This window comes from Collinsella sp. AF38-3AC (assembly GCF_003474365.1).
Lineage (GTDB): Bacteria > Actinomycetota > Coriobacteriia > Coriobacteriales > Coriobacteriaceae > Collinsella.
In genome coordinates, this window is record NZ_QROM01000004.1 from 1 (window position 1) to 45,229 (window position 45,229).

A 45,229-nucleotide genomic window follows, 5' to 3' on the forward strand; every position below is an offset into this window, starting at 1 on the left:
CGGGTGGTTTCTGATGCGGCGCGCTGCGCGCCCCGCACAGGCTAAAGCCTTTAGTAAGTGAGGCCCTGGCCGGTTGGCCAGGGCCTCGTTTTTTAAACTGCACAAGGGCGGATTCGGCTGGTGGATTATCGGCCCAAAAATCGCTCTGGATCCTCGAGGATCTTGGGGAGCGACTCGACCGCATAGAGGGGCAAGTCGATGATTGCGCCATCCCGAGATGGTTTACCCGCCGAGAAACGAATGGCCAAATCATAATCAAATCGTTTAATACTCGCCGCTAAGCTTTTCGCCTTAAGGTTGGTCCCCGACTTCACCTCGACGGGAACCGCACGCCCACTATGGGTTTTGGCAATTATCATAGGGATACGGCAACAAGACATGCCAGTTTTCATAGGCTAAACAACCATAGATATGGCGGCTTTCATAGGGAAAGCAAGCTTTTTATGGCTATTTTCTTACGTTTTTTCCGGGACGGGGATTTAATCATCATTGTGTACCGAATGATTATTCAATCCCCGTCCCGGAAAAATCATCCTCAAGTAGCTAAAAAAGCCCCGTCCCAAATTAGCTATTGAGGAGTTGGGCCATGGCGTTGACGAATTGTTGGACTTGGAGGGTGGGCTCGAGCGGGTAGTGCAAGAAGACCGGCACCTCGCGGCCGCACAGGAACGGCACGCCCACAAAAGCCGGGTGCACGTCCGTCCACATCGACAGCGTCTGGCGCCCCGGGCACATCATCGACACGCCCAGGCGCACGGCGCCGCCATCGCCCGCCGCGCGTCGGGCGCGACGCAACGCATCCTCAGACTGGCGCATGATCGAGCGTGCGCCGTCCACCAGCAGAGCACCCGCCGGCGTCACTTTGACGCCCGAATGTGAGCGCTCGAACAACGTGATGCCAAACTCGGCCTCGAATCCCGACACCTGCTTGACGAGCGCCGGGGTCGACACGCGCAGTTTTGCCGCGGCGCGCGAGAAGCTTCCCAGCTCCGCGGCGGCCGTTATGGCCTCGAGTCGTCGATCGTACACGTCAGTCCCCCGTTTCCAGACGTATGGTCATGCGCCGCCGAAGGGGGTTGTTTTGGCGGGTCACACACTCAATTAAGAACAAATCGTCTTGCAAGCTATAAACCACAGGTTTACGCCATTCTAACAAATATGCAATTCACCTGCGCAAATTCAAAGCATACGATAACCAGCGAAAACCACGTGGGTCGATTAATGGGAGCGGCCCACAGGGAGGTTCAAGAAGGGAAGTTCCTATGAGCAACTGGCTTAAGCTCGATCGACGCCGACGCTTACTTCATCGGCGGCACTAAGGGCGCCCTGTCGCTGCCCCACCTGCACCAGTTCTCCTACGACGGTGCCTCCAACTGGCACAAGCCGCTGCAGATGGAGATTCCAGCCGTGGACCCGGCACTGCCGCACAAGATGCAGCTCAAGCACTTTGTGAAGGTTGTCCGCCGCGAGGTCGAGCCCGTCGTGACGCCGGCCGACAACGTCAAGACGCTCACGCTTCTCAACGCCATCAAGGAGGCCGCCGAGACCGGCCAGCTCGTCGCGCTGTAATGCCTTAAGAGCGGGCCGCGGCAAACTCCCCGCCGAGTGCCTCGGCCCGCCACCAACAAGCCCCTCTTCTTTGCCCCGCGAGCAGCCTCCTGCCCGCGGGGTATTTTGCTACGTTGCCGACGTTTTTTTCTGGGGCGGGGGGGCTATTTCGCACCTCGGCTTGGTTCGTTCGCCCCAAAACAGTCTTTTGGGACAGGTGGTATCCTTGGTAGCCCTGTGTCGCAAACGCACCTTAAACGCAAGGAGTCCCATGGATCTTATCGCCCAGCTCGCCCGCGAGCTCAACCTTAAGGCCGCCAACGTCGAGGCGGCCGTCAAGCTCATCGACGATGGCAACACCATCCCCTTTATCTCGCGCTACCGCAAGGAAGCCACGGGTGGCATGGACGACGTCGCCCTGCGCGCACTCGACGAGCGCCTGTCCTACCTGCGCAATCTTGAACAGCGCAAAGAGGACGTCATCCTGCTCATCGATGCCCAGGGCAAACTCACGCCCGAGCTTGAGCAGCAGATTCGCGAGGCCACGCAGCTCCAGCGTGTCGAGGACCTCTACAAGCCCTACCGCAAAAAGCGCATGACCCGCGCGCAGAAGGCCCGCGAGGCCGGCCTGGAGCCGCTCGCCAACATGATCATCATGCAGGCCTCGGCCAAGGGCAGCGCGCTCGACGCCGCCGCGGCCTACGTCAACGAGGAGGCCGGCTTCGACACGCCCGAGAAGGCGCTCGCCGGCGCGGCGGACATCGTGGCCGAGACGGTGGCCGAGGACCCCGAGAACGTTGCCGACCTGCGCGCCTTTACGCAAAACACCGCCGACATCGTCGTCGAGGCAACCGACCCCGCCGAGAAGACCCCCTACGAGCCCTACTACAGCTATGACGAGCCGCTGCGCCGTATACCCAATCACCGCGTGCTGGCTATCGACCGCGGTGAGCGCGAGGGCAAGCTCCGCGTGCGCGTGAATGTCGACGGCGCTGCCGCCACGGAACGTCTCGGCAGCCGTTGGCCCCGACGCCAGGGCGTCTTTGCGCCTGTCTTTGACGCCGCCATCGCTGACGGTTACAAGCGCCTCATGGCCCCTTCGCTTGAGCGCGAGGCCCGCGCCGAGCTCACCGTCCGTGCGCAGACCGAGGCCATCAATGTCTTTGCCAAGAATCTCGAGGGCTTGCTCTCGGCGCGCCCCGTGCGTGGCGCCCGCGTGCTCGCGCTCGACCCGGGCTACCGCACCGGCTGCAAAGTCGCCGTCATGGACGAGACCGGCAAGCTGCTCGACCACGGCGTGGTCTACCCCACCAAGCCGCGCCACGACGTCGCCGGCACCAAGCGCGAGCTCGCCCGCCTCGTCAAGAAAGACGGCGTCAACACCATCGTCATCGGCAACGGCACCGCCAGCCGCGAGACCGAGGAAGTCGTCTCGGAGTTCATTGCCGAGCAGGCGCCCGGGCTGCGATACACCATCGTCAACGAGGCTGGCGCATCGGTGTACTCCGCCTCCGAACTCGCGAGCCAAGAATATCCCGACCTGGACGTCACCGTGCGTGGCGCCATGAGCCTGGGCCGCCGCCTGCAAGACCCGCTGGCAGAGCTCGTCAAGATTCCGCCCCAGTCCATCGGCGTGGGCCAGTACCAGCACGACCTTGACCAGGCCGAGCTTTCGCGCACCCTGGGCCACGTGGTGGAAGACGTCGTCAACCGCGTGGGCGTCGACGTAAACACCGCAAGCGCGAGCCTGCTGGGCTACGTATCGGGCATCACGCCGAGCGTGGCCAAGAACATCGTGGCCTACCGCGAGGAAAACGGCGCCTTTACCGATCGTCGCCAGCTTAAGAAGGTTCCCAAGTTAGGACCCAAGGCATATCTCAACGCCGCGGGCTTCCTGCGCATCAGCGGCGGTATAAACCCGCTCGATGCGACAAGCGTCCACCCCGAGAGCTACGAGGTGGCCACGGCCGTCCTGGAGCGCGCCGGCGTTAAAGCAAGCGAGCTCAGCCGCGGCGGCGTGCCCGACATCGAGCGCCGTCTGGGCAGCATCTCGGCGCTGGCAAGCGACCTGGACTGCGGTACCCTGACGCTCATCGACATTGTCAACGAGCTCAAGAAGCCCGGCCGCGACCCGCGCGACGACGCGCCCGAGGTGGTCTTTAGCCGCTCGGCACTTTCCATCGACGACTTGGAGCCCGGCATGGAACTCAAGGGCACGGTGCGCAACGTCGTGGACTTTGGCGCCTTCGTCGACGTGGGCGTGCACCAGGACGGCCTCGTGCACATCTCCAAGCTTGCCAACCGCTTCGTCAAGCACCCGAGCGACGTGGTGCGCGTCGGCGACACGGTCAAGGTGTGGGTCGAGAAGGTCGATCGCGACCGCAAGAAGATCTCGCTCACCATGGTGCGGGGCAAATAGGCCGCTGCAGACGCTCGGCGGGTCCCATTCCGCCGAGCGTCTCTCCTTCTAAAGCGATTTGGCGATATCCCGAAGTGCGAGACGCCGTTTCCGCTAATCCTCACCTGCAATTTTTGAGATATTCGGCCTCGCTGGGCCGCGATAACACTTCTTCAAAGTGCAAGCTCAACAAATAGGCATCAGATATTCCACAAACGTTCCATATCTGCACCCGCAGAGGTGCGGTACGGGACGTTTTTCAGCCATATTGGCAATCTTGACGGCACTCTGAGGCCGAATATCTCGATTTCTGTTGGTGGGACACTTATGGGCACGAGCCGCAAAGACCTCGTATGCCCGGTAGAGCTGTTCAACCACGTCAAGTATGAGATCTTACATGCGCGGAACAAAGGATAATCGAAGGGCCTTGGGCGACTTGCGCGTCGCCCCGAACACATAGCCGGCAGGGTCCTTTGCCTTGGCGATGACTGCCAACTCGGGGCCGGATCGTTTTCGATACTTGATAGATATGAATTAGAAGATCATTAGATTACAGGTTGATCCATGATGCGGGACCGCGTTGTCCACGCGATGCCGTCGGAGCCCACGCCGCCGTCCGAGGTGACGCCGGACGCGTAACACGAATCGTCATCCGGCGAACGAAGCCGCCAGTGGCACGCGGCGTTGCCATCCGAGCCCAGCCCCATTACTGCCCGAGACAGTTGGCGGGGTAGCGCTGTCGACCCCCATCGGAATAAAGGTAGCGATTCAGCTCAGGACCTACCGACGGGTTCGTGTCGGCAGCCCCGGCCTTTCCTTTGCCTAGCGCGACCCTCGCGAAGCGCGTGAGCGATAGGGAAAGGAAAGGCCGGGGCGAACAACCCGCGGCGCAGTCAGTGTTCGCGTTACGGCAGGATATGGAAGCCCAAAGCGGCGATATCCTTGGCAAAGCCGCGCACGGTATCGAGCGAAACCTCGTACGGGTCACGGCCGATGTTCTTGCGCTTGGCCAGGATGCTGTTGGGCACCGTGATGATCTGACAGCCACAGGCCTGCGCCTGGTAAATGTTGATAAGCTCGCGCGTGGACGCCCACAGAACCTCGCAGTTGGGCTTGGCGGCGGCCTTCTTGACCGACTCTGTCATAAACGGAATGGGATCGACACCCGTGTCGGCGATACGGCCGGCAAAGAGCGAGATGATAGACGGCGTCTCGGCGTCGACAGCGTCGACCATCTCGTCGACCTGCGCGGGCGTAAAGATGGTGGTGACGTTGACCTTGATGCCGTCGGCGGAAAGCTTGCGCACCAGCTCGGCGGCGGACTCGCCCTTGGTGGTCACGCACGGAATCTTGACGTAGACGTTCTCGGCCCAGGTAGCGATCTCGCGGGCCTCGACCTCCATGGTCTCGACGTCGTCGGCAAAGACCTCAAACGAGACGGACACATCGGTGATGTGGGCCAGGACCTCCTTGGCAAACGCGCGGTAATCCGTCACGCCGCCCTTCTTCATAAGGGACGGGTTGGTCGTGAAACCCTGAACGTTGCCGTTCTCGTACATGTCGAGCATGCCCTCGAGGTTTGCACCGTCAGCGAACACCTTGATTGCCATCTGCCTGATTCCTTTCGTTTGCACAAGGCCGGTAAACTGCTAAACACTTTACCTACGTTTATCAAGGCGTGAACTGCGGTTTTTTATCTTCTCGGCGAACGGTATAAACGCTTTAGCGTTTTTGAGCACGCCCTCCAGCGGCAAAACGATTTTGCACGGCGGACCGATTTGAGCCGCCCGCCGCGGGTGAACGGTAATTGGGCGGTTCCCGCCAGATCAACCCAAAGTGGCGCATGGCGGTGACGGTGCCGTCGCGTGCGACGTCGTCGGTTACGTAGTCGGCGACCGCCTTGACCTCGGGCATGGCGTTGCCCATGGCGACAGCCGTCTCGACGGCGGCGAGCATGCCCGGGTCGTTGCCCGAATCGCCAAAGCCAAAGGTGCGCGCATTTCCCTCGCGGCCCAGATACTCCAGCGCTCGCGCCACGCCCACGCCCTTGTCGATGCCCTTGGGGCTCAGTTCGCGGTTTGCTTGCTGGGCTCGCTTGGAAGATCGGCGATAAACGCGTCTCACAGTCAATCCGGCACCGCCGAAGCGAACCCCACATGCGCCCGCCAACGCAAAGGTCCGGCGGGACGCACCTAGCATCCCGCCGGACCGTCACTCGTCCAGGAGGCCGCCGCGACGAGCCCCTAGATCTTCGCAAGCTCCTCGGAGATGACGCGGCAGACGTCCTCGGCCTGAGGCATCACGCCGTACATCTCGAAGAAGCCGTGGTCGCAGCCGCGATAGCGAATCGCGGTGGCGTCAACGCCCGCATCCTGCAGCCTCTTCGCGAATAGCTCGTCCTGATAGCGCAGGTAGTCATACTCGGAAGAGATGATGACCGTGCGGGGGAACGCGCTCACGTCCTCCGCGAACAGGGCAGATACCCTCGGGTCGAGCATCTCCTCCGCATTGCCGTTGGTATACATCACTGGCAGGTCGTCGTTGGCGTTGCGGATGCGATCCACCCTGCTCAGAGCCTCGGCCCTCTGGTCGTTCACGATCTCATAGAGGTCATAGGACCATTCCTCCGGAACAGGGCCGCCGTCGACGAGCGGATACAGCTCGGCCACGAGCTTGATCCTGTCCGCATGGGACCCGTCGAGGACGACGGCGTTGGTCAGGCTTCCGCCCGCGGAGTCGCCAGCCACGGCGACCCGCGTCGCGTCGACACCCAGCTCATCCGCATGCTCGACAAGCCAGTCGAGCGTCTTCACGCAGTCCTCGACACCACCGGGGAACATCGTCTCGGGAGACAGGCGGTACTCCGGGTAGATCGCGACACAGCCCGTTCGCTCCGCGATGTCGCGCAGGCAGTTCTCGTACTGGCCGATGTTGCCCACCATAAAGCCGCCGCCATGGATGAACACGAGCGCGGCAGAACCGCTCTCGTGGCCCTCGGGCGTGAAGACGTGCAGGGGAATGCCCCTGTCGCCAAAGTTCATGACGATGGTCTTCTTGGCAACGCCCGCGCCCCTCACGACGTGGGTCTCCTTGTTGGGCGCGGAGCGCCACGCGATCACGTCCACCGGCCCCGCCGGCGCCGGACCGGCAGCGAGCTTCGCGTGGGCGCGCGCATAGACGCGCGGATCGAGCACGTGCTCGCGGTCGTCACCCGGCACGGGTTTCAGCATCAGCCTCAGGCCGTTAGGCTCGACAACCTCCCTCGCGCCGCTCTCAAGCACCTCAAGCTCGGAAGTGGGGTACTTCCTATCCTCGGCGCTCATGGCTAGCCGATCTTCAGCTCGTCGAGCTTGGCGTCGAGCTTGGCCATCTCGTCGGCGGAAAGCTCCCACTCGAACGTCTCGCAGTTCTGAATCGCGTGGGCGTCCGTGCGCACGCCCACGAGAGCGGTGCCCACGTACTCCTTCTGGGTGCTCCAGTTCACGGCAACCTGCGCCACGGGTTTGTCGTGGGCCTCGGCGATCTCGTCCATGACCTTGAGCAGCTCCTGGACGCGCGAGAACTTGGGCTCCCGGAAGTAGTCGTAGAAGCCACCGCGGACGTCGCCTTCCTCGAACTTCGTCAGCTCGCGGAACTTACCGGACAGGATGCCCGCACCGAGGGAGCCATAGGTGAAGGAGTCAATGCCACGCTCGTAGCCCCACTTGATGAGGTCCTCGGAGGAGCGGTCGACCATGGAGTAGGGCGGCTGCTGGACGTCGACCTGAGCGACCTTCTCGCACTCCTCGATCATCTCGGGCGTGAAGTTGGAGACGCCGATGTGGCGAATCTTGCCCTGCTCCTTGAGGAGCTGGAGGGCGCACATCGTCTCGGAGAACGGGGTCTTGGCGTCGGGCCAGTGCACGAAGTAGAAGTCGATGTAGTCGGTGCGGAGGTTGCGCAGCGAGCTCTCGACCTCCCTCATGATATTCTTGAACGAGGAGTCGCGGTCATAGCCGGCGGCGCTGGTAATCAGGCCAACCTTGGTCGAGAGCAGGTAGCTCTCTCGGTCGATGCCCCTGAGCGCGTTGCCGACGACCTTCTCGGATGTGCCGTTACCATAGCACGGCGCGGTGTCGATGAGGTTGACTCCGTGATCGAGCATGGTGCGGATGGCGGACATGCTGGCGGCGTCATCGTTCTCACCAAAGGAGTCGCCGCCGATCGCCCAGGTGCCCACGGCAAGCTGGGAGACGTCGACGTCGGAATTCTTGAGGTGCGTGTAGCGCATGTTCTCTCCTTCTAATGGGGCGGCACGCGTCGAATGTCCTCGATCGCGTGCCGCCGGGAATTGCCTTAAACAAGCTTCGAATGATCCGAAAGCCGCCCTATACGATGCCCACGAGGCCGAGGACGAGCGCCAGAATCATGATGCCAACCAAGATGATGTTGACGTTCACGTTCTTCTTGCGCAGGAGCCAGAGGACGACGAGCGTAAGTCCCAGGGGCACGATGCCCTTGAAGATCGAGTCGAGGTAGGTCTGGATCATGACGGGGTCAGAGTCCTGAACCGGAATGGACAGGATCGTGTTGAATTGGACGTTCGCCGCAGTCATGGCGCCGATCATCACGAGGCCAACCGTGGAGGTCGCCTTGGTGATGAGCTTCATGAGACCACCCTCGTACATCTCGGAGATGAAGTTGGTGCCCATGCTGAAGCCGAGGTAGGTCATGAAGTATCGGCAGAGGATCGACGGGATGTTGTAGATCAGCAGGAACATGATCGCGCCGAGGGGCGAGCCGCTCATGGCGAGGTTGATGCCAATGCCGGCGGCGATGACACGCAGGACGCCCCAGAAGATTGCGTCACCGATGCCGGACATCGGGCCCATCAGGGAAACCTTGATGCCGTCGATGGACTCGGTGTCGAAGTCTTCGTGCTGCGAGTTCTCCCTCTCCATGGAGGCGACGAGGCCCATGGCGAACGTGCCGACGTTCTGGGTAATGTTGTACCAAGTCGTGTGACGCTTCATGGCTTCGGCACGGGCCTCGGGGTCATCGGCGTAGTAGCGGTTAAGCGCGGGCTGGACGGAGTACAGCCAGCCGTCGGCGCCAGCCTTGACGGAACCGCCGGCGCAGGAGGCGAACACGGAGAAAGAGCGCAGGAAAATGCTGTTGAGCATCTTCTTGTCTTCAGGGCTCACATTCTTGGTCAGGTTGCTCATGCGAAGAAATCCTCCTCGTCGCTGGTTACAGAGTCGTTGGAAACGGCCTGGGTGGCCAAGCCCTTCTTGGTGAGATCGAAAATCTCCTTGTCGCGGAGGGCGGAGGCAACCGCGATGATGACGCCGAGAACCGCGATGGCGATCATCGGGAGGCCGAGGTACTGGTAGAGCGTGAAGCCCAGGAAGAAGTAGATGCTGAGCTCGGTGCTCCACAGCATCTGGAGCAGGAGCGCCATACCAACGGCGGGCAGGAGAGCGCCCACGGCGTTGAGGCCGCTCATGACATTGGCCGGAATCTGGTTGACGATAGCGGCAACGGGCTCAGCGCCAAGGTAAACGCCGAGGAAGGCGATGAGGCCAAAGGCGGCGTACTTAACGAACCAGAGAACGAAGTGCTGAAGCGCGAGGCCCTTCTCGTTGCCCTCGGCGGCCATCTTGTCAAAGGTGGCGGCGAAGAACGCGAGGAACACGTTGTTCATGAAGATCGAGAGGAACGCGGTGACGACGCCAACGGGAACGGCCAGCGTGATGGCGGCGCCTTGGTCGATGCCGGCGCCAACGGTGAAGGCGACGGCGAGGGCGGTCGCGGTAACGGGCTCGGCGGAGATGGCGCCACCGATGTTAACCGCGCCCATGAAGATTGCCTCGAGAGAGGCACCGATGATGACACCGGTCTTGACGTCGCCCATCAGAAGGCCCGCAACGAGGCCGACCACGAGAGGACGCTCGATCATACACTGACCGAGAACCCAGTTGCCGCCGTAGCAAATCAGCACGGTCAACCAGGCCATTACTGCTAACCCAATCATTTGACTTCCTTTCTCTCATTTCATTTGACCGCCTGGCCAAATCCCCTTATTTCTCCGCCGCCTCGATCAGACTCTTGAGAGGAGTCTTGGGATTGGACGGGATAAGCTGATGGAAAACCGGAATACCCTGCTCGCAAAGCTCCTTCGCGGCCTCGAGCTCATCCGGGTTGAGCATGATCGTGGAGTTGAGGGCGACCTTGCTATCCGGATCGGACTTGTCGAAGCGGCCGACATTGGCAACGTTCACGCCCTCGATCTTGCCCGGTGCGCCTTTAACGAGCTCAAGCACGTCACGCACGCAGTTGGTGAGCGCGAAGATGCGCATGGAGTCCGCACGCGGATCGTTCGCGATGCGGCAAGCATCCGGAACATCCTTGACGAGGAGCTTCTGGCCCGCCGGCGTACCCATGGAAAGCGTCATGCGAAGGGCATCGCTCTCCACGGCGTGCTTGTTGGCGACGATGATCCTGGTGGTGTTGAGCTCCTTGGTCCACACCAGGGCGACCTGCCCGTGAATCAGACGGTCATCGACTCGAACCTGAACAATCATTGTTTCCTCTCCTTACTTATTAGTGCTCTCTAATCGAAGAAGTCTCCGTCGGACCCCTCGTTGTCCGCGGCCTTGCTCGGAGGCTCGACGACCTGCATCGTCGCCCTCGCCAGCTCGACGCTCTGCTTGATCGAATCTGCCGTGACCGGCTCAGCGCCGAGGAGCGCCTCGATCACGAGGCCGAGGTTCATACCGGTAACATGGACGATCCCGCGCTTCTCCGGCTCCATGAGGACGACCTTCTGGAAGACGGAGCCACCGTAGATGTCGGTGAAGATGATGGCCTCGTCCTCAGGGCCCACCGAGTCAATAAACGCCTGGATGCGAGGGGTGAAATCGGAGTCGTCCACGTAGCAGTCAACTGCTTCCACCATGTCCGCCATACCGGTCAGGATCTCGATCGAGCTCCTGATTCCGCTTGCGAGGTGACCGTGCGACGCGACAAGAACTTTCTTCATCGAGTCTCTCCTAGAGCGAATAGTGGTTGGGGTTCAGAAGCTGGATCTTGCTTGCGACGAACGCGCGCATGTCGGGGGCGGCGTCCATCAGGAGGCCAACGCCGTTGCCGTCGTTCTTGCCGGAGCTGATGTCCTTCTCGAAGGCGCGGTACATGGAGCGGAAGTACTCCGTGGCGATGTTGAACTTGCTCATGCCGAGGTTCACGGCCTCCTGGAGCTGCTCGTCGGGGATGTCGGAGCATCCGTGCATGACGAGGGGGACGCTGACGGCCTCCCTGCAGGCCTTGATGCGCTCCATGTCGAGGTTCGGGACCTTGACGTAGGGGCCGTGGGCGTTGCCGACGGCGATGGCGAGCGAACCACAGCCGGTGCCCTCGACGAACTCCTCGGCGAGGTTCGGGTCGGTATAGTGGTCGCTGTTCACGAAGTCGTTGGCGTCGGAGCCGTTGCCGACGTGGCCGAGCTCGGCCTCGATGTCAACGTCGAAGATCTTGGCGACCTGGACGACGTCCTTCGTGAGCTGGAAGTTCTCCTCATAGGGAAGCGAGGAGCCGTCGACCATGACGGATGGGAAGCCGGCCTTGACGCCCTTGACGGCGATCTCGTAACCAGCGGAGTGATCCTGGTGGACGGCGACGGGCACGCTCGAGCGCTCGGCGTAATAGCGGGCGGCGAAGGCGATGATGTCGAGGGCGCAGTGGTCCTCGAAGCCGGGCCAGTACTGGATGATGATGGGCATGTGCTCATCCTCGGCGGCCTGGATCGCATAACGGATGGTCTCCGTATTGATGACGTTAATCGCGGGCACGCCATAGTGGTGCTCGGTCGCATGTTGAAGAAGCTCGTTGACCTTGATGAGTGACATCTTTGTCTTCCTTTCACCTGAATAATCATTGGATCGGACAGTTCTCAGCTCGTCAGCTGGTTGAACACGAAGCGAAGCGCGAGGCGGGCAGGCGCTTGCGAGGCGCGGTGGAGCCTATGCGGCCGCCTGGCCCTCAGGCTGCGGCGCCGCGCTTCGACGCCATAGCACATACGCCACAAGAGCAGCGACTGCAGCAATCGTTGAAGCGAGGGCGAAGGCCAGGAAACCCGCGTGCGTGCCGAGCGCGTCGCACGCCCAACCGCCAAACAGGTTCGCAACCACGACGGACAGACCGCTCTGGACCATCGCGAAGGCGCTCTGACCTCGAGCGCGACAATCCTCGTAAGTGTGGTTGGCAATGTAGGTAACGCAGGAGTAGTAGACGGTCATGTAACTTACGCTCTGCAGCAGCTGGCCGCAGATCATGACCGGGACGATGCCGGTGCCCACAAGCACGAGCCTGAGCGCCGCCATGAAGCAGGAAAAGATCAGGAGGTTCATCTCGCCGAAGCGCCTGACCAGCTTGGAGGAAACGAGCAGGATGGGGATCTCGCTCGCAGCGGAGACCGCACTCAGGACGCCCACGAGGTTCTGACCCTCGCCAAGCTCGACCGCGTAGCGGCCCAAGAACGCCCCGATGAAGCCAATCGCGGCCGAACTGATGAAGGCGAAGACCAAGACGAAGGCGATCTCATTGCTGGTGAACAGCGAGAGGAGGCCCTTTCCGTGGGAGACCTTGGGATCGTCCGCGGCATTGGCGCGAATTCCCGCCTCGGGGAGGCGCCACATGTGAGCCGCGAAGACCACCAGCGCGGCGGAGACCACCGTGAACTGGATTTGAGGAGCCATGTCGAGCAGCCGACCGACGATCAGGACGACGATGGCATAGCCGATAGTGCCACCCATGCGAATGCGAGAAAAGTCCAAGCCAGAGCGATCCGCGAGCTCGATGACGAGGGAGTCGCTCAGGGGCAGGAGCCCCGAGAAAAACGCCGAGAACGCAAAGGTTACGAGAAGGACCGGGACGAACGTCGACGCCAGGTAATACAGCGGAGCGAGTACCGCCGCCGCAAGGCAGAGGATCACGATGACCGCGCGGCGGCGCCCGAGCTTGTCGGCAATCGTCGACCAGAGCGGCTGGATGGCGAGCGCACACACCGGGGTCGCCGCGAGGAGGATGCCGGTCTGGGCTGCGTTGAGGCCGAGGCTCGTGTAGTGAGCGGAGAGGAACGGCGAGTACACGCCCGCGCAGACCCAGTAGAGGACGTTCGCGAAGAACAGCGAAGTCATGTTTGCGTTTGTCCTGGCGTTGTGCATCGTGCTTCTCCCTTCTTGCTCGCCGGGTGCCTGTCTGGGCTTCGAAGTGATTCGCCATCTAGCGTGAAACGAAGTTGCGAGGCGTGGAACAATGTTCTGTTGTTTCATCGTTTTCGTGCTGTTGTTTCACGGCTCATAAGATAGCCGCTCAAGATGAGATTGCGCCGGGGAAGCACCGATTTACCGTGAACGGTAGGAAATCAGCGGTGAAACGCTATTTCACCGCTTATGAAACATTTTGCTTTATTTTCACCTCTCTTGACCTAAGATACAAAGCAAACTAGGGCCAAGGAGTAACCATGGATAAGACAGGAGATGTGCTCAGCCACATCTGCGCGGTCATGAGCAGCCTATCCCCCTCGGAGAAGGCAATCGCAACGTATGTGCTCGACCACCCGTCGGACGTCGCAACGATGACCGTCCGCGAACTCGCCGCAGAAACCGGTACGTCACCGGCGTCTGTTTCGAGGTTCGCAAGGACGCTTGACTACCGAACCTATTCGGACATGCGTCTGGCGCTTGGCATATCCATCAGCAGGGCCTCCGGCGAGGAAAAGGCCACGGGCGGCAAGGTTACTCTGGACGACATCGAGGGCTCCATTAAGTACGTCCTGTCTCACAAGGTCAAGGAGCTCTCCCAAACCGCCTCGCTCATTGACTCCGATGACTTTTCGACAGTCGTCAATCTGCTCCACAACGCCAACCTCGTCCTGATTGCGGGCGTCGGCAACTCGATTAGCATGGGCGTAAACGCGGCGTTCAAGCTCTCACAGGTTGGAGTCAGGGCGTTTTGCCCCAGTACCACCGATGCCATGGTCTCCGCCGCAACCAGCCTCAAGGAGAATGACATCCTGCTCGTCATTTCGACGTCCGGATACTCGAAGCGCCTCGTCAACATATTCGACTCTGCCGAGGATTCGAACACCCCCATCATCATGATCACAGACAACCCAGATACGCCGCTCGCGAAGCGTGCCACGTATATCATCCGAGCCATCTCGCGAGATCAGGCCATCACCGGAACCGAGGTCGCCTTCTCGCACAGCTCGATCAACTTCGTCATCGAGCTGCTGTTCCTCTTCCTGACCTCTTGCTGGGATGACCCGGTAGAGTTTAACAGGATCATCTCGAAGAATCTCTTGGGAGACAGGCAATACAGCTAGGACGACGCACACCGGCGCACCGACGCCCAGACCGAAACGGGAGGACCCCTTGATAAAGCTCATCCTCGCAGACATGGACGGGACCCTGCTGCCGTTTGGCTCAAGGGTCGTATCGGAGCGCACGCACAGCGCGATTCTTTCGGCACTTGATGCGGGCATCGCGTTCGGCCCCGCAAGCGGCCGCGACTACGCCGACCTGGCCGATGCCTTTGACGGCGACACGCGCTGTTTCTCGACCGGCATCATGGCCAACGGAAAGAAGGTCTTCTCCAGCGGCGAACTCGTGTTCAAAAAGACGCTCTCGACGGAGGCCCTCGTCAAGCTCGATAGCGCCGTACGCCCCTACGCGGGGACGTCACTCTGGCTAGTCGCCGATGTCGATGAGACAGGCAAACGCTGCGAGCAGTTCCTCTGCGCCGTCGAGCCTGGCGACGAATTCGCCCTGGAAATCGTTAAGGACTCCGGAAGAGACATGGCGCTCGGAGACGTGCCCACGAACCGTGACGTCATCACCGCCGGCATCTTCGTCAACGTCAGCTCCGCCCCGACGGAAGTCGTTCGGAGTCGATGCAAGGAAGCCTGCCCAGAGCTTGATTTCCCCTCGCCCGTCCCATTCTTCCTCGATGTTGTTCCGGCTGGCTGGAGCAAGGTAAACGGACTCGACGCGCTTCTCGGCAGCCTTGGGGTCACGCTGGACGAGGTCGCTTTTATCGGAGACTCGGAAAACGACGTGACGCTCCTCGAAAAGGTGCCGAACTCCTACGCAGTCGCGGGCGCGATGCCAGAGGCGAAGGCCGCGGCCCATCACCTGATCGGGGACGCAGCCGAGGACTCCGTCGCGAAGCTCATCGAACAGATTGTCCAGCAGCGAGGCTAGGGTTCCGTCAGCGTGGCATGCGCCGCGTGCCTCGTCATCCATTCGTGGCGCGCTACCTCGTGACGATCCAGAGCGTGGCCATCGTCGCGACGCCGATGCCTACGATGAGCGCGGCCCACAGGACGCGGACCACGAGGTTCATGTCGCCCGCCACCACCATGTCGTTCGCGTGCCAGAACCAGCTCTCGTTTGCCTTGCGCATGATGCCCTCCCTTAGCCTCGATTACGCCATCTATGGCCGAGCAATCGCAGGTCGCGTGCCATGGATTTGCCCTACGCCCAGCTTTCAGTTCTGTAAGGCGGCGGGAGCCTGTGCGAGGCCCCGAGTCCTGAGGCTGTTGCAATGAAAATGGGAATCAAGGAGCACGCATCAATCATATGGGTTCCTTTCGAGGATAAGGGCAAACGAAGCTTCCATCATATAATGGAGCGACACAACCAGAGAGGTCACCCATGGAATTTTACGCAAGCTGCCCCGAGGGCTTTGAGTCCGCACTCGCCGATGAGCTTAAACGCCTCGGACTTTCGCATGTTCGCCGGCTGAAGGGCCGCGCTGCATTTGAGGGCGAGCTCGAAGAAGGCTACCGCGCCTGTCTGTGGTCGCGCCTGGCGAGCCGCGTGTTCGTGGTGCTCGGGCGCTTTGAGGCGCAGAATGCCGATGAACTGTACGATAGCGTTTACGACATCGCCTGGGAGAGCATCGTCCGCCCCGGCGCCACCATCGCCATTACCGCCCGCGGCGTGACCGAGCAGCTGCGCAACACGCGCTTCTCGGCCCTGCGCGCCAAAGACGCGCTGTGCGACCGCCTGGCCGAAACCACGGGCCGTCGCGCCGATGTCGACGCCGCCGATCCCGACGTTCACCTACTGCTTTCGCTGCGTCAGCGCCGCGCGAGCATAAGCCTAGACCTTTCGGGCGACCCGCTGTTCAAGCGCCTGCCGCCCGCCGCGACTCGTGCCGGCGAGGGCACGCACGTGCTGCGCCCCGACTACGCCGCCCTGGTGCTGGCGCAGGTCGACTGGACCGCACTGTGCGAGCGCAAGCTGACGGCCGACGACTACGAAAACGAGGCCCTGCCCACGCTGATCGACGCCTCGTGCGCCGGCGGCGGCCTGCTGCTTGAGGCCGTGAACATTCTTACCGACCGCGCTCCGGGTGCCGCACGCGAGCGCTGGGGCTTTGAGGGCTGGCAGCTGCACGACGCCGCCCTATGGGAGCAGCTGCTTGCCGAGGCGCGCGAGCGCGAGACGGCGACACGCGAGCGCCAGGCGCGCATCGTTGCCGTGGATGTTGACCCCGCCGCGCGCAAGACCGCCGAGCGCATGGTCAAGTGTGCCGGCTACAAGCGCTTTGTCGACTTTTGCGCCGCCAAGCCCGCCACCGTGCTGGACCATGCGGACGCTGTCGCCGGCGCCGCCGTGGTCGCAGACACCACCGAGACCCCGCTTTCGCTCATGCACGACGCCATGACGCTGGTCGGCGAGCTGCACCGCGCGCCCGAGCTTACCGCCGCACCGGTCGCCGCGCTCACCCGCGACGGACTTATGGCCCGCGCGCTCCATGCCGAGCCCGCGCGCTCCATCGCCGTCATGCCCAACAACGAAGAGGCGACTATTGAGGTTTGGCTCTCGCTCGACCACGCCGCCGCAGCATTTGAAGCTGCGACTAGCGCGGATGCCGAGGAGCAGACCGCGGACGCCCAAGACGAAGCCGCCGACACCCCCATGCCCGAACCTGCCGCCACGCTCGATTTGGGCGACGGCAAGCCGCTGCCCGTGCTCATTCCCGAGTCCGAGCAGTTCGCCAACCGTCTGCGCAAGAACGCCCGCCTGCGCCGCAAGTGGGCAAAGCGTGAGGGCGTGAGCTGCTACCGCGTCTACGATGCCGACCTGCCCGACTACTCCGCCGCCATCGACCTGTACGAGGGCTGCTCGCAGACGCCGGGCCGCTGGCTCGTCATCGCCGAGTACGCCGCACCCAAGACCATCGATCCTGCGCTGGCCCAGGCCCGCATGCTCGATATCTTGGCCATCGCGCCGCTCATCTTGGATGTTCCAGCCGAGCACGTGCACGCCAAAGCCCGCATACGTTCGCGCGGCGGTTCGCAGTACGGTAAGCAGGGCGCCGGCAAGGGCGGCTCGGGCGAGCGCGCCAACATTGCGCGCCGTCGCCTGCCGCTCATCGAGGAAGGCGGCCTTACCTTTGCCGTCAACTTTGACGACTACCTGGACGTCGGCATCTTCCTGGATCATCGCGTCACGCGCAATCTGGTGCGCGAGCACGCCAAGCAGGCGCGCCGCTTCCTCAACCTGTTTGCCTACACCGGCACCGCCACCTGCTATGCAGCCGACGGCGGCGTCGAGGAAACCGTGACGGTCGACCTCTCCAACACCTACCTGGACTGGGCCGAGCGCAACATGCGCCAGAATGGCTTTGTGGGGCCGCAGCACCACTTTGTGCGCGACGACGTGCTCGCCTGGATTCGCGACCAGCGCCAGACGCGCAATCGCTGGGACCTGATCTTTGTCGATCCGCCCACGTTTTCGAACTCGTCCAAGATGGGCCACCGCACCTGGGATGTTCAGCGCGACCATGTTGAGCTTTTGGCCGGTGTATCGCGCCTGCTCGCGCAGGGCGGCCACGCCATCTTTAGCTGCAACCTGCGCGGCTTCCGCCCCGAGACGCGCAAGCTCGCGCGCGCGGGCGTCGTGCTGGAGGACATTACGGCGCAGACCATCCCCGAGGACTTCGCGCGCAACCAGAAGGTGCACCATTGCTATATCGTGCGCCGCCTGCCCATCGAGGATGCCATGGCCGAAGTCGGCTTTAGTACCGAGGAGATTGCCGAGCGAACCGAGGAGCTGCGCAACCCCGAAGCCCGCAAGCCCCGTACAGCAGTGCCCGCGCACGCGCAGGCCGGCGACCGAGGGCCGCGCGGTGACGGCAAGCCCACCTGTGCAGGTAAGCCCAAAAAGAAGAAGTTCTACGCCAGCAAGCCCAAGGGCAAATAACAAAATTGCGGTGGAATAGTTCCTAAAAATGCCTGGTAAAGGCCCAAATAGGATCTATTTCACCGCAACTCATAGAGGGGCCGCGCTCTGCCCTACTCCTGGGTGACCAATCGGTAACCGATACCCACATGCGTTTGGATATAGCGCGGATGGGCGGGGTCGGACTCGATCTTCTTGCGCAGCGTGCCCATAAAGACGCGTAGGCTCGCCAGGTCGCTCTTAGTCGCCGTACCCCAAATCTCGTTCAGGATAAATTGGTGCGTCAGCACCTTGTCGGCATTGTGTGCCAGCAGGCAGAGCAACTTGTACTCGATCGGCGTCAGATGCAGCTCCTCGCCATCCATCGTGGCGATGCCGGCATCAAAATCGATATGCAACTCGCCGGTATCGAACGAGCCCTCGGAAGCAACACCGCCCGCCTGCGCATACGAAAGGCGCCTGAGCGTCGTGCGAATGCGCGCGAGCAGCTCCTCGACCGAAAACGGCTTAGTCAGGTAGTCGTCGGCGCCGGCATCGAGCGCGCGGATCTTGTCCACGTCCTCGCTGCGTGCCGAAACCACGATAATCGGCATGCCCGACCACGCGCGCACCGACTCCACCACCTTGACGCCGTCCATATCGGGCAGGCCCAGATCGAGCAGCACAATGCTCGGCGCCTGCGACGAGGCGGCGGCGATGGCGGCGTGAGCGGTCTCCACGGCCATATGGCGCAAGCCGTGCGCCTCGAGCGCGGCGACGATAAGGTTGCGGACGGCGGGATCGTCCTCAACGACCAAGATGAGCGGTTTCACGGCAGAGTTCGGCACAGCGCTACTCCTTATCAAACGAAATATCGGCGGCGGGAAGCTCAATCGTAAAGACAGAGCCGTGCGAGGCCGCCGCGGCAACCTCTATGCTACCGCCATGTGCCAGCGCAATGGAGCGACAGAGCGAAAGCCCCAAGCCCACGCTGCGGCAACTGTCGGCTAGGCCATGGTTGGCGGTGTAGAACGACTCAAAGATTCGCTCGCGGTCCTCGGGCGCAATGCCCGGGCCATCATCAGCAACCGAGCACGCCACGCATCCATCATGGACGCCAATCGAGATTACGACATGCGAGCCCGCAGGCGTATAGGCGATGGCGTTGTTCACCAGATTGACCACCAGCTGCACCATCAGGCGCGCGTCGACGTTGACGAGCGCCGGCTCATCGCACGCCACTACCTTAAGGTCGTGCTCGCGCACGGCCGGATTTACGTGACGCAGCGCCTCCTCGACGATATCGTCCATGAGCTCGAGCGTGGTCGACAGGTGCATGCCGCCGCCCTCGAGCTTGGTGATGGCGAGCAGATTCTCGACGGTAGCGTTGAGCCACAGCGCATCCGAGCGAATGGATAGGAGCATGCCGCGGCGTGTCTGGTCGTCGAGCACGGCCGTGCCGGTCGAGCCCTGGTCGAGCAACACGTCGGCATTACCCGAAATACTGGTGAGCGGCGTACGCAGATCGTGCGAAATGGAACGCAGCAAATTGGCACGCAGCTGCTCGTTTTTAGCGAGTACCGCCGCCTCCTCGCGGGCCTCCATGGCGCGGGCGCGATCGAGCGCAAGCTCGCCTTCGCTCACAATGGCATCGGCAAGCGTCCGCTCCTCGGGCGTCAGCGCATCGGGCTCGGCGACAATGGCGAGCACCCCCACCACCGAGGCGGGATCGCCCGCGCGCACCATGGTGTCACCCGAGCGCACGGTCAGGTATATGCCGTAGAACGCCGAGCCACCATAGGTGGCATCGAGCGGCGTTCCCACATAAGCGGATGCCGAGAGCCGCGGCGGCATCTGGGGCGCCAACTGGTGCACCGGCGCGGCATCGCCCACGGCCGTGTACGTCGCGCGCGGCAGCAGGTCATCGTCGTCGGCATCGGCGCTATACCACACGACCGGACAGTCCGAAAGACGCGCCAGCTGCGTTGCCATAGCGTGCACAATCTGTTGCTGATCGGCGCAGCGCTGCAGCATACGGTTGGTCTCGAGCACCATCTGCGTGCGACGGTCGCTGGCGGCAGCCTGCGCCAAGGCGCGGCGCAGGGCCAGCGCGATCGAGCTCGACACGAGCGAGACCGCAAACATAATGAAGAACATGCCGGGATAGACGCGGTCGATAAACGACAGCGAGCAGCGCAGGTCGACAAACAAGAAGTTGTAGAGCGCCACGGCGGCAGCCGAGCTCAGCAAGCAATACAGGCGACTCCAGGTAAAGAATGCGCACAGCTGCACGGCGAACACATAGACGATCATGATGCTCGGCGCGAGACCCGGATGGTCGAGCAGCGCGCCCACAATCGTCGCCGCGACCAGCAGCCCCGCCGATACGCAGGCGTCATACAGAGGGCTGCGACGCGTCAGCGTTGTACGCCGCCACCAAAAGTTCTCGGCAATATCGCCGTCCGCATGGACGTCCATCAGCGCCCCGCCCCTCTCTCAAAAACAAAAACCACCACAAAGGGGACAGGCACCTTTGTGGTGGTTTCCCCTCGTGGTGGTTCCAAGTGTATAGCCTTTGCAACCTGCGGTCGCTAGACAAACAGCACGTGCGCGAGCAGTGCGCACACGCACGCCGCGACAAACACCAGCGCCACGACCGAAATCACACGATCGGCCATGTCCATGTTGGCCCGATTCGTAAAGAACCGATCTTCGGCGGCGTCGACGCGTGCCTCGCGCACCAGCTCGGCCGCAAGATCGCGACCGTCAAGCGTCTTTGCGTCCATGGTTTTCTCCCCAGACTCATTTCCCGTCATTGCAAACCTGCCCGTTCACAGTCAAATCTCAGGTGTCGATTACGGGCGCTCGTTGGGAGCCAGACGCTGCATCTTGCTCACGGCCTTAAACTTGGTGAACAGCGGCACGTACTCAAAGTTCACGTTGGAGTTCTCCAGGCCGTACCAGCGCGCAGGCGTGCCAGCGGCGCGGCGGATGATGTACTTGAGCGTAATGGCCGTACGCTCGCTCGGCTCCACGTCGCTTTCGGGCGCCAGAAGCTTGCGGATCATAACGAACTTGAACGTACCGATGTTGCCCGGATCCTTGTAGACCGAGTAGTCATGCGTCTGCGGCGGCAGCTCGCCGCTGGCTGCCAGATCCTGAACAACCTGGCGCAGATAGGCGTTAACGCGCTGGTTGATCTTGTAGCCCAGGTACAGATGCACGCGGAACACGTAGTCGGTGCCGAACGTCTCGACCGAGTAGGCAAAGGTATGCGGCTCGTCCATGGTCTCGACATTCACGAACCACCAGGCGCGAGCGCGCTTGGGGTGCTTATCCAGGATGGAGTAGACGATATCGCGGTCGATATAGTCGGTGTTGGTGTCCTTGGTCAGGTACACGATATTGTCGCTCATGAGCTCGTAGCGGTCGTCGTCGCGCAGGCGCTTGAGCTGCGGCAGGTAGCTGCGCAGCGGCAGCAGCGTAAACTGGCGCTGCTCGACCGCCGTGCCGTTGTACCAGCACACCATAATGCTCATGATGAGCGCGGCCATAAGGATGGTGAAATAGCCGCCGTGGAAGAACTTGGTGAGCGAGCTCACAAAGAAGAAGCCCTCGAGCATGAGGAAGAAGACGGCAAAGATCCACGGCGCAACCTTGAGCTTGCGCTCCACGTGCAGATAGAAGAAGAGCAGCAGCGTCGTGCACATCATGGTCAGGGTAATAGCCAAGCCGTACGCAGCCTCCATGTGCGCCGAGTTCTGGAACAGCAGCACCACGATAACGCAGCCCACGAGCATGACGTTGTTGACCATGGGGATGTAGAGCTGACCCTTGGTCTCGGCAGGATAGAAGACCTGCATATGAGGCATGAGGTCCAGGCGGCTGGCCTCGGACACCAGCGAGAATGCGCCGGTGATGAGCGCCTGCGAGGCAATGATGGCGGCGATGGTGGAAAGGCCGACGGCAAAGGGACGCAGGCTCGGGGTGAGCATCTGGTAGAAGGGGTTGAGGTCGGCGATGCCCATGAGCTCGGGGTTGGCAGCGTTGTTGATAAGCCACGCGCCCTGACCCATGTAGGACAGCAGCAGGCAGCACTTAACGAACGGCCAGGTGGCGTAGATGTTGCCGCGGCCCACATGGCCCATGTCGGAATAGAGCGCCTCGGCACCGGTGGTGGCGAGGAAGCAGCTGCCTAGGATCATGATGCCCGCATGGTTGTTGGGGCTCAGCAGAAAGCCGATGCCGCGCAGCGGGTTGAGGCACAGCAGCACCGCGGGATGCTGGAAGACAAAGAACAGGCCCGTACCGCCCAGGAACAAAAACCACAGCGTCATGATGGGGCCAAAGGCGTGACCGATCTTGGCCGTGCCGATGCGCTGCACCAAGAAGAGCGCAATGATAATGGCAAGCGTGATCGCGACAACGCGACCCTGGTCGTCACCGAGCACGGCGTGGACCGCCGGGATGGTGCGCAGGCCCTCGATGGCAGTGGTCACGGTAACGGCAGGCGTCAGGATGCCGTCGGCGAGCAGTGCCGCGCCACCCAGCATGGCGGGGATGATGAGCCACTTGCCGCAACGCTTGACCAGGCTGTACAGGGCAAAGATACCGCCCTCGCCGTGGTTGTCGGCGCGCAGCGAGATCAGCACGTACTTGACGGTCGTCAGCAGCGTGACCGTCCACACAACAAGGGAGAGCGCGCCGAGCACGAACTCCTGCGTGACGCTTCCGATGCCGCCGTTGCCGGCAACGAGCGCCTTGGTTACATACATGGGGCTGGTGCCGATATCGCCGTACACCACGCCCAGCGTGACGAGCATCGCCGAGATGCTCACAGGAATCGCAGCGTGAGAAGCTGCCTCCTTGGCCTTTTGTTCCATAAGCCGGTTTCCTCCCAACTTTAATGTTCGAAGGGATTATAGGTAATCGGCCCATGTTTGAATGGCGCCGTTTTCCCAGCTAGATAAACATTTATACGGCCTTTAGGCCACCACGGCGATATGGAATGTGACAGAGGGACTTTCCCTTTCTCACATCGCCGCATTCGTTACTTGCCGAGCCAGTTTTTGAACCACCACTCCATGGAACGGCTCATCTCGGCCATAAAGGGGCTCGTGTGCTTGCGGGTGTAGATATCCACCACGCGCTCGCCCACCTCGCGGGCGTGCGGGCGAAACATCGCATCCATCTCGGCCACCTGCGCGTCCATGGTCGCGGTATCGGCGCGGCAGTAGCGCTCCTCGTGCACCAGGTTCACCACGGGATGCGCGATTGCCGGACGCTCCTTGCGGGGCGTGCCGATGATGAGCATCGACAGCGGCATGGTATAGGGAGGCAAGTCCAGCAGCGAGGCGACTTCCTCGGCATTCTCGACGATATCACCGATGTAGCAGCTCCCCAGCCCCAGGGCCTCGGCGGCGACCACGGCATTTTGCGCGGCGATCACGGCGTCCTGCGCCGCGATGGCAAAGTCACCCAGACCCGGTGCACGACGGGGCGCCTTGCCCGTGCGCTCGACAAACTCGGGCTTAAAGCAGCCCACGTGCTCAAACAGATCGATCCACTTGGCATAATCGACCACAAATATGAGTGCCCAGGGCGCCTTGGCGATCATGGGCTGATGATCGCACAGGTCGGCGAGGCGGTCCAATGTGGCCTGCTCGCGAATGCTCACGATGGAATACATCATCATGGCGCCCGCCGACGGCGCGCGACTCGCCGCATGCAAAATCGCCGCCCGCTGCTCGTCAGTCACCGCCACGGGACGGTCGTCGTCATCACGCGCGAAGGCACGCGTAGACGAGCGATGCTCCAAGATGTCCAGCACTGTGTTGCCCGTAGTCTCGACCGGATAGCCGCACGTATCCACGCCCGCAGCTCCGCCGCAGTACTCGGCGCCTGTCATACAAACCTGCTCGCTCATCGCCCTACCCTCGCCATTTCTTTAAGAAGCCTTTACGTTTCCGTGTAATTCCCGTCCATTATCGCGCAGGTCGCCACTACATTGCGCCACACCGCCACACGTGCGCGTTAATATGGCTGGTTGTGCGCAGCCACCAATTGCAGCGCATATCTTGCTAACAATCGGGTGAACCCCCGCTTTCGTAGGTTTTAAGTTTGTGAGGAGTCTCAGCATGTTCGCAGCCGCCATCTCGCTCGTCGGTCTTGCGGCGACCATCTACCTTGTCTTGCGCGAGGCCAAGGCCATTCGCGCTCAGTCGGGCACCGTTGCCAAAAGCGCTCTTGGGTGGAGCGTCGTCTTCGGCCTGTTCCAGCTCTTTTTGACCATTTGGGGCGCCATTGGCCTCGTCGCCCAAAACGAGCCGCTCGCCTTTGTGATGCTCATCCTGACCAACGCCATCCTTACCGGCTGCGCCTGGGCCAGCATCGCCCGCGACCGCATCGCCCCGCGCGTCTTTGCGTTTGCCGGGCCCGACGCTCCCGCCCCCACCGGCAAGCTCGCCCGCCTGCGCGGCGCCTTTGTGGGCAAACCGCTCGTCGCCGCCGTCCTGTGCCTGCTGCTCGCCGGCGTCTTTGCGCTGCTGGGCATGGAGGTCTCGTCCAACCACGACTTTACCTGGGTCTATCCCCTATGCATCCTGCTCGAGTGGGCCATCATCACCGTGCTCATGGTCGGCCTGTTCTTCCTGTTCCAGCGCCATGGCGCAGCTCCGGCCGTCCTGGCCTTTGCCCTCTTTATCCTGGGCATTGCCGAGTTCTTCGTCATCACGTTTAAATCCATGCCCATCCAGCCGGGCGACCTTTCGGCCATCTCCACTGCCGCCGCAGTCGCCGGCAACGGCTACACCTTCTCCATCTCGCTGTTCTGCGTGCTGTCCATGGGCTTTACCGCCATCGCCATGCTGCTATGCGAGTACGCCGGCCTAGTGGCACCGCATCGTCAGAAGGGTACCGCCAACGCCAAGCGCATGCTGCTCACCAACCTGCTCGTGGCGGTGCTGTGCCTGGGCGGCGTTACCGCACACGTCACGCTCATCGACTACTACAACACCCTCGGCATCACCGTCTACACCTGGCGCCCGCTCGAGAGCTACTGGCGCGAGGGCTACCTGCCTGCCTTTATTAGTGCGGCACAGTCCATTAAGCCGCCCAAACCCGCCGACTACTCCGTCGACGATGCCAAGGCCACGCTCAAAAAGTACGCCAAGGCCTACGACAAGTCCAACGCGGCCAAGAGCGACGAGCGCGCCGCCGCAGAGGAGCAGTTCGACAGCGAGAAGCCCACGGTCATCGCCATCATGAACGAGACCTTCTCGGACCTGTCGATCTATCAGAACATGCGCGCCGGCTACGAGGGTCCGCAGCACTTTAAGAGCCTGTCCAACTGCCTCAGCCGCGGCAAGCTCTATGTAAGCGCCTACGGCGGCGGTACCGCCAATACCGAGTTTGAGTTTATGACCGGCAACTCCATGGCCAACCTGGGCTCGGGCGTGTACCCCTACACCATCTACAACATGGAAACGACTGGGAACCTGGCAGAGCAGTTCAAGTCGCTCGGATATTCCACCACGGCCATGCACCCCAACCACGCGACTAACTGGAACCGCGAGAACGTCTACAAGGACTTTGGCTTTGACCAGTTCCTGTCCATCAACGACTTCCAGGGCGCCGATACCCTACGCGGCATGGTGACCGACCAGGCTACCTACGACAAGATTCTTGAGCTGCTCGACCAGAACGCCGATCCGCAGTTTATCTTCGACGTGACCATGCAGAACCACTCGGGCTACGACACGGGCCTGCTGCCGGTCGACAAGCAGCTGCACCTGAACATCGACACGACCGACCTGGACACCAAGACCGTCGAGGACGGTACGCTCTCCGATGTCGACGAGTATGTTTCGTGCATTGAGCAGTCCGACCAGGCGCTGCGCTACTTCCTTAACGCCTTGAGCAAGCTCGACCGCAAGGTGGTCGTGGTGTTCTGGGGCGACCATCAGCCGTTCTTCCCGTCCAAGTTCAACGATAAGTGGTTTACCGGCGAGGACGACGCCACGCACCAGGAGCGCTTGTGGCAGACCGATTACATCATTTGGGCCAACTACGACGTTGCCGGCTGCGACCAGACGAGCGAGGTCGACGACCTGTCCACCAACTACCTGTCTACCCAGCTGATGCAGCTGATCGGCGCCCCGCTGACCGACTACCAGAAGGCGCACATGACGCTGCGCGAGTCGCTGCCCGCTATCAACTCCGTGGGCTACGAGGACGCCAGCCTGCGTTGGGCGCTTTCCTCCAACGTCACCGGTGACGACGCCGCTGCCGCAGCCGCCACCAAGGCGCGCGAGGATTACGCCAAGATGCAGTACTACGAGATGTTCCGCGACGGCAAGAACGTGTACACCGAGCACTTCCAGACCGAGGCCAACGAGACCGACCCCAACCTGGCACCGGGAACAACCAAGATTAAGTAGCGGGTCGCTCATAACTGAAACGTCTGTCCGGACGGAGGCATATAAGGTTCCCTGCTCGGACAGTCCTGCGCAAGACGGAGGCCACATTAAGTGGCCTCCTTTGCGTGCGGAACTCGCGATGAGCCTTATATGCCTCCGCCCGGACAGACGCCCAGTTGCTGGAACGCGGCTTGTCATCGGGGTGATGGAAAATGTCGCCCCAAACGCTTGCAGTGGTTGCGTCCACAAGTGTCAAGAAAAAGCCTCGAGAATCTCGAGGCTTTCACATTTGTATTGTTTTGCACGAAGGACCGCGAACGGCGAAGCTACTCTCCCAGCACGGCCTTCTTGGCGGCTGCAGCCATGTTGTCCAGGTCTTCCTTGGTGGGATGGTCCTTCGCGGCAACCCAGTTGTCGAGCAGCATCTTAAATCGGACGTTATCGGGATCTTGCTCGAGCATGGCCTCGTAGCGCTGCTTGACCGCGGGGCCCATCTTGCCCTGGCACATCGCCCAGCCCGCAAGCTCGGCATCCCCAGCCAAATTGGAAGTTACGCGATCAATAATCTGCTGGTAATAGCTCTGGTCGGCCCCAAAGCCGCAGGTGCCAAACAGGAAGACGCGCTTACCGTGCAAGGCGGAGAGCAACGCCGCGACCGAAGGCGTGCACGCGCCCTTGTCACACCAAAAACCGACGAGCACCGTGTCGGCCGCGCAGGCGCCCTGCGCCTCGAGCTCAACCTGATCTGCGTCCGCATCGTCGCTCAACGCCGCAGCGTGGACAAACTCAACGCCCGCAGCCTGCAGAGTGCGCTTGATCGCACCCGAAACCATCCTGGTATTACCGCTCTTGCTGTTAACCACCAAAGAGCACGTCGTAGTCACGTTGCCTCGTTTCCCCCGAAACTCGAGCCATTAATGCAATTTGTTAGAAGCATATCTTAGTACTAACGGCGCAGATGTAAACCATCTGCCGCTAATCGGTATTCCCTACTGGGCGAATTGGCTGCGGTAGAGCTCGGCATAGAAGCCGCCTGCCGCTATCAGCTCGTCGTGTGTGCCACGCTCGATAATCTGGCCGTCGCGCATGACCAGAATGCAGTCAGCGTTGCGGATCGTCGACAGGCGGTGCGCCACCACAAAGCTTGTACGGCCAGCCATGAGCTCGTCGAATGCCGCCTGCACCTGCAGCTCGGTGCGCGTATCGATGCTCGAGGTCGCCTCGTCCAGCAGCAAGATCGCCGGGTCGGTGAGCATGACGCGCGCGATGCACAGCAGCTGCTTTTGGCCCTGGCTAAATGTGCCGCCGTCCTCGCCGATCACCGTATCGTAGCCGTCGGGCAGCTGCACGATAAACTTGTGCGCATGCGCACGCTTGGCGGCTTCGATGACCTGCTCGCGCGTGGCGTCGGGACAACCGTACGCGATGTTATCCGCCACCGTGCCCTCGAACAGCCAGGTGTCCTGCAGCACCATACCAAAGGCGCGGCGCAGGCTTGCGCGCGTGTAGTCACGCGAAGACTGGCCATCGACCATGATGCGTCCGGCATCGATATCGTAAAACCGCAGCAGCAGGTTGATGAGCGTCGTCTTGCCGCAGCCTGTGGGGCCGACCAGGGCAAAGCGCATGCCGGGTTTGGCCTCGATGCAAATGTCCTGCAGCAGCTTGCGGTCGGGCACGTAGCTAAAGTCCACATGCTCAAAAGTCACCTCACCCTGCGGGGCAGCAAGTTCCACGGCATCCGCCGCATCGGGCTCCTGCTCGCGCGCATCGAGCAGCGCGAACATGCGGCGCGCCGAGGCATACGCCGTCTGGATCTGCGTAATGACGTTGGTGACCTCGTTGAACGGCTTGGTGTACTGGTTAGCATAGGACAGGAAGATTTGCACGCCGCCCACCGTGAGCGCCGCGGGCACGCCCGTGATCACGCCCACGCAGCCGATCACAGCGACCACGGCATAGATGATGTTGTTGATAAAGCGCGTGCCGGGGTTGGAGAGCGAACCCATAAACTGCGCGCGCTCGCCCGCGGTGTAGAGCTCGGCATTGAGGGCATCGAAGCGCCGCTGAGCGCGCGGGCCGTAGGCAAAGGCGTCGACAAGCTTCTGCTCGCCCACGTATTCCTCGATATGGCCGCCAAGCTGACCCTGAATGCGCTGTTGAGCCGTAAAGCTTTTGTTGGAGAGCTTGGCGATGGCGCCGGCGGCAAAGATGGAAAGCGGCGTGACGAGCACCACCACGAGCGTCATGGTCAGATTGATGGAGAACATAAACGCGAGCGTGCCCACGATGGTAATAACGCCGGTAAAGAGCTGCGTGAAGCCCTGCAGCAGACCGTCGCCCACCTGATCGACATCGTTGACCACGCGGCTCATGAGGTCGCCGTGGGCATGGCTGTCGATAAAGCCGAGCGGCATGCGGCTGAGCTTATCACTCGCCTCCACGCGCATGTCACGCACCGTCTCGTAGGATAGGCGGTTAACGCAGTAGCCCTGCAGCCACTGGAAGGCCGCGGCTCCCACCACGACGAGCGAGAGTTTGGTGACGAGCGGCAGCAGTGCGTCGAAATCCACCTGGCCCGCGGCAACAATCAGGTCGATGCCCTCGCCAATGAGAATAGGTGTGTAGAGCTGCAAGATAACGGAGATGGCGGCGCTCACAAACGACGCCGCAAACGAAATGCGATGCGGACGGACGTAGCCCAACAGGCGGCGAGTCACCGCACCCACGGGATAGCGCTCGGGATCGCCGGGCTGGCGCGGACCGTCGCCCAGGTCGTTGAGGTTATCGTTGCCGGACACGTTGGCCGTCATCGTGGCGACCGAACCGGAGGAAGTATACGGATTCATCTAACAGCCCTCCTTTGTGCAGACGGATGCGGGGGCAGTCGGGGCGGACGCGGACGCCGCGCTCCCCTGCTGGCCCTCGAGCTCCTTGCGGCGCAGCTGCGACTGGCAAATCTCGCGGTAGAGCTGGCAGCTTGCATACAGCTCGTCATGTGTGCCCAGGCCCGCAACCGAGCCGTGATCGAGTACGCAGATCATGTCGGCGTCGCGCACGGTCGAGACGCGCTGACTCACGATGACGGTCGTCAGCAGCAGCCCGCCCTCGGCGGCACCGCGCACGCTGCGCTCGCGGATGGCATGGCGAAGCGCCGCGTCGGTCTTAAAGTCGAGCGCCGAGGCGGAGTCGTCCATAATCAGGATCTGCGGCGAGCCCACCAGAGCACGCGCAATGGTCAGGCGCTGGCGCTGACCGCCGCTGAAGTTCTTGCCGCCCGCCTCGACCGGGGCATCGAGCCCCTGTGGCTTGTTGCGCACGAACTCGCTGGCCTGCGCCATATCGAGCGCCGCCCAGAGCTCCTCGTCGGTTGCCGCCTCGTCGCGCCAGGTCAGGTTGCTGCGGATGGTGCCGCTCACCAGCGACGCGCGCTGCGGTACGGTCGCAACCACATGGCGCAGCTGATCGAGTGGCCAAATGCGCACGTCGGTACCCATCACGCTCACACTGCCGGTGCCCGCATCATACAGGCGCGGAATAAGCGAGACGAGCGTGGACTTGCCGCTGCCCGTGCCGCCGATGATTCCGAGCGTCTTGCTCAGCGGCAGCTCCAGGGTCACATCGTCGACGGCATTTGCCGCGCCCGCGCCAAACGAAAAACTCGCATGGTCAAAGCTCAGCGCGGGGGCCGGGGCGGCATTGCCCGTCGCGCCCGGCTTGGGCAGTGCGACCGGCTCGTTGTCCTCGTCGGTAACGCTCGGCACGCAATTGAGCACCTCGTTGATACGCGACGCACTGGCGCTCGCCTTGGTAAAGACCACGACCAGGTTGGCAACGTACACGATGGAGGTGAGGGTCTGCGTCATGTAGTTTACAAACGCCATAACCTGACCCTGCGTGAGCTCGCCCACGTTGACCTGGATGCCGCCCACCCACAGGATGGCGCACACGCCTAGGTTCATCACGAGAAACGTGACAGGGTTGAGAATTGAGGAGAGTTTGCCCACCGCGATGGCAGTATTGGCCTGGTCATCGGCCGCCTGGGCAAAACGCTTGCGCTCATGATCCTCGCGCACGAAGGCGCGGACCACGCGGGCGCCCGAAAGCCCCTCGCGGCAAATGAGCGCGATGCGGTCGAGCTTTGCCTGCAGCTGCTTGTAGTACGGGATGCAACGCGCCATGACAAACCAAAACACCAGGCCGATGGCGGGCGTGCAAATCAAGAAAATCACGCCCAGCTTAAGGTCGATGGCAAGGGCCGCAACCATGGATCCCACCGCCAAGAAGGGCCAGCGGATGAGCATGCGTACGCCCAGAGCCACAGCGAGCTGCACCTGGTTGACGTCGTTGGTGATGCGGGTGATAAGCGACGGCGTGCCCAAGCGGTCGAGTTCGGCATAGCTCAGTTTGTTGATGTGCTGGTAGAGCGCACCGCGAATGTCGGTGCCCATGCCCTGCGAGGTGAGCGCCGCCATCTTTTGGCAGACGAGCGTAAACGAGATGCCGATCACGGCCATGGCGGCAAGCACCATGCCGTAGTGGACGACGGCGTCCACGTCGTGCGAGCCAATGCCCTTATCGATCATCTGGGCAATCACCAGCGGCGTAAGCAGGTCAAAGATCACTTCAATCAACTTGCACGCAGGGCCGATCACCATATAGCGGCGAAACTTTCCACCAAAACGCCTGAGCAGCTCAATCATAAAAAGGCGCTCCCCATCATCATTCACACTCAATTCGAACCATGATAGTACGGTGAGCCCAAAAGAAGCGTAAACAACTCGTCATTTCTAATGGGATTCGGTTTTCAGAGGGGTATACGCGCACACCCAGCCAGTGTCGGGTCAACTAGCTTGGTATACTTACATTAGTGCTACCAAGTTAGTCGCCGACTCTGGAAATGAGGTGCCGAGATGAACGACATTCTCGCAAGAAGAGCAAGACGAGCAACTGTGGGCATCGCCCTTTCCGCGGCACTTGTCGCGGGAATCGCCCCCGCAACGGCGATCGCGGCAGAAACCAGTTCCCCCACCGGTGCGGCCGTTTCGCAGACGAGCGCCGCCAACGGCAATTCGGGCGCCCCGCAGACAGAAGACGCGGACGCCGCAAAAGAAAAAGCGTATGCAGCCATGCAGGAAGCGCTCAAAAACCTCGAAGCCGCAAAAGACGCCGCAAGTCCCGAGAAACTTGCGGAAATCGATGATGACATTGCCAGTTTTCAAGAGATCCACGACATGGTGGTGACGGAAGCCGCCAAACGGAGGGAACCCCTTCCCGCCATGCAAGCGAACGTCGATGCAGCCCAAGCCAAATACGATGAGGCCCACAACCGGACAAGCGGCCTTCAGGCAGAATTAGATAAGGTACTCAAGGAGCTCGGCGACGAGGCGCCCAGCACAGCTATTAAGGAGCATATTAAGCAGTTGCGCAGTGAGATCATGGCGGCAGAAAGGCGAGAAGAATCTTGTGAAGATGATCTTCACCGCTACCAACGCCGGCTCGAAAGCCAGGAAAAACAGGTTCAGTATTTCGAAAGTGAGGCAGAGGAAGCTAAAGCCCACATCGACGAGGACATAGCCAAGCGAAATGCACTCCTCGGCGATTTGGAAAAGGCGCAAGCGGCCTATGACGACGCCTGCAAGGCATACGAAGAGGCAAAGGCCGCGGCAGACAAGGCCACCTCGCCCGAGATAACGAAACCCGCCGAGACGACAAAACCCTCCAGCTCAGCGCAGCCGGCCGAAACGGCACAGCCCGCCAGCTCGCCCGCGACCGGCAAATACGCTCCATCGAGCTCCACCAAGCAAGCAGATACGACCGACGGCAAGCTCGCGAACACGGGCGACGCAGCGCCGAGCGCAATCACACTCGCAGGAATCGCCGCCGCAGGGTTCGGAATAGCCACCGCGGGTGTACGTCGCATCAAGAACTCAAAGTAGCTGCCAGAGCATATCGCTCCCACCAATCTACAAGCCCATAGACAAAGAGGCCCGTTTCCCCAACCAAAACCAGGGAAACGGGCCTCTTTACTTGTAAAAACAGATGGCAACGCCGCCGTCTCTTGAACCACGTAGCCATTGATGTCTTGGCGCAGTCAGCGAGCGCCATCCAGGGCGAACAAGTTGGCATGAAAAAGGCAAGGCATAGACCTTCTGGTCATGCCTTGCCTTTTGAATGACAAATTGTCGCCCTGGATGGCGCGCAGCGTCGAGCATTGCGCGGTTTGGTAAAACCGCGCAAAAAGAAAGCCCGTGCGCTCGATGGATCCGGATGCCCGACAGAGGCTCCTTATGGCTGCTTCCTTCCGGACCTGACCAGATTCGGAACATGTCGTCATCCGAACCCATCGAACGCGCTAGGCGCTCGGTATATCTTACCCGCTCCCGCCCGATGGGGCAAGACAGCTAATTTGGGACGGAGCTTTTTTGACTACTTTTTGACTGATGGGTAGTCAAAAAAGCCCCGTCCCAAAATGACTACTTTTCTAGAGGCGGCCGAGGTCGTAGGCTCGCGCGGCAGACTCGCCGGCGCAGATGAGGTTGGTTGCGGCTTCTTGCGGATCGAGTGCCCGCTCCAGGTCCATGGGCTTGCGACAGATCGGCAGGACAAGGTCGATACCCTGCTCGTACACCGCATCCAGGTTGTCGGCACGACCGCCCACGACGGCAACAACCGGCTTGCCATAGCGCTTGGCACGGCGGGCCACGCCCACCGGCGCCTTACCGGCGGCGGACTGCTCGTCCATATTGCCCTCGCCCGTTATGACCAGGTCGACATCGCGTACACGCTCGTCAAACCCCACGAGATCGAGCACCGTCTCCACGCCCGAGCGTAGCTCCGCACCGAGCGCCAGCAGCGCGGCACCCAGGCCGCCGGCGGCACCTGCGCCGGGCACGCCAAGCACCGAGCCAAATGTCCGTGCGCCCTCGGGTGCGCGCAACAACCCCTGGGCTCGAGCCTCGACAATTGCCGTATCGAGCAGACGACCGTAGCCGACCATCCAGCTGTCGCACCTGCTCAGCGCCTCGGCGTCACCCGTCGGCAAGCCTTTCTGCCCGCCAAACACCGCAAGCGCGCCCCGACGCCCTACGAGCGGATTCTCGACATCCGAAAGCACAACGATACGAGCGCCATCCAAAGCCTGCAGCGCTGGCGCCAAATCAACGCTCGCCACCCGCTCAAGGCCGGCAAGACCGGGGGCGACATCGCAGCCCTGGTCATCGACCACACGCGCGCCCAGCGCCTGCAGCATGCCGGCCCCACCGTCGTTGGTAGCACTGCCGCCCAGACCAATATAGATAGTCTTTGCCCCAGCACGGACTGCGCGAAGCATGAGCTCGCCCACGCCATAGGTCGAAGCCGCCAACGCCGCCGACTCCGTACAGGGCGAATACCCAATACCCGCCGCCTCGGCCATCTCAATAATAGCCGACTCGCGCTCGCCGTCCACCAGCATCCGGGCAGACACGCGTTCGCCCAAGGGACCTGCCACCTCGCAGGCCGAGAGCTCACCACCGCATGCGGCGATAGCATCGAGCGTTCCCTCGCCACCATCTGCCAGCAGCAATGTGCACACCTCGGCATCGGGCCAAACGCGGCGCATGCCTTCGGCAACGGCCTCCTCTGCCTGCGCACTCGACACGCTACCCTTAAAGGAATCAATCGCCAGCAGCACACGGCGGGGCCGGCGGCATGCGACACCAAAATCGACCGCCTCAACGGCAATATCTTCGGCACACGCGAGTGCCTCGGCATGAGCGGCATGCGCCTCAAGATCGGCCCCACAACCGCAGCCAGCACCATCGGTGCCACGCAGCCCACTAAAATAGCTGCTCAACACCTCACGACACTCGTCTGCCAGCACGCCGGCCGTCACGTTAAACCGATGGTTCAGGCGCGAATCGGCATTCAGGTCATACAACGAGCCCAAGGCGCCCGCCTTGGCATCAGCCGCGCCATACACGCAGCGCCCCACGCGCGCGTTGACCATAAGCCCCGCACACATGCAGCAAGGCTCGAGCGTCACGTAGACCGTGCAATCGGAAAGGCGCCAGCGACCGAGCGACTGAGCGGCAGCGCACAGGGCCGCGAACTCTGCATGCGCCGAAGGGTCCTGGTCGAGCTCGCGACGATTATGCGCCCTCGCGACGATCTCGCCCGCGCGCACCACTACGGCTCCGATGGGCACCTCGCCCACCGCAGCGGCGGCGCGAGCCTCCGCCAGCGCCTCGCGCATGAACTTCTCGTCGATTTCGGTGATCGTCATCGTTCGCCTTCCCTGTTGCAGATTCAAAACGATGCTATCATTACGACTCACGGAGAGATGGCAGAGCGGTTGAATGCGGCGGTCTTGAAAACCGTTGAGCGCGAGAGCGTTCCGGGGGTTCGAATCCCCCTCTCTCCGCCACTTTTAGCGATGCACCGGCGTCATGGTCCGCTCGAACAGCGCATCGACAACGTCAGCCATCTCGGAGCGACGCTCCAGATCGTGACCCGATTCCCACCACATAGTAAAGAGCCGAATAATGCCGCCGGCGACAAACTCAGCCGTCGTGTCGAGCGGCACGGGCGCAAGCGCGTCCTCGTCTAGCGCACTCATCACACGCTCGCGGATAGAGCGGGCAATGCGATCGCAAATCATGCTGGTCAGCATGCCCGACATGCTGCTCGCCAAAATGTTGTCCATGAGCTGCTCATGGGCCAGAATCAGGTCCATGGCGTCGGTGAACACCTCGTGGCGAAGCACGCGCACGTCGTCGGCCGACACCGTGCCGCCCTCGCCAGCCCGCTTTTGCGGCAAACCCGACATAAGCTCATCGATATAAAAGGCAAAGTAATCGTTCTTGTCGCGAAAGTGCTTGTAGAACGTCGTGCGGCGAATCATGGCGCGGTCGCACAGCATGGCAACCGTCAGGTCCTCAAATCGATGCTCCTCGAGAAGCTCGGTGAAGGCATCGAACAGGGCGCGGTAGGTTTTCTTAATGCGAAGGTCCACTGGTATCGCCATCCTCAGGGTAAAGACAACACTCGTCAATCTGTCGCATATCTTACACCTGTACCTCGCGCGCTTTGCCCCGGTGCCAACCCCGCCGAAAACATAACGCTTACCGGAAAGTTCGGCACGACAAAACGTTGCGGGTATACTAGTAGCGTTATACCAACGGCAGCTGGCGCATGCCGCCGCGGCCATTCGAAACGGAGACATCATGCTTCCCGTCATCATCGGCATCGTTGTTGTTATTGTGATTGTCTGCGCCATCGCCGGCATCTACAACAACATGGTCACCAAGCGCAACCGCATCGATAACGCATGGCAGAACATCGATACGCAGCTGCAGCGCCGCAACGACCTGATCCCCAACCTAGTCGAGACCGTCAAGGGCTACGCCAAGCACGAGCAGGAGACGCTCTCCGCCGTGATCAGCGCGCGTAACACCGCCGTCAAGGCCACCACGCCCGAGGCCAAGATGGAAGCCGACAACGTGCTGACCGGTGCGCTGCGCCAGCTCTTCGCCGTAGCCGAGGCCTATCCCGACCTTAAGGCAAACACCAACTTTACGCAGCTGCAGGCGTCGCTCGAGGATACCGAGAACAAGATTAGCTATGCACGCCAGAGCTACAACGACTGCGTGCTCAGCTACAACAACGCCATTCAGACGTTCCCGGCTGTCATCTTTGCCGGCATCTTCCAGTTTAAGGAGCGCCAGGGCTTCGAGGCAGCTGAGGCCGCCCGCCAGACCCCGACCGTCAAGTTCTAAACAACAAGGCAGAGTCTTAAGCCAGTTCATCAACCCTTTGGGACCCAAGGCACAAACCTTGGGCCCTTTTCGTATCCACGCACAACGCGCGGCCAAAAGGCCGGACGCCATCTTTATTCAGATTAATTGTTGCCTGTTGCGACAACGTCGTTCCCGCAGAGCGGAGAGCAAGTTCCCTCCCGGCGCACTCCGCAGAACGCAAGAAGCCCTCGCCGCACGAAGTGCGCAGCGAGGGCTTCTTGCATGTCCGAGGACGCGCCGGGAGGGAACTTGCTCTCCGCCCGAACAGGAAAGGATAATTACGCGACGGTGTAAACCCAGTCGTGCTTATCCTCAACAGCACCAGACTGGATGCCCGTCAGGGTCTCGCGGAGCTTCTTCATCACAGGGCCGATCTCGGTGTAGCCAGCCGGGAAGGTCACGGTCTCGTCGGCGCCGTAAACCTTGTTGTCGATCTCGCCGACCGGAGAGATGACGGCAGCGGTGCCGCACAGACCGCACTCAACGAAGGTGCCGGCCTTGACCTCGGCCCACTCGACGGGACGCTGGTCGACGGTCATGCCCAGATCCTCGGCAACCTGAACGAGCGAGCGACGGGTGATGGAGGGCAGGATGGAGTCGGTGTGCGACTGCGGAACGACGAGGGTGCCGTCCTCCTTCACGAACAGGACGTTCGCGCCGCCGGTCTCCTCGACATAGGTGCGGGACTCGGAGTCGAGATACAGGTTCTCGGCATAGCCCCCGCGATGGGCCTCCATCGTGGGCTTGAGGGACATGGCATAGTTAAGGCCGGCCTTGATGTTGCCGGTGCCGTGCGGTGCGGCGCGGTCGTACTCGGAAACGCGCAGCTTGACGGGCTTAAGGCCACCCTTAAAGTACGGACCGACCGGGGTCACGAGAATACGGAACGTGTACTCAGGAGCGGGAGCCACGCCGATCACGTCACCGGAGCCGATCATAAATGGACGCACGTACAGGGTTGCACCGGAGCCGAAAGGCGGAACCCAGGCGGCGTTGGCAGAAACGACCTGCTTGACGGCCTCAACAAACTTGTCCTTGGGGAACGGGGGCATCTCGAGGCGCTGGGCAGAGTTATACATACGCTCGGCGTTCATGTCGGGACGGAAGCAGACGATGCTGCCGTCCTCGGCGGTATAGGCCTTCAGGCCCTCAAAGACCTCCTGGCAGTAATGGAAGATGCCGCCGCACTCGGAGACATGCAGGGTGTGGTCGGTGGTCAGGCCACCCTCGTCCCACTCGCCATCCTTCCAATGAGCCTCGTAGCTGTAATCGGTCTTCATGTAGCCAAAGCCAAGGCTACCCCAATCGATATCCTTCTTCTCGACAGCCATATGTCGCTCCTTACATACACAGTTGCATACTCGCGAACCCGCACGCAAGGACCGAGGCCGACCGCGTCGCAACGTCGCACGCCCGGAGCGTAGAGCCGGACGGGACACGCGAACAGCATCAAAGCCGATGGCACGTCGGTTCGCATGCACGAGATTGTACTCCCCGCATGCGTTGGATAAAACGTTTTTCTTTAACTAACTAAAGTATTTTCATTTGACCGAAGCAAAGGGCCCGCCACCGTAAACGGTGACGGGCCTCAACGGCACGGTTTGCGCGCTGGCTCGAGCTACGTGTTCTTTTTGCCCAGCTTAGCCTTAACCAGACCGGCCACAGTCGGGATGATCGACACGGCAACGATACCAACGATTAGCAGCTCAAAGTGCTCCTGCACAAAGGGAATGCCGCCAAAGAAGTAACCCAGCAGCGTAAAGACCGTCGACCAGGTAATGCCGCCCAGCACGTTAAAGATGACAAAGTTGCGCCAGTGCATGCCGCCCATACCGGCGATGAAGGGCACAAAGGTGCGGATAAACGGGAAGAAGCGACCCAGGAAGATGGCCAGGTGGCCCCACTTGTCCAGGAAGTCCTCAGACTTTTTGATACGCTCGGGCGTCATGGCCTTGACCTTGCCCGAGGCGATGATCTTTTGGCCAAAGAAATGACCGATCATAAAGTTGCACTGATCGCCCAAGATAGCAGCCGTCCATGCGACGGCCAGCAGGGCCACGATGTTAAAGCCGCCGTTGTGGGCAAAGAAGCCCGAGGCGAACAGCAGCGAGTCGCCGGGAAGGAACGGGAAGAACACCACGCCCGTCTCGACAAAGATAATCAGGAACACGCAGCCGTAGGCCATAAGCGGGCCGGCGGCGATCCAGCTGGCGATCGCGGTGCGCGGATCCTTAAGCAGCTCGGCGATAAAATTGATGAAACCCATGAAGTAAAACCTCTCAGTTGTGGGCGCGGATACGTCCAAGTTGACCAGTATACGGTTGCGGCGCCTCCTCGTGCGCAACCCCACAAAAGCATGACTCCATTACCAGCAAGTATGCATAACTGACACCTGTCACGCTAAGCCGTGAAAGATCGCTCTTCCTAATCCCTAGCGAATCGCTATACTTTATTGAATCGCATTGCCATGGCGCTAAGGGAGGGCGGCCAGTGAGCTTTATCAATACCATTCGCGAGGACATCAAGACCGTTCAAGCGCAGGACCCCGCCGCGCAAAACGGTCTGGTCATTTTCCTTTCGTACCCCGGTCTTCACGCCAAGTGGAACCACGTGCCCGAGCACTGGCTGTGGGAACATGGTTATCGCTCGCTCGCCCGTGTGCTCTCGCAGCTCACTCGCCATATCACCGGCGTCGAGATTCACCCTGCCGCGCAGATTGGCAAGCACTTCTTTATCGACCATGCCATGGGCGTCGTCATCGGCGAGACCACCATCGTGGGCGACAACTGCGTGCTCTATCAGGGCGTCACGCTCGGCGGCACCGGCAACGAGACCGGCAAACGCCACCCAACGCTCGGCAATAACGTCACCGTTGGCACCGGTGCCAAGGTGCTCGGCAACATCCGCATCGGCAACAACGTCAAAATCGGCGGCAACTCGGTCGTCGTTAAGGACGTCCCCGACAACTGCACCGTCGTGGGCGTGCCCGGGCGCATTATCAAACGCAACGGCTGCCGCGTGTTCGAGGAAAGCTTCGACGCCAAGCAGCACCGCGAATACATGCCCGACGATGCCGCCGAGCAGAGTGCCCTCAACCGCCAGGGCATCACCGAAAACGCTCGCCGCGTCAAGGAGCTCGAGCGAGAGGTAGCGGAGCTCAAGGCCCTCGTCGCCAAGCTCGTGGACGAACGCTAGGGCTGCGAACGGTACAGACCCGCATCAACGCAAGAAGGCGCGCCAGGGAATCAATCCCCGGCGCGCCTTCTTTTCGATGTGACATGCGGAACTGTCCCTTTGCCACATTAGGCGAACTGACTCAGATAGAGGTCGGCGTAAGCGCCCTCGGCTGCGAGCAGCTCCTTATGTGTGCCCTGCTCGATAATGTTGCCGTGATCCATAACCAGAATCAGGTCGGCATCCACGATCGTCGACAGGCGATGCGCGATCACAAAACTGGTGCGCCCGCGCATGAGCGCGTCCATGGCGCGGCCGATGGCAAGCTCGGTGCGCGTGTCCACGCTCGACGTCGCCTCGTCCAGGATGAGAATCGCCGGGTTGTTGAGCAGCACGCGTGCAATGGTCAGCAGCTGGCGCTGGCCCTGACTAATGCTCTCGGCATCGTTGGCCACCCGCGTGTCATAACCCTGCGGCATGGTACGCACAAAGAAGTCGACCTGCGCGGCGCGCGCAGCCGCCACGATCTCGTCGCGCGTCGCCTCGGGACAGCCGTAGGCGATGTTCTGCGCAATCGTGCCATCAAATAGCCAGGCGTCCTGCAGCACCATGCCAAACTGCTGGCGCAGCTCGCCGCGGTCCATACGGCTCGTGTCCACGCCGTCGAGCGTAATGCGGCCACCGTCGATCTCGTAAAAGCGCATGAGCAGGTTGATGAGCGTAGTCTTGCCCGCGCCCGTGGTTCCCACCACGGCGATCTTCTGGCCCGGCTCGGCGGTAAACGACACGTCGCACATAAGCGGCTTGTCGGGCGAATAACCAAAGCGCACATGCTCAAAGGAGACGCGGCCCTCCACGCGACCCGGCAGCTTGGCGGCCTTGTCCGGCAGCGGATCGGCCTCCATCTCGGGCTCATCGAGCAGGTCGAACACGCGCTCTGCACTCGCCAGCGCGCTCTGCAGCGAGTTGAAGGTAAACGACAACTGCGTCATGGGCTCGGACGCCTCGTAGATAAACTGGAAGAACGCCTGGAACACGCCGACGGTCATGTGACCGGCAACCAGCATACTGCAGCCCACCAGCGCGATCACGATCTGCGCCAAACGGCCGATAAAGCGCACCGCAGGGCCGACGGCGTTAATCATAAAGTCGGCCTTGGCACTCACGCGCGCCAGCTCGCCCGAGGCTTCGTGCACCTCGGCAGAACTCTGGCGTTCGCGGTTGAACGCGCGAATCACCAGACGGCCCGAGTAACCCTCCTCAACCGCGCTCGTAATCTTGGAGACCCATTCCTGGCGCTCACCGGTTACGTCATGCGTGCGGTGCGAGACCACCTTGGTCACCAGCAGCGATACCGCCGTAAAACCCAAAAAGATCAACGTGAGCCTAACGCTATAGACGAACATCATGATGATGGCGCCCGTCACGGTGCCGATCGACATCAGCAGCTGCAGCAATCCGCGCTGCATGCTCTCGGACATCTTGTCCAGGTCGTTGGTCGCGCGGCTGACTACCTCACCGGGGCGATGCGCATCAAAGTAAGCGAGCGGCAGACGGCTGAGCTTTTGCGCGATGCGGTTGCGCAGGCGCAGGTTGAGGCGCTCAGCAACACTCGACATCAAAAAACTCTGCAGTGCATAGAACGATCCGGCGGCCGTCCAGATTAAAAAGTAGACAAAGATGGTCTTACCGCATTGGTCCCAGGTGATGCTAAAGGTGGTTCCGCTGGCAAACGCCGCCTGTATTTGGCCCCACAGCTCGTCGATGACATGAGCGCTGTATGCCGGCGCGGCGGTGTTAAAGATGACGTAGAACACGATGCTCACGAACACGATATAGAAGCGCCAATGGTCGCCGGTAGCCTCGTTCCACAAACGGCGCACCGTCGCCCAGGTATCCCGAGGCGTCTCGTCCTCGTCTTCGTCGTCCACGTCGCGCATACGCTCTGCCTCGGCACGGGCGCGCTCGTCCTCGGCTCGTTCGTTTTCCTCGTACAGCGCTTGGCGACGAGCCTCGCGCTCGGCCGCTGCCTTGGCGGCATCGTCCAGCTCGGGTACCGCGGCAGCCGTTTCCTCAACCAATCCCGCGGCAGCGGCGTCATCAACGCCGCCCTGCTTCTTGAGCTCCTCGGTCATGCTACTCACCTCCCTTCATCTGCGATTCCGCGATAGCGCGGTACACCTCGCAGGTCTCCATGAGCTCGTCGTGCGTGCCTAGGCCCACGACCTCGCCGTCCTTGAGCACCACGATCTGGTTGGCATGCAAGATCGTCGAGATGCGCTGCGCGATGATGAGCACCGCAGCGTCGCGCGTCTCGTCTTGCAACGCATGGCGCAGGGCGGCATCAGTCTTAAAGTCCAGGGCCGAAAAACTATCGTCGAAGATATATAGATCGGCATGCTTCATGAGCGCACGGGCGATGGCCAGACGTTGGCGCTGGCCGCCCGAAAAGTTCGTGCCGCCCTGCGCCACCGGGGTATCGAGCCCCTGCGGCTGATCGAGCACAAAGGTGCTCTGGGCAACCTGGAGCGCATGAAGCATGTCTGCCTCAGTCGCGTCTTCGTTGCCAAAGCGCAGGTTGCTTGCCACGGTGCCCGAGAACAGCCACGCCTTCTGCGGCACATAGGCAATGCGCCCGCGAATCTCACTTTGCGAAAGCTCGCGCAGATCGACGCCGTCCAGGCGAATGACGCCCTTGGTGGCATCGTGGAAGCGCAGTAGGAGCTTGGCCACCGTCGACTTGCCCGAGCCCGTCGAGCCCACAATCGCGGTCGTCTGACCGCGTCGACAAGTAAAGTTCAAATTGCACAGAGTGTCCTCGTCGGCGTCGTCAAAGCGAAACGACATGTGATCGAACACGGCGACTGCATCCGCATCGTCCTCGGAGGCAGGCGCCCCGTCACCCAGCGTACGCTCGCCATCCACGATACTCGGCTCAATCTCCAACACCTGCTGCGCACGGTTGAGGCACGCCGCGGCGCGCGGAAGCGTCAGCACCACCATCTGCGCCATCATCACAAAGAACAGAATCAGGATCGCGTACTCCAGCACGGCCGAGATGCTGCCGATTTGCATCGCATGGGCGCCCACGCGGTTGCCGCCCACCCACAGCACCGCCACCTCGGCGATGTTCATCAAAAAGAAGCTGGAGCTGTCGAGCCCCACAAACAGGTGGTTGACCTTAATGGCATTGTCCGCGTAATCGCTAAACACCTCGTCCAGGCGCTGCTCCTCATGGCGCTCCTTGTTAAATGCGCGGATGACGCGCACGCCCACGATGTTTTCGCGCAGCACCACGTTCATGCGGTCGATAAAGCTCTGCAGGCGCATAAAGATCGGCGCCGCGTTGGCAACCGTAAAGACCGCCGCCACCAGCACAATCGCAACGACTACGCCCAGAAGCGTGCCCATGGCGGGATCGATAAACCAGGCGAAGATGATGCCCGCCACAGCCAAAAACGGCACGGGCAGCACCAGCTGAATCGTCTGCAGAATCGCCTGCTGAATCACGTTGATGTCGTTGAGCGAGCGCGTGATCATCGATCCGGTGCCAAAGCGCTCAAAATCGCTGGCCGCGAGCTCGAGCGATTTGTCGTACACGGCATTGCGGATATCGCAGGCCACGTTGGCGGCCAGGCGCGCCGAAAGATAGCAGCCCAACACCGTGCCGCCGCTGGCCATGCCGGTCGCGATAAGCATATACAGGCCGTTGCGTAAAATATAGTCGACATCGCCCGTGGTAATACCGGTGTTGACCATGTTCGCCAGCATCGTGGGAACCAACAGCGTACCGACGTTATCTATCAGCACCGCAAACAGCGTCACCGCAATCAGACCGCGGTACGGCCTCATAAACCTCATTAAGAGTCGCATGTGTCCCCCTCGCCCTTATCGTCAGCCTCGTTCTCGGCGGCCACTTGCCGTTTAAATGCCTCGCACTCTTCGTTCAGAACGTGTGAGAACTTACCGACCAAGCGCATGATCTCGCGCTGTTCCCACGGCTCGAGCGCCTCGAATGCCTGTTGCTCGGCTTTTTGCGCCGGCAACGCGTAGCGCTTGGCAAACTGCACGCCTTCTTCGGTCAGTCGCACAACCTTGTTCTTACGACTGCCCTCGGCAAACTCCAACGTCGCAAGCCCTCGCGCCCTAAGCGTCTTAATCGCTGAATTAATGGTCTGTTTGCTGTAGAACCATTCACTCGTCAGCCGACTCACGGCAACGCTTCCGCCCGCTGCACTCGTGTCGACGAGCATCCAGTAGGCGCAGTCCGAAAGACCGCAGGTGCGTGCGAACTCCGAATAGATACGGTCAAGCCCGTTGAGCATCCGGTCGAAATCGACCAGGCTAACTGCACTATTCATCTCTCCCACCATTCGATTGTCCGAGTTTTGACCAATTTATATCTCTACATTAGTCCGAGTTTTGACTATCGTCAATATGCTCGTTGCTTATGGTCGGCTCCACATAAGCATATCGACAAAAAAGACCGCCGGCGCGGGGGCGGCGCCGGCGGTTGCGAGAGAATATCGATTGTTGGCTGTTAAGCAGCGACGGCCTCGTAGACCGTGGCGCCCGAGAAGTTGTCGTGCAGGCTCTTGCCGCAGATCCACGGCAGTTCGACGACCTCGCAAACCGTGTTGACCAGCTCGGAGCAGTCAGTAAAGTGGCCCTTATCGTTGAGGGCCTCGCAATCCTGAACACGCCAATAGCCATCGGTGTGCGTGATGTAGTACTCGTGATCGTTAATCGACACAAAAGCGCGCGTCTTGGAACGCAGCAGCTTCAGAAATCCTTCGAAGTCGGTCTCGACGACATCTCCAGCCTGGAACATGATGTTACCTCCTGGCCCGGCGCCACCATGGCGCGTTGATAAACGTTGGTGCTCCTTTAGTAAAACCTTTATCAGAGCTTATGCGCGCATCATTTAGGCAAGTGGTAAAAAAACGCAGGGTAGACGGGATAAAACGTTTAACCATCCCACCGGTTTGTCACATTCTGGCTGAAGTTTTATGCAAACCAACTTTTCCACTTGGTAGCTTGCATTGTTTGGGGCCGACTGCGCGATTACGGTTTTGGTTCGGCGGGTAAGAACGAGGCATCGAAACCAACGTCAGGAGGACCCATGGAGACCATCGAAGCGCTCATCCACCGCCGCAGCTGCCGTAGCTACAGCGATCGCCCCGTCGAGGCCGAGAAGCTCGCACGCATTATCGAAGCCGGCCAGTACGCGCCGAGCGGCATGGGACGCCAGCCGGTCACGTTCGTCGCCGTCACCGACCCCGCAACCGTCGAGCGTCTCTCGCAGCTCAACGCCCAAGTTATGGGCAGCGAGGGAGATCCCTTCTACGGCGCCAAGACCGTTGTGGTGGTGCTCGTCGACCGCAGCGTACCCACGCACCTGGAAGACGGCTCGCTCGCCATGGGCAACCTGCTCAACGCAGCCTATGCGCTGGGCGTCGATTCGTGTTGGATCCACCGCGCGCACGAGGTCTTTGACTCACCCGAGGGACTGGAACTGCTTGCCAAGTGGGGCCTGCCCGCCGACGGAAGTCTGCGCGGTGTAGGCAATTGCATTCTGGGCTACGCCGAAGACGCACTCCCCGAGGCAAAGCCGCGCCGCGACAACGTGGTGTATGTCAGGTAATCAGAACCACCCTTAAAAAGGGTGGTTTGCTCTTAGGGTATAACCCACGGGCCCCG

The 45,229-nt window shown here is 61.3% G+C and carries 38 protein-coding genes, 1 tRNA gene and 1 other RNA gene; 11 read left to right on the top strand and 29 right to left on the bottom strand.

Translation table 11 applies throughout. The features are described from left to right. Positions 1 to 564: 564 nt before the first annotated feature. Positions 565 to 1,029, bottom strand: coding sequence for a LysR family transcriptional regulator (locus tag DW029_RS03695; RefSeq protein ID WP_118345323.1), 465 nt, complete (start codon positions 1,027 to 1,029; stop codon positions 565 to 567). Positions 1,030 to 1,392: 363 nt separating this feature from the next. Between DW029_RS03695 and DW029_RS11655 the strand changes: the two genes are divergently transcribed. Both DW029_RS11655 and DW029_RS03705 read left to right on the top strand, forming a co-directional pair. Next, complete coding sequence (locus DW029_RS11655; protein WP_233541706.1) at positions 1,393 to 1,569, top strand: hypothetical protein; 177 nt, start codon at positions 1,393 to 1,395, stop codon at positions 1,567 to 1,569. 250 nt (positions 1,570 to 1,819) lie between these two features. Next, complete coding sequence (locus DW029_RS03705; RefSeq protein ID WP_118345324.1) at positions 1,820 to 3,967, top strand: Tex family protein; 2,148 nt, start codon at positions 1,820 to 1,822, stop codon at positions 3,965 to 3,967. An 884-nt stretch (positions 3,968 to 4,851) separates the two neighbouring features. Here the strand turns inward: DW029_RS03705 and DW029_RS03710 are convergent. The 10 genes from DW029_RS03710 to DW029_RS03755 form a co-directional block, all read right to left on the bottom strand. Continuing rightward, positions 4,852 to 5,556 (bottom strand): transaldolase, encoded by a 705-nt coding sequence (locus DW029_RS03710; protein ID WP_199582509.1) that lies wholly within the window; start codon positions 5,554 to 5,556, stop codon positions 4,852 to 4,854. A gap of 112 nt (positions 5,557 to 5,668) precedes the next feature. After that, the gene (locus tag DW029_RS03715; RefSeq protein ID WP_233543797.1) at positions 5,669 to 6,070 is read right to left on the bottom strand and encodes an HAD family hydrolase; all 402 of its coding nucleotides are present in this window, start codon (positions 6,068 to 6,070) and stop codon (positions 5,669 to 5,671) included. A gap of 119 nt (positions 6,071 to 6,189) precedes the next feature. Beyond that, on the bottom strand, positions 6,190 to 7,269 hold the full coding sequence (locus tag DW029_RS03720; RefSeq protein WP_118345327.1) for an alpha/beta hydrolase: 1,080 nt from the start codon (positions 7,267 to 7,269) through the stop codon (positions 6,190 to 6,192). Between the two features lie 2 nt (positions 7,270 to 7,271). Beyond that, positions 7,272 to 8,216 carry an aldo/keto reductase gene (locus tag DW029_RS03725; RefSeq protein WP_118345328.1) on the bottom strand — a complete coding sequence of 315 codons (945 nt, stop codon included), beginning with the start codon at positions 8,214 to 8,216 and terminating at the stop codon, positions 7,272 to 7,274. 97 nt (positions 8,217 to 8,313) lie between these two features. Next, positions 8,314 to 9,150, bottom strand: coding sequence for a PTS system mannose/fructose/sorbose family transporter subunit IID (locus DW029_RS03730; RefSeq protein WP_055251948.1), 837 nt, complete (start codon positions 9,148 to 9,150; stop codon positions 8,314 to 8,316). Further along, positions 9,147 to 9,959 (bottom strand): PTS sugar transporter subunit IIC, encoded by an 813-nt coding sequence (locus tag DW029_RS03735; RefSeq protein WP_089573151.1) that lies wholly within the window; start codon positions 9,957 to 9,959, stop codon positions 9,147 to 9,149. The genes DW029_RS03730 and DW029_RS03735 overlap by 4 nt, the downstream gene beginning before the upstream one ends. 46 nt (positions 9,960 to 10,005) lie before the next feature. Continuing rightward, entirely contained in the window at positions 10,006 to 10,509 is a 504-nt protein-coding gene (locus tag DW029_RS03740; RefSeq protein ID WP_055251944.1) for a PTS sugar transporter subunit IIB, read from the bottom strand. A gap of 29 nt (positions 10,510 to 10,538) precedes the next feature. Continuing rightward, positions 10,539 to 10,967, bottom strand: coding sequence for a PTS sugar transporter subunit IIA (locus DW029_RS03745; RefSeq protein WP_055251942.1), 429 nt, complete (start codon positions 10,965 to 10,967; stop codon positions 10,539 to 10,541). A 10-nt stretch (positions 10,968 to 10,977) separates the two neighbouring features. After that, positions 10,978 to 11,832, bottom strand: a complete 855-nt coding sequence (locus DW029_RS03750; protein ID WP_118345329.1) for a class II fructose-bisphosphate aldolase — start codon at positions 11,830 to 11,832, stop codon at positions 10,978 to 10,980. Between the two features lie 114 nt (positions 11,833 to 11,946). Then, positions 11,947 to 13,149, bottom strand: a complete 1,203-nt coding sequence (locus DW029_RS03755) for an MFS transporter (protein ID WP_158572609.1) — start codon at positions 13,147 to 13,149, stop codon at positions 11,947 to 11,949. 299 nt (positions 13,150 to 13,448) lie between these two features. On the opposite strand from DW029_RS03755, the gene DW029_RS03760 reads away from it, so the two are divergent. Both DW029_RS03760 and DW029_RS03765 read left to right on the top strand, forming a co-directional pair. Continuing rightward, the gene (locus tag DW029_RS03760) at positions 13,449 to 14,312 is read left to right on the top strand and encodes a MurR/RpiR family transcriptional regulator (RefSeq protein WP_118227296.1); all 864 of its coding nucleotides are present in this window, start codon (positions 13,449 to 13,451) and stop codon (positions 14,310 to 14,312) included. Positions 14,313 to 14,361: 49 nt separating this feature from the next. Further along, complete coding sequence (locus DW029_RS03765) at positions 14,362 to 15,189, top strand: HAD hydrolase family protein (protein WP_118345331.1); 828 nt, start codon at positions 14,362 to 14,364, stop codon at positions 15,187 to 15,189. A 52-nt stretch (positions 15,190 to 15,241) separates the two neighbouring features. Here the strand turns inward: DW029_RS03765 and DW029_RS11245 are convergent, their stop codons facing one another. Continuing rightward, complete coding sequence (locus tag DW029_RS11245) at positions 15,242 to 15,391, bottom strand: hypothetical protein (protein WP_158568719.1); 150 nt, start codon at positions 15,389 to 15,391, stop codon at positions 15,242 to 15,244. A gap of 251 nt (positions 15,392 to 15,642) precedes the next feature. Between DW029_RS11245 and rlmKL the strand changes: the two genes are divergently transcribed. Beyond that, entirely contained in the window at positions 15,643 to 18,201 is a 2,559-nt protein-coding gene (rlmKL, locus tag DW029_RS03770) for a bifunctional 23S rRNA (guanine(2069)-N(7))-methyltransferase RlmK/23S rRNA (guanine(2445)-N(2))-methyltransferase RlmL (protein ID WP_118345332.1), read from the top strand. A gap of 92 nt (positions 18,202 to 18,293) precedes the next feature. On the opposite strand, the gene DW029_RS03775 is transcribed toward rlmKL, so the two are convergent. The 5 genes from DW029_RS03775 to DW029_RS03795 all read right to left on the bottom strand — a co-directional run bounded on the left by DW029_RS03775 (position 18,294) and on the right by DW029_RS03795 (position 24,085). Beyond that, complete coding sequence (locus tag DW029_RS03775) at positions 18,294 to 19,007, bottom strand: response regulator (protein ID WP_199407131.1); 714 nt, start codon at positions 19,005 to 19,007, stop codon at positions 18,294 to 18,296. A gap of 4 nt (positions 19,008 to 19,011) precedes the next feature. Next, positions 19,012 to 20,637 (bottom strand): ATP-binding protein, encoded by a 1,626-nt coding sequence (locus DW029_RS03780; protein WP_118345333.1) that lies wholly within the window; start codon positions 20,635 to 20,637, stop codon positions 19,012 to 19,014. 113 nt (positions 20,638 to 20,750) lie between these two features. After that, a complete protein-coding gene (locus DW029_RS03785; RefSeq protein WP_117734879.1) occupies positions 20,751 to 20,945 on the bottom strand; it encodes a hypothetical protein in 195 nt (64 codons plus the stop codon). Between the two features lie 69 nt (positions 20,946 to 21,014). Further along, complete coding sequence (locus DW029_RS03790; protein WP_117743449.1) at positions 21,015 to 23,042, bottom strand: KUP/HAK/KT family potassium transporter; 2,028 nt, start codon at positions 23,040 to 23,042, stop codon at positions 21,015 to 21,017. A gap of 167 nt (positions 23,043 to 23,209) precedes the next feature. Beyond that, on the bottom strand, positions 23,210 to 24,085 hold the full coding sequence (locus DW029_RS03795; RefSeq protein WP_117763811.1) for a nitroreductase family protein: 876 nt from the start codon (positions 24,083 to 24,085) through the stop codon (positions 23,210 to 23,212). A 211-nt stretch (positions 24,086 to 24,296) separates the two neighbouring features. Here DW029_RS03795 and DW029_RS03800 point away from each other — a divergent pair, with 211 nt between their 5' ends. Continuing rightward, positions 24,297 to 26,597 carry an LTA synthase family protein gene (locus tag DW029_RS03800; RefSeq protein WP_117743447.1) on the top strand — a complete coding sequence of 767 codons (2,301 nt, stop codon included), beginning with the start codon at positions 24,297 to 24,299 and terminating at the stop codon, positions 26,595 to 26,597. A 305-nt stretch (positions 26,598 to 26,902) separates the two neighbouring features. On the opposite strand, the gene bilS is transcribed toward DW029_RS03800, so the two are convergent. From bilS to DW029_RS03815, 3 genes are all read right to left on the bottom strand, one after another. Beyond that, positions 26,903 to 27,460: a flavodoxin family protein BilS gene (gene bilS, locus DW029_RS03805; RefSeq protein ID WP_233505103.1), complete on the bottom strand. Its 558-nt coding sequence runs from the start codon at positions 27,458 to 27,460 to the stop codon at positions 26,903 to 26,905. A 105-nt stretch (positions 27,461 to 27,565) separates the two neighbouring features. Further along, complete coding sequence (locus DW029_RS03810; protein WP_118345334.1) at positions 27,566 to 29,425, bottom strand: ABC transporter ATP-binding protein; 1,860 nt, start codon at positions 29,423 to 29,425, stop codon at positions 27,566 to 27,568. Then, positions 29,426 to 31,279, bottom strand: coding sequence for an ABC transporter ATP-binding protein (locus DW029_RS03815; protein ID WP_118345335.1), 1,854 nt, complete (start codon positions 31,277 to 31,279; stop codon positions 29,426 to 29,428). A 210-nt stretch (positions 31,280 to 31,489) separates the two neighbouring features. Between DW029_RS03815 and DW029_RS03820 the strand changes: the two genes are divergently transcribed. Further along, positions 31,490 to 32,515: an LPXTG cell wall anchor domain-containing protein gene (locus tag DW029_RS03820; RefSeq protein WP_118345336.1), complete on the top strand. Its 1,026-nt coding sequence runs from the start codon at positions 31,490 to 31,492 to the stop codon at positions 32,513 to 32,515. A gap of 315 nt (positions 32,516 to 32,830) precedes the next feature. Here DW029_RS03820 and ffs read toward each other — a convergent pair. Next, positions 32,831 to 32,926, bottom strand: an RNA gene (gene ffs, locus DW029_RS03825) — signal recognition particle sRNA small type. Between the two features lie 134 nt (positions 32,927 to 33,060). Next, entirely contained in the window at positions 33,061 to 34,842 is a 1,782-nt protein-coding gene (gene tadA, locus DW029_RS03830) for a tRNA adenosine(34) deaminase TadA (protein ID WP_117743442.1), read from the bottom strand. A gap of 51 nt (positions 34,843 to 34,893) precedes the next feature. Between tadA and DW029_RS03835 the strand changes: the two genes are divergently transcribed. After that, positions 34,894 to 34,983 (top strand) — tRNA-Ser (locus DW029_RS03835). Between the two features lie 3 nt (positions 34,984 to 34,986). Here the strand turns inward: DW029_RS03835 and DW029_RS03840 are convergent. Continuing rightward, positions 34,987 to 35,571: a TetR/AcrR family transcriptional regulator gene (locus tag DW029_RS03840; RefSeq protein WP_117734871.1), complete on the bottom strand. Its 585-nt coding sequence runs from the start codon at positions 35,569 to 35,571 to the stop codon at positions 34,987 to 34,989. A 211-nt stretch (positions 35,572 to 35,782) separates the two neighbouring features. On the opposite strand from DW029_RS03840, the gene DW029_RS03845 reads away from it, so the two are divergent. Next, positions 35,783 to 36,334 (top strand): LemA family protein, encoded by a 552-nt coding sequence (locus tag DW029_RS03845; RefSeq protein WP_199406608.1) that lies wholly within the window; start codon positions 35,783 to 35,785, stop codon positions 36,332 to 36,334. Positions 36,335 to 36,633: 299 nt separating this feature from the next. On the opposite strand, the gene DW029_RS03850 is transcribed toward DW029_RS03845, so the two are convergent. Together DW029_RS03850 and DW029_RS03855 are read right to left on the bottom strand one after the other, a co-directional pair. After that, on the bottom strand, positions 36,634 to 37,686 hold the full coding sequence (locus DW029_RS03850; RefSeq protein WP_117734869.1) for a branched-chain amino acid aminotransferase: 1,053 nt from the start codon (positions 37,684 to 37,686) through the stop codon (positions 36,634 to 36,636). 287 nt (positions 37,687 to 37,973) lie between these two features. Then, on the bottom strand, positions 37,974 to 38,621 hold the full coding sequence (locus DW029_RS03855) for a DedA family protein (protein ID WP_118345337.1): 648 nt from the start codon (positions 38,619 to 38,621) through the stop codon (positions 37,974 to 37,976). 224 nt (positions 38,622 to 38,845) lie between these two features. Between DW029_RS03855 and cysE the strand changes: the two genes are divergently transcribed. Further along, on the top strand, positions 38,846 to 39,550 hold the full coding sequence (cysE, locus tag DW029_RS03860; protein ID WP_118099202.1) for a serine O-acetyltransferase: 705 nt from the start codon (positions 38,846 to 38,848) through the stop codon (positions 39,548 to 39,550). Between the two features lie 107 nt (positions 39,551 to 39,657). Here the strand turns inward: cysE and DW029_RS03865 are convergent, their stop codons facing one another. From DW029_RS03865 to DW029_RS03880, 4 genes are all read right to left on the bottom strand, one after another. Next, positions 39,658 to 41,664: an ABC transporter ATP-binding protein gene (locus DW029_RS03865; RefSeq protein WP_199582513.1), complete on the bottom strand. Its 2,007-nt coding sequence runs from the start codon at positions 41,662 to 41,664 to the stop codon at positions 39,658 to 39,660. Position 41,665: 1 nt separating this feature from the next. Beyond that, positions 41,666 to 43,390: an ABC transporter ATP-binding protein gene (locus tag DW029_RS03870; protein WP_118345338.1), complete on the bottom strand. Its 1,725-nt coding sequence runs from the start codon at positions 43,388 to 43,390 to the stop codon at positions 41,666 to 41,668. Beyond that, positions 43,390 to 43,890: a MarR family winged helix-turn-helix transcriptional regulator gene (locus DW029_RS03875; RefSeq protein WP_118345339.1), complete on the bottom strand. Its 501-nt coding sequence runs from the start codon at positions 43,888 to 43,890 to the stop codon at positions 43,390 to 43,392. Before DW029_RS03875 ends, DW029_RS03870 begins: the two co-directional genes overlap by 1 nt. Positions 43,891 to 44,069: 179 nt before the next feature. After that, on the bottom strand, positions 44,070 to 44,360 hold the full coding sequence (locus DW029_RS03880) for a CDP-alcohol phosphatidyltransferase (protein ID WP_199582519.1): 291 nt from the start codon (positions 44,358 to 44,360) through the stop codon (positions 44,070 to 44,072). A gap of 291 nt (positions 44,361 to 44,651) precedes the next feature. Here DW029_RS03880 and DW029_RS03885 point away from each other — a divergent pair, with 291 nt between their 5' ends. After that, positions 44,652 to 45,173: a nitroreductase family protein gene (locus DW029_RS03885; protein WP_118345341.1), complete on the top strand. Its 522-nt coding sequence runs from the start codon at positions 44,652 to 44,654 to the stop codon at positions 45,171 to 45,173. The last annotated feature ends 56 nt before the right edge of the window (positions 45,174 to 45,229 follow it).

Excerpts from the sequence above, each read along its gene's own strand:
- DW029_RS03780 (WP_118345333.1), bottom strand. The coding sequence starts at position 20,637 with ATGGACGTCCATGCGGACGGCGATATTGCCGAGAACTTTTGGTGGCGG.
- DW029_RS03875 (WP_118345339.1), bottom strand. The coding sequence starts at position 43,890 with ATGAATAGTGCAGTTAGCCTGGTCGATTTCGACCGGATGCTCAACGGG.
- tadA (WP_117743442.1), bottom strand. The coding sequence starts at position 34,842 with ATGACGATCACCGAAATCGACGAGAAGTTCATGCGCGAGGCGCTGGCG.
- DW029_RS03820 (WP_118345336.1), top strand. The coding sequence starts at position 31,490 with ATGAACGACATTCTCGCAAGAAGAGCAAGACGAGCAACTGTGGGCATC.
- DW029_RS03740 (WP_055251944.1), bottom strand. The coding sequence starts at position 10,509 with ATGATTGTTCAGGTTCGAGTCGATGACCGTCTGATTCACGGGCAGGTC.
- DW029_RS11655 (WP_233541706.1), top strand. The coding sequence starts at position 1,393 with ATGGAGATTCCAGCCGTGGACCCGGCACTGCCGCACAAGATGCAGCTC.
- DW029_RS11245 (WP_158568719.1), bottom strand. The coding sequence starts at position 15,391 with ATGCGCAAGGCAAACGAGAGCTGGTTCTGGCACGCGAACGACATGGTG.
- DW029_RS03730 (WP_055251948.1), bottom strand. The coding sequence starts at position 9,150 with ATGAGCAACCTGACCAAGAATGTGAGCCCTGAAGACAAGAAGATGCTC.
- DW029_RS03870 (WP_118345338.1), bottom strand. The coding sequence starts at position 43,390 with ATGAGGTTTATGAGGCCGTACCGCGGTCTGATTGCGGTGACGCTGTTT.
- DW029_RS03710 (WP_199582509.1), bottom strand. The coding sequence starts at position 5,556 with ATGGCAATCAAGGTGTTCGCTGACGGTGCAAACCTCGAGGGCATGCTC.
- DW029_RS03865 (WP_199582513.1), bottom strand. The coding sequence starts at position 41,664 with ATGACCGAGGAGCTCAAGAAGCAGGGCGGCGTTGATGACGCCGCTGCC.
- DW029_RS03785 (WP_117734879.1), bottom strand. The coding sequence starts at position 20,945 with ATGGACGCAAAGACGCTTGACGGTCGCGATCTTGCGGCCGAGCTGGTG.
- DW029_RS03745 (WP_055251942.1), bottom strand. The coding sequence starts at position 10,967 with ATGAAGAAAGTTCTTGTCGCGTCGCACGGTCACCTCGCAAGCGGAATC.
- DW029_RS03750 (WP_118345329.1), bottom strand. The coding sequence starts at position 11,832 with ATGTCACTCATCAAGGTCAACGAGCTTCTTCAACATGCGACCGAGCAC.
- DW029_RS03720 (WP_118345327.1), bottom strand. The coding sequence starts at position 7,269 with ATGAGCGCCGAGGATAGGAAGTACCCCACTTCCGAGCTTGAGGTGCTT.
- DW029_RS03810 (WP_118345334.1), bottom strand. The coding sequence starts at position 29,425 with ATGAATCCGTATACTTCCTCCGGTTCGGTCGCCACGATGACGGCCAAC.
- DW029_RS03855 (WP_118345337.1), bottom strand. The coding sequence starts at position 38,621 with ATGGGTTTCATCAATTTTATCGCCGAGCTGCTTAAGGATCCGCGCACC.
- DW029_RS03755 (WP_158572609.1), bottom strand. The coding sequence starts at position 13,149 with ATGCACAACGCCAGGACAAACGCAAACATGACTTCGCTGTTCTTCGCG.
- DW029_RS03790 (WP_117743449.1), bottom strand. The coding sequence starts at position 23,042 with ATGGAACAAAAGGCCAAGGAGGCAGCTTCTCACGCTGCGATTCCTGTG.
- rlmKL (WP_118345332.1), top strand. The coding sequence starts at position 15,643 with ATGGAATTTTACGCAAGCTGCCCCGAGGGCTTTGAGTCCGCACTCGCC.
- DW029_RS03725 (WP_118345328.1), bottom strand. The coding sequence starts at position 8,216 with ATGCGCTACACGCACCTCAAGAATTCCGACGTCGACGTCTCCCAGCTT.
- DW029_RS03845 (WP_199406608.1), top strand. The coding sequence starts at position 35,783 with ATGCTTCCCGTCATCATCGGCATCGTTGTTGTTATTGTGATTGTCTGC.
- DW029_RS03850 (WP_117734869.1), bottom strand. The coding sequence starts at position 37,686 with ATGGCTGTCGAGAAGAAGGATATCGATTGGGGTAGCCTTGGCTTTGGC.
- DW029_RS03735 (WP_089573151.1), bottom strand. The coding sequence starts at position 9,959 with ATGATTGGGTTAGCAGTAATGGCCTGGTTGACCGTGCTGATTTGCTAC.
- DW029_RS03760 (WP_118227296.1), top strand. The coding sequence starts at position 13,449 with ATGGATAAGACAGGAGATGTGCTCAGCCACATCTGCGCGGTCATGAGC.
- DW029_RS03885 (WP_118345341.1), top strand. The coding sequence starts at position 44,652 with ATGGAGACCATCGAAGCGCTCATCCACCGCCGCAGCTGCCGTAGCTAC.
- DW029_RS03880 (WP_199582519.1), bottom strand. The coding sequence starts at position 44,360 with ATGTTCCAGGCTGGAGATGTCGTCGAGACCGACTTCGAAGGATTTCTG.
- DW029_RS03795 (WP_117763811.1), bottom strand. The coding sequence starts at position 24,085 with ATGAGCGAGCAGGTTTGTATGACAGGCGCCGAGTACTGCGGCGGAGCT.
- DW029_RS03815 (WP_118345335.1), bottom strand. The coding sequence starts at position 31,279 with ATGATTGAGCTGCTCAGGCGTTTTGGTGGAAAGTTTCGCCGCTATATG.
- DW029_RS03705 (WP_118345324.1), top strand. The coding sequence starts at position 1,820 with ATGGATCTTATCGCCCAGCTCGCCCGCGAGCTCAACCTTAAGGCCGCC.
- DW029_RS03800 (WP_117743447.1), top strand. The coding sequence starts at position 24,297 with ATGTTCGCAGCCGCCATCTCGCTCGTCGGTCTTGCGGCGACCATCTAC.